The 57,671-nt window shown below is 70.2% G+C and carries 45 protein-coding genes (1 of these 45 running past the window's edge); 24 read left to right on the top strand and 21 right to left on the bottom strand.

The window, feature by feature from the left end; genetic code table 11:
- The 4 genes from AHOG_RS28070 to AHOG_RS28055 form a co-directional block, all read right to left on the bottom strand.
- Positions 1–1,337 carry the 5' portion of a protein kinase family protein gene (locus AHOG_RS28070; RefSeq protein WP_157737083.1) on the bottom strand. The gene continues 283 nt to the left of window position 1, outside the view, so only the first 1,337 of its 1,620 coding nucleotides appear in the window; the start codon lies at positions 1,335–1,337; its stop codon lies beyond the left edge, outside the window.
- Between the two features lie 232 nt (positions 1,338–1,569).
- On the bottom strand, positions 1,570–3,273 hold the full coding sequence (murJ, locus tag AHOG_RS28065) for a murein biosynthesis integral membrane protein MurJ (RefSeq protein WP_245856488.1): 1,704 nt from the start codon (positions 3,271–3,273) through the stop codon (positions 1,570–1,572).
- A gap of 606 nt (positions 3,274–3,879) precedes the next feature.
- Positions 3,880–6,495, bottom strand: a complete 2,616-nt coding sequence (locus tag AHOG_RS28060) for a DUF6049 family protein (protein ID WP_093943987.1) — start codon at positions 6,493–6,495, stop codon at positions 3,880–3,882.
- Entirely contained in the window at positions 6,492–7,040 is a 549-nt protein-coding gene (locus AHOG_RS28055; protein ID WP_093943986.1) for an NUDIX hydrolase, read from the bottom strand. Before AHOG_RS28055 ends, AHOG_RS28060 begins: the two co-directional genes overlap by 4 nt.
- 141 nt (positions 7,041–7,181) lie before the next feature.
- Here AHOG_RS28055 and AHOG_RS28050 point away from each other — a divergent pair, with 141 nt between their 5' ends.
- The 4 genes from AHOG_RS28050 to AHOG_RS28035 all read left to right on the top strand — a co-directional run bounded on the left by AHOG_RS28050 (position 7,182) and on the right by AHOG_RS28035 (position 11,415).
- The gene (locus tag AHOG_RS28050) at positions 7,182–8,762 is read left to right on the top strand and encodes a CCA tRNA nucleotidyltransferase (RefSeq protein ID WP_093944891.1); all 1,581 of its coding nucleotides are present in this window, start codon (positions 7,182–7,184) and stop codon (positions 8,760–8,762) included.
- A 61-nt stretch (positions 8,763–8,823) separates the two neighbouring features.
- Entirely contained in the window at positions 8,824–9,564 is a 741-nt protein-coding gene (locus tag AHOG_RS28045; RefSeq protein WP_093943985.1) for a hypothetical protein, read from the top strand.
- A 428-nt stretch (positions 9,565–9,992) separates the two neighbouring features.
- Entirely contained in the window at positions 9,993–10,565 is a 573-nt protein-coding gene (locus AHOG_RS28040) for a YqgE/AlgH family protein (protein WP_093943984.1), read from the top strand.
- 421 nt (positions 10,566–10,986) lie between these two features.
- Entirely contained in the window at positions 10,987–11,415 is a 429-nt protein-coding gene (locus AHOG_RS28035; protein WP_093943983.1) for a hypothetical protein, read from the top strand.
- A 318-nt stretch (positions 11,416–11,733) separates the two neighbouring features.
- On the opposite strand, the gene AHOG_RS28030 is transcribed toward AHOG_RS28035, so the two are convergent.
- The gene (locus AHOG_RS28030; protein ID WP_376700081.1) at positions 11,734–12,231 is read right to left on the bottom strand and encodes an SdpI family protein; all 498 of its coding nucleotides are present in this window, start codon (positions 12,229–12,231) and stop codon (positions 11,734–11,736) included.
- A gap of 288 nt (positions 12,232–12,519) precedes the next feature.
- Here AHOG_RS28030 and leuS point away from each other — a divergent pair, with 288 nt between their 5' ends.
- Positions 12,520–15,411 (top strand): leucine--tRNA ligase, encoded by a 2,892-nt coding sequence (leuS, locus tag AHOG_RS28025; RefSeq protein WP_093943982.1) that lies wholly within the window; start codon positions 12,520–12,522, stop codon positions 15,409–15,411.
- A gap of 581 nt (positions 15,412–15,992) precedes the next feature.
- On the opposite strand, the gene AHOG_RS28020 is transcribed toward leuS, so the two are convergent.
- Complete coding sequence (locus AHOG_RS28020) at positions 15,993–16,721, bottom strand: TetR/AcrR family transcriptional regulator (protein WP_093943981.1); 729 nt, start codon at positions 16,719–16,721, stop codon at positions 15,993–15,995.
- Between the two features lie 142 nt (positions 16,722–16,863).
- Here AHOG_RS28020 and AHOG_RS28015 point away from each other — a divergent pair, with 142 nt between their 5' ends.
- From AHOG_RS28015 to AHOG_RS27980, 9 genes are all read left to right on the top strand, one after another.
- Positions 16,864–19,080, top strand: a complete 2,217-nt coding sequence (locus tag AHOG_RS28015) for an MMPL family transporter (RefSeq protein WP_093943980.1) — start codon at positions 16,864–16,866, stop codon at positions 19,078–19,080.
- On the top strand, positions 19,077–19,340 hold the full coding sequence (locus tag AHOG_RS28010) for a glutaredoxin family protein (protein WP_093943979.1): 264 nt from the start codon (positions 19,077–19,079) through the stop codon (positions 19,338–19,340). The genes AHOG_RS28015 and AHOG_RS28010 overlap by 4 nt, the downstream gene beginning before the upstream one ends.
- Positions 19,341–19,986: 646 nt before the next feature.
- Entirely contained in the window at positions 19,987–21,000 is a 1,014-nt protein-coding gene (locus tag AHOG_RS28005) for a LacI family DNA-binding transcriptional regulator (protein ID WP_245857117.1), read from the top strand.
- Entirely contained in the window at positions 20,997–22,532 is a 1,536-nt protein-coding gene (locus tag AHOG_RS28000) for a sugar ABC transporter ATP-binding protein (protein WP_245856487.1), read from the top strand. The genes AHOG_RS28005 and AHOG_RS28000 overlap by 4 nt, the downstream gene beginning before the upstream one ends.
- The gene (locus AHOG_RS29215; protein ID WP_169725919.1) at positions 22,529–23,512 is read left to right on the top strand and encodes an ABC transporter permease; all 984 of its coding nucleotides are present in this window, start codon (positions 22,529–22,531) and stop codon (positions 23,510–23,512) included. The genes AHOG_RS28000 and AHOG_RS29215 overlap by 4 nt, the downstream gene beginning before the upstream one ends.
- Before the next feature lie 62 nt (positions 23,513–23,574).
- Complete coding sequence (locus tag AHOG_RS29210; protein WP_169725918.1) at positions 23,575–24,519, top strand: substrate-binding domain-containing protein; 945 nt, start codon at positions 23,575–23,577, stop codon at positions 24,517–24,519.
- 7 nt (positions 24,520–24,526) lie between these two features.
- Positions 24,527–25,456 carry a ribokinase gene (gene rbsK, locus AHOG_RS27990; RefSeq protein ID WP_093943977.1) on the top strand — a complete coding sequence of 310 codons (930 nt, stop codon included), beginning with the start codon at positions 24,527–24,529 and terminating at the stop codon, positions 25,454–25,456.
- Positions 25,453–25,842 (top strand): D-ribose pyranase, encoded by a 390-nt coding sequence (gene rbsD / locus AHOG_RS27985; RefSeq protein WP_093943976.1) that lies wholly within the window; start codon positions 25,453–25,455, stop codon positions 25,840–25,842. The genes rbsK and rbsD overlap by 4 nt, the downstream gene beginning before the upstream one ends.
- A 137-nt stretch (positions 25,843–25,979) precedes the next feature.
- Positions 25,980–27,626 (top strand): putative PEP-binding protein, encoded by a 1,647-nt coding sequence (locus AHOG_RS27980; RefSeq protein WP_093943975.1) that lies wholly within the window; start codon positions 25,980–25,982, stop codon positions 27,624–27,626.
- Between the two features lie 51 nt (positions 27,627–27,677).
- On the opposite strand, the gene AHOG_RS27975 is transcribed toward AHOG_RS27980, so the two are convergent.
- The 3 genes from AHOG_RS27975 to macS all read right to left on the bottom strand — a co-directional run bounded on the left by AHOG_RS27975 (position 27,678) and on the right by macS (position 30,173).
- Positions 27,678–28,241 carry a DUF1707 SHOCT-like domain-containing protein gene (locus AHOG_RS27975; RefSeq protein ID WP_093943974.1) on the bottom strand — a complete coding sequence of 188 codons (564 nt, stop codon included), beginning with the start codon at positions 28,239–28,241 and terminating at the stop codon, positions 27,678–27,680.
- A 67-nt stretch (positions 28,242–28,308) separates the two neighbouring features.
- Positions 28,309–28,971: a response regulator gene (locus AHOG_RS27970; RefSeq protein ID WP_093944888.1), complete on the bottom strand. Its 663-nt coding sequence runs from the start codon at positions 28,969–28,971 to the stop codon at positions 28,309–28,311.
- Complete coding sequence (macS, locus tag AHOG_RS27965; protein WP_376700091.1) at positions 28,968–30,173, bottom strand: MacS family sensor histidine kinase; 1,206 nt, start codon at positions 30,171–30,173, stop codon at positions 28,968–28,970. The genes AHOG_RS27970 and macS overlap by 4 nt, the downstream gene beginning before the upstream one ends.
- A 205-nt stretch (positions 30,174–30,378) precedes the next feature.
- On the opposite strand from macS, the gene AHOG_RS27960 reads away from it, so the two are divergent.
- Complete coding sequence (locus tag AHOG_RS27960; protein ID WP_093943972.1) at positions 30,379–31,575, top strand: GGDEF domain-containing protein; 1,197 nt, start codon at positions 30,379–30,381, stop codon at positions 31,573–31,575.
- Between the two features lie 65 nt (positions 31,576–31,640).
- Here AHOG_RS27960 and AHOG_RS27955 read toward each other — a convergent pair whose 3' ends face one another.
- Positions 31,641–32,858: an AI-2E family transporter gene (locus tag AHOG_RS27955; RefSeq protein WP_093943971.1), complete on the bottom strand. Its 1,218-nt coding sequence runs from the start codon at positions 32,856–32,858 to the stop codon at positions 31,641–31,643.
- Positions 32,859–32,934: 76 nt separating this feature from the next.
- On the opposite strand from AHOG_RS27955, the gene AHOG_RS27950 reads away from it, so the two are divergent.
- The 3 genes from AHOG_RS27950 (at position 32,935) to AHOG_RS27940 (ending at position 38,695) form a co-directional block, all read left to right on the top strand.
- Positions 32,935–35,160 (top strand): translocation/assembly module TamB domain-containing protein, encoded by a 2,226-nt coding sequence (locus AHOG_RS27950; protein WP_093943970.1) that lies wholly within the window; start codon positions 32,935–32,937, stop codon positions 35,158–35,160.
- 276 nt (positions 35,161–35,436) lie between these two features.
- Entirely contained in the window at positions 35,437–36,426 is a 990-nt protein-coding gene (locus AHOG_RS27945; RefSeq protein ID WP_093943969.1) for a hypothetical protein, read from the top strand.
- A gap of 508 nt (positions 36,427–36,934) precedes the next feature.
- Positions 36,935–38,695 (top strand): hypothetical protein, encoded by a 1,761-nt coding sequence (locus AHOG_RS27940; RefSeq protein WP_093943968.1) that lies wholly within the window; start codon positions 36,935–36,937, stop codon positions 38,693–38,695.
- Between the two features lie 884 nt (positions 38,696–39,579).
- Here the strand turns inward: AHOG_RS27940 and AHOG_RS27935 are convergent.
- Positions 39,580–40,437, bottom strand: coding sequence for a GGDEF domain-containing protein (locus AHOG_RS27935; RefSeq protein WP_093943967.1), 858 nt, complete (start codon positions 40,435–40,437; stop codon positions 39,580–39,582).
- A 357-nt stretch (positions 40,438–40,794) separates the two neighbouring features.
- On the opposite strand from AHOG_RS27935, the gene AHOG_RS27930 reads away from it, so the two are divergent.
- The 3 genes from AHOG_RS27930 (at position 40,795) to AHOG_RS27915 (ending at position 44,343) form a co-directional block, all read left to right on the top strand.
- On the top strand, positions 40,795–41,871 hold the full coding sequence (locus AHOG_RS27930; RefSeq protein WP_093943966.1) for a hypothetical protein: 1,077 nt from the start codon (positions 40,795–40,797) through the stop codon (positions 41,869–41,871).
- A gap of 297 nt (positions 41,872–42,168) precedes the next feature.
- On the top strand, positions 42,169–43,419 hold the full coding sequence (locus AHOG_RS27920; protein WP_093943964.1) for an MFS transporter: 1,251 nt from the start codon (positions 42,169–42,171) through the stop codon (positions 43,417–43,419).
- A gap of 123 nt (positions 43,420–43,542) precedes the next feature.
- Positions 43,543–44,343: an alpha/beta fold hydrolase gene (locus AHOG_RS27915; RefSeq protein ID WP_093943963.1), complete on the top strand. Its 801-nt coding sequence runs from the start codon at positions 43,543–43,545 to the stop codon at positions 44,341–44,343.
- Between the two features lie 36 nt (positions 44,344–44,379).
- On the opposite strand, the gene AHOG_RS27910 is transcribed toward AHOG_RS27915, so the two are convergent.
- From AHOG_RS27910 to AHOG_RS27870, 9 genes are all read right to left on the bottom strand, one after another.
- Complete coding sequence (locus AHOG_RS27910; protein WP_093943962.1) at positions 44,380–45,423, bottom strand: fatty acid desaturase family protein; 1,044 nt, start codon at positions 45,421–45,423, stop codon at positions 44,380–44,382.
- 329 nt (positions 45,424–45,752) lie between these two features.
- A complete protein-coding gene (locus AHOG_RS27905) occupies positions 45,753–46,826 on the bottom strand; it encodes a MerR family transcriptional regulator (protein WP_093943961.1) in 1,074 nt (357 codons plus the stop codon).
- 253 nt (positions 46,827–47,079) lie between these two features.
- Entirely contained in the window at positions 47,080–48,261 is a 1,182-nt protein-coding gene (locus AHOG_RS27900) for a cytochrome P450 (protein WP_376700080.1), read from the bottom strand.
- A gap of 374 nt (positions 48,262–48,635) precedes the next feature.
- Positions 48,636–49,466 (bottom strand): ABC transporter permease, encoded by an 831-nt coding sequence (locus AHOG_RS27895; RefSeq protein WP_093943959.1) that lies wholly within the window; start codon positions 49,464–49,466, stop codon positions 48,636–48,638.
- On the bottom strand, positions 49,463–50,422 hold the full coding sequence (locus AHOG_RS27890; protein ID WP_093943958.1) for an ATP-binding cassette domain-containing protein: 960 nt from the start codon (positions 50,420–50,422) through the stop codon (positions 49,463–49,465). The genes AHOG_RS27895 and AHOG_RS27890 overlap by 4 nt, the downstream gene beginning before the upstream one ends.
- 8 nt (positions 50,423–50,430) lie before the next feature.
- Entirely contained in the window at positions 50,431–51,276 is an 846-nt protein-coding gene (locus AHOG_RS27885) for a DUF4097 family beta strand repeat-containing protein (RefSeq protein ID WP_093943957.1), read from the bottom strand.
- Positions 51,277–51,347: 71 nt separating this feature from the next.
- Positions 51,348–51,896: a YlcI/YnfO family protein gene (locus AHOG_RS27880; RefSeq protein ID WP_093943956.1), complete on the bottom strand. Its 549-nt coding sequence runs from the start codon at positions 51,894–51,896 to the stop codon at positions 51,348–51,350.
- A gap of 204 nt (positions 51,897–52,100) precedes the next feature.
- Entirely contained in the window at positions 52,101–52,508 is a 408-nt protein-coding gene (locus AHOG_RS27875) for a hypothetical protein (protein ID WP_093943955.1), read from the bottom strand.
- On the bottom strand, positions 52,505–53,221 hold the full coding sequence (locus tag AHOG_RS27870) for an SDR family oxidoreductase (RefSeq protein WP_093944887.1): 717 nt from the start codon (positions 53,219–53,221) through the stop codon (positions 52,505–52,507). The genes AHOG_RS27875 and AHOG_RS27870 overlap by 4 nt, the downstream gene beginning before the upstream one ends.
- Positions 53,222–53,315: 94 nt before the next feature.
- Here AHOG_RS27870 and AHOG_RS27865 point away from each other — a divergent pair, with 94 nt between their 5' ends.
- From AHOG_RS27865 to AHOG_RS27855, 3 genes are all read left to right on the top strand, one after another.
- Entirely contained in the window at positions 53,316–54,179 is an 864-nt protein-coding gene (locus AHOG_RS27865) for a helix-turn-helix transcriptional regulator (protein WP_245856486.1), read from the top strand.
- A 400-nt stretch (positions 54,180–54,579) separates the two neighbouring features.
- Positions 54,580–55,413, top strand: coding sequence for a class I SAM-dependent methyltransferase (locus AHOG_RS27860; RefSeq protein WP_093943953.1), 834 nt, complete (start codon positions 54,580–54,582; stop codon positions 55,411–55,413).
- A 7-nt stretch (positions 55,414–55,420) separates the two neighbouring features.
- Positions 55,421–56,029, top strand: a complete 609-nt coding sequence (locus AHOG_RS27855; RefSeq protein ID WP_093943952.1) for a TetR/AcrR family transcriptional regulator — start codon at positions 55,421–55,423, stop codon at positions 56,027–56,029.
- 168 nt (positions 56,030–56,197) lie between these two features.
- On the opposite strand, the gene dnaB is transcribed toward AHOG_RS27855, so the two are convergent.
- Positions 56,198–57,562, bottom strand: a complete 1,365-nt coding sequence (gene dnaB / locus AHOG_RS27850; protein WP_093943951.1) for a replicative DNA helicase — start codon at positions 57,560–57,562, stop codon at positions 56,198–56,200.
- Between the last annotated feature and the right edge of the window lie 109 nt (positions 57,563–57,671).

Genomic DNA, 57,671 nt, shown 5'->3' with positions numbered 1-57,671 from the left:
ACGAGGCCGACTCCGGCCTTGAGCGCGTTCGGGGCGTCGAACGGTACGTTGTACTCCGAGGTGGCCCATGCCGTCGCCGCGTCGCCGTCGATCGCGTGCCCCGCGCGGTCCGGATGATCCGGGTTCTTGCCCGGCAGCTGCCACTCCGTGACACCCGCGGGTGCGACCGGCCCGGCCGCCACCGGCGGGCCGTCGTCCGGCTCCGCATCCTCGTCGGCGCCGCCCTCACCGCCTTCGACGCCGCTGGGCAGGATCGTGTGCGTCGCATTGCTGCTGCCGCCGGGGGCGAACATCTGGGCGACCTGGAAGCCGAGCCAGCCGACGATCAGCAGCGTGGCCACGCCGAGGATCGCCATGCCCACGCTCAGCTTGCGCTTGCGGGCCTGGTCGGGTTCGGGATCGCGATCCCGCCAGACGTCGTTCTCAGGAGCCGGGTTGCCGATCGGCGACTGACGCATCACGTTCGTGCCGGAGTCCTCGGTGGCGGCCGCCCGCTCCAGGACCGGGATCATCGCGGCCGCCGTACGGATGCCGCCGGTGTTGATCGTGCTGTCCGGCCCGGCCAGCGCCTTCACCGCCGCGTTCGACAGCTCCAGCGGGACGATGGGGCGCAGCGACCGAGGCGTGACGGGCGTGGCGTCCTGTCGCAGCTCCACCGTCGGCACGCCCACCGGGGCGTCCGGCAGCGGCCACCGGCCGGTGAGCAGGTAGAACAGCACCGCGCCCAGGCCGCGGACGTCGTCGGTGGCGCTCGCCTCGGGGCGGACGCCGGGGAAGGCGAAACGAAGCTCGCCGTCGGCGCTCACCCGGATGCGCTGCGGGTGGTCGATGCCCAGCACGAGGCCGACGTGGTGAGCCGTCTCGACCGCGACGGCGAGCGACTGGAGCAGCCGTGCCGCGGTGGCGGGCGGCACCGGGTTGTCCTTGACGAGCTCGGCGAGGTCCGTGCCGTGCGTCCACTCGGCCACCACGATGCCCAGGACGCGATCGGATTCGGCCAGGCCGTGCTTCGCGCTGATCACGTCGAGCACGCGCGCCGCGCCCACGCAGTGGAAGCTCGCCGCGTGCATCGCGCGCTCCAACGCCCGTCTGGCCCGCGCGTTGACCTGTGTGTCCCCTCGATCGCCGACCAGGATGGTCAACGCGACGTCGCGCCCCAGGGCGGAGTCCTTGGCCCGCCACAGCTGCGCGCCGCCGCGCACGTCCTGCCCGATGTTGCCGATCAGGCGGTAGCGGCCGTCGCCGAGCACGGTGCCCGGGGCCAGCCCAGCATCCTCAACGCCCTGGCCGGTGTCCTTCCGGTTCGGCGCGATGTACTCCGTCGGCTTGCCGCTCACGGTCATTTCTCCTGGTCCACCCACTCCCCGGACAGCGGAGGCCTCGGCAGGCGCGCCTCGGAGAGACTCGCGTCCGAGAGTACGGGAAGTCGGCTGTCATCGAGTTGCCACCAGTACGTCATGTTCGGAGTACACCCGTGTGGCGAAGGGCGGTTCCAACACTGGGAGGGACGTACTGAAGGGGGTGCGAGGTTGCTTCCCCGTCTCATATACGTGTGAGGCAGGTCAATCGTTACCGTCCGACCATCCTTCGCACCCGTTGTAGCACCGGGTCGAGCTCCCGCACCTTCAGCAACAGCATGAAGCCCAGCGTGACGATTCCGCAGAGCACCGATCCGACGATGAGCTGGACCCAGGCCGTGCCCGCGCCGTCGGCCTGCGGCATCAGCGCACCGATGCCCTGCGCGGCGAGCAGCGCGGCGCCGCCGCCCCAGATCGAGGCCATCGCCGCCTTGCCCAGCGTCACCCACAGCGCGCGGTTGCCGAGCCTGCCGATCCGATGGCGCAGCCAGATCTCCCCGATGAGCCAGCCGATGACGAAGGTGAAGGAGTTGACGAAGGTGATGCCCAGGACGACCTGCTCGTCGTCGAGCAGTACCGGGCACAGGTAGAGCAGCGGCACCTTGATGGCCGTCATGATGGCGAGGATCAGGGTGGGCGTCCGCGAGTCCTTCATCGCGTAGAACACCCGCAACTGGAGCATGGTGATCGCATAGGGCAGCAGACCGAAGGACGAGACGACCAACGCCTGTCCCAGCCTGCCCGCGCCGCCCGCGCCCTCGCCGAGGGAGAACAGCGAGATGCCGATCTGGGTGCCGAACACCGTCATCAGCACGCTCAGCGGCAGCAGGATCAGCGTGCAGAGGCGTGCGCCGAGCGAGAGGTCCGCCTTCAGCCGGTCGTAGTCCCCGTCGGCGGCGGCCCGGCTCATCCTGGGCAGCACCGCCGTCATGATCGAGAAGCCGATCACGCCGTAGGGCAGCTGAAGCAGCAGCCAGGCGTTCTGGTAGATCGCCAGACTGCCTTCGAAGGCGGTGGCGACCCTGGTCAGGGCGATGACGCCGAGCATGCCCACCAGCGCGTAGCCGAGCACCCAGGCCGCCAGGCCGCCGAACTCGCTGAGCCGGGAGTCCCAGCCCCACCGCCAAGCCGGCTTGAAACCGCTGCGCCGCAGTGCGGGAATCAGGATGGCAGCCTGGGCCACCACGCCGAGCGTGACCCCGACACCCAGCACGAGCAGATGGGCGTCCGTCATCCGAACCGGATCGACGACGAGCTCGCCGGGCAGCATCCAGTACACCAGGATGGTGCCGATGATGACGAGGTTGTTCACCACCGGAGCCCAGGCAGGCGGCCCGAACACCTGCTTGGACTGCAGGATCGCCATCAGGAGGGCGCTCAGCCCGTAGAACACGATCTGCGGCAGCAGCAGATAGGCGAAGGCCGTCACCAGGGCGCGGTTGGCCTGGGTGTCGCCGCCGCTGACGTAGACGGCGGTGAGCAGGGGAGCGGCGATCACCGACAGCAGGGTGCCGACGCCCAGGATCACGGTCGCCAGCGTCACCAGGCGCTGGGTGTACTCCAGGCCGCCGTCGGAGTCCTCCTTCTGTGCCCGGACGAGCACCGGGACGACGATGCTGGTCAGCACCCCGCCGAGCAGGAGCTCGGTGATGATGGTCGGCAGGTTGTTGGCCACGGTGAACGAGTCGTTGATCAGCCCCAGGCCGACGACCCACGCCAGCATCGCCTTCCACAGGAAGCCGGTGATGCGGCTGATCAGTGTGGCGATCGCCATCGTGCCGCTGGCCTTGAGCAGCGATCTGCCTGCCTTCTGCGGCGGCTGGGCCTGCTCGCCGTCGGCGATCGCGGCGACCGGCGACATCTGCGTGGTCTGCTCGGGATCGACCGGGTCGACGGGCTCCGCGGGTTCGATCACCGGAATCGCCCTGGTGCGATCGAGGTCCGCCCCTCGCGCCCCTCGCGATCCGCGAGGGCCGCCGCGCGCCACGCCCGCGGCCGCCCGGCGCGCCGCCTCGGAGGCGGCCTGTCGGGTGCGTTCCGGATCGAGGCCGCTCACCGGGCCCAGGTCGTGCGTCGTCGCCGGGTCCGGTCTGGCCGCGGTGCCCGGCATCGGATCGCGACGGACGTCGCGCGGTGACCTCGGCCCGGCGTGCGCCGGTGGCGGGGTCGGCTGTGCTGGTCCAGGCGCCGGGCGCCCCTGGTGCTCCGGCCGCAAGGCGGGCTCCGATGCGTGGTCGGGTCGCAGGCGTGGCTGCGACGGGGGTACTGGTGGTCGTCTCGGTCTGTTGAACGGCTCGGACGGCGATGTCCGCTGGTCAGGGCGTGGGGAGTGCGCGGGAGGCCCGCCTCGCCGTCGAGGACCGCCCGGCGGATACAGCGGGCCGCCGAACGGGGCGGTCTCCTCGTCGTCCTGGTTCACCACGTCTCCTCGCCGGACGACCGGTCGGGCCGTCTCCCGTCGCGAGCCGTCAGTTCACCATGCTCGCGCCCGGCGGTCAGGAGAACCAGTCGATCGGCGTGGTCACTCACCGGGCCTCTTGTCGCTCGGCTTGTCGCTCGGCGCCTCGGAGCCGGCGGCGGCCGCCTGCTCGTCGGCGGACGGCCGTTCGGAACATTCGCCGTCCGTCGTCTGCGCAGCCGACGGCGCCGAGTCCGACGGCGCTGGATCCGACGGCGCTGGATCCGATCGTGCCGAGTCGGTCTGATGGGCGGCCGCCACCGTGGATGCGCGGTCTGCCTCTCGTGAACCCGGCTCGCCTGCGCCAGGCTCGCTCACGCCGATGCCGGCGCTTGATCCGATCGGGACCGGTCCATCGTCAGGTGTGTCGCGAGCGTCCGTCCCGTCAGCATCCGATGCTTCGGCTTCCGATGCTTCCGATGCAGCCGTGCCCGGCCCGGCAGCGCCCTCGGACGCGGCTCGACCGGCGCGGACGCGACGGACGAGCCGGTAGGTCACCAGCAGGATCAGGGTCGCCCCGGCGACGATGGTGAGGACCAGCGTCAATGTGCCGTAGGCCGTCGACATGACGACGAAGCGCACCGGGGTGCCCAGCTCGGTGCCGCCGGGGGTGCGCAGCGCCACATCGGTGGTGAACTGTCCGGACCTGTTCACCTCGGCGGGCACCCGGATGGCCCGCGAGTTGTGCGCGGGCACGGCGAACTCCTGCACGCTCGCGGCGCGCAGCCCCGGGGAGTTCTCCAGCATCACCTGCACCCGGATGTCCACCGGCAGGTCGTTGGTGACCGCCAACGGCAGCGGGCTGTCGGAGGCGGCCAGGGACAGCGGGATACCCGGATCATTGACCTGCACCCGATCTCGGAGCATGCCCAGTTCGCCGATCGCGCGGTCGACGACGCTCATCGCCGCCCGCTCGTCGCCGCGCAGGCTGCTGGACATGCCCCGCAGCAGGCCGAGTTCGATCGGCTGTATGAGGTCCACCGGCTCGGTGCGCGACTCCGGCGGCACGGACGGGTCGGCGCTCATCGCCGACTCGAACTCCTGGACCTGCGTCGCAGCCCGGGACACCTCGGCCGCCACCGAGGCCTCCAACTCGGCCGCGCCTGCCTCGGGCGGGTAGCTCAGCGCGCTGGCGCCCTCGGGTACGTCGAGACCCTCGGCCAGCGGTGCGGGCACCGCGAGGCCGGCCTCGAAAAGCCTGCCGAGCTCGTCGATCAGGATCGACAGCTCCTCTGCCGTCGGCTGCCAGCGGCGCGGCGGGGCGATCACCATGCGGGTCGCGGGAGTGGCACCGGCGTCGCCGATGGCGCGGAACGCCAGCATGCTCAGCACGTCCTGAAGCGGATCGCGGACGCCGGGCGGCACGGTGGAACCCGCCTGCGCGACCATGCTCTGCGGCTGCCAGCCCGTGGTGGGCGACCCGGAGAGGACGTCGCTGACCAGCGGATCGAGCTGGATCGCGACGGGTGGCGTCTCCGTCTCGACGGATGTCACCACTGTCGTGGCGGTGAGCTGGGACGGCGCATCCGGCAGGCTGCGCGGATGCAGCAGCGTGGCGGTGACGCCCGTCTCGACGAGCGTGTCCAGCGTCTGCTCATCCAGCACGCCGTCGGCGGGCCAGACGAAGCCCTCCATCGGCCGGGTGCCGACGACCTCCTCCACCACCTCCGCTCCCCGCCGCATCGCCAGGTCGATCAGATCGGGACGGTCCGCCCGCGACAGGGCGACCAGATCTGCATCGGCATACGGCATCGCGACCACGCAGCGGCCCTGGGCGACGTCTCGCAGCCGCAGCAGCCAGTACTCGGCCGCGGCCGCTCCGACGCCGTCCACGAGGTCGCCGCCGCCGGACCGGACCTGGTAGCCGCCCTGCATGGCGTCGACCGTCTCCAGCAGGTCGGGATCGACCGCGAAACAGATCGAGCGAGACAGTTCGGAGGCGGGCGGCACGGACTGCTCCATCGCGGTGAGCAGCATGGCGAGCCTGCCCTCGCCGACCAGGGAGGACGCGAGCGTGTCATCCGTGAGGACCGTCGCACCGTCGGCGCCGTCGCGTACCACCCTCGGTTCATCGGCCAATGGCCAGATGAGCGTCGTCGCGGGTTGTGCCGACGGCTCCGCCGACCTGACGCCGGGGACGCCGAGGACGGGCAGCAGAAGGTCGGCGGTCGCGATGCGGGCCTGGTTCCCGTAGTCCGGCATCCCGTTGACGTTCATCAACAGCGGGTAGACGCCGGGTTCGGTGATCTGCAGCCCGTCGGCTCCGCTGACCGGGATGGTCACGGCGAACTCGGTGCTTCGGCCCGCGTCCAGCGGCGAGGCGACGGGATGGAACGCCGAGGAGCCGCTGTTGGTCTCGGATCCGCCTCGAAGGGAGGTGAGGGCCGCGTCGGTGCCGCGCAGCGGCTCCCCACGCTGGGCACGGATGGAGATCTCCGCGATGCTCCGATCGCTGGTGTTCGTCAGGGTGCCGGTGATCCGCAGCATCGGATCGCCGTCCTCGGTGACCACCCGAGGCTCCAGTACGTCGATGTCGAGTTCGGCGAGCGTCTCATCGGCCTGCGCCGCCGCGGGTGGCACCGCCCCCGCCAGCATCAGGGGCATCGAGACGAGCGCGGCCGTCAGTGCGCCGAGGAGCCGCCGAGCCCCGCCTCCGCGGTGATCGATGTGTCGTCTCACCCTCGCTCCGTGCCTGCCTGACGGATCGACCGCGACCGGTCGGTCACGGCGTCCAGCTCGGTCAGTACCTGGTCGAGCCTGCGGACCAGCCTGCGCTCATCGGCGTATGCCAGTCGTTCATCCAGCTCACCAAGCGGCACCCATGCCACCTCGGTGACCTCCACGTCCTCGTCGGAAAGCTCACCACCGACGGCCTCGATCACGAAGTGATGCACCGTCTTGTGCACGCGTCGATCCTCGGCGACGAACCAATAGTCGATCGTCCCCAGCGGCGCCAGGACCGTGCCACGGATGCCGGTCTCCTCGGCGACCTCCCGGACGGCCGCCTGCTGCGAGGTCTCACCCGCCTCAAGATGACCCTTGGGAAGCGACCAGAGCAGCCTGCCCCGTCGATCCAGCCGCCCAATGATCGCAGCGTTGGCTTTCGCCGCATCGAGCACCAGCCCGCCTGCCGACGTCTCGTCCACGGTATGGAGGCGCCGACGCCGCCTCCGGTTCCGGCGTCGCGGCTTAGCACCGCCGGAACGACCGGATGACGTGGGCATACCTGGATGGTAATCCGACCGGTCGATGCCCGTCTGGTTCCGATGCCACATCGCCGACGCCGCGGACGAGCCCGACGTGCCACGCCCGCCGAGGCGATACCCTCGCTCACCGTGTCTTGTTCCGTGCCCGACTCCCAGTCGATGACCGATGCCGTCGACGCCGCCCGCGTCGCCCCACAGGAGGCCGTGGCGACGCTACTGCGAACGACCCCGGTCGCCGCGGAGCTGGCGGCGCGCTTCGCCGAGGCGGGCCACCGGTTGTACCTGGTGGGCGGCAGTGTCCGTGACGCGCTGCTCGGCAGGCTGGGCACCGATCTCGACTTCACCACCGACGCGCGTCCGCCCGAGGTGCTGAGGCTGGTCCGAGGCTGGGCCGAGGCGGTGTGGGACACCGGCATCGAGTTCGGCACGATCGGCGCCGCCCGGCACGGCGCGATGCTGGAGATCACCACCTTCCGCGCCGATCGGTACGACCGAGTGGGCCGCAATCCCGAGGTGGTCTACGGCGACGACATCGAGGGTGATCTCGTCCGACGGGACTTCACCGTCAACGCGATGGCCGTCGACCTCGTCGCCGCGGGATCCGTCGCGATCGGCGGCGAGGACACGAGCGCCGAGGCGGGGGGCGTCGATGCCGGGGGAGCCTGCGGCGGTGTCGGGGGAGCCTGCGGCGGTGTCGGGGATCCGGCGACCTGGTTCGTCGATCCGCACGGCGGGCTGGCCGCGTTGGCGGCCCGCAGGCTGGACACCCCGGCCACGCCGCAGGAGTCGTTCGCCGATGATCCGCTGCGGATGCTGCGGGCCGCTCGGTTCGTCGCCCAGCTCGGGTTCACTCCCGCGCCCAGGGTGGTCGAGGCGATGACGTCGATGGCGGACGAGATCAAGCGGATCACCGTCGAGCGCGTCCAGGCCGAACTCGCCAAGCTGATGTGCGGCACGACGCCACGGCACGGGATCGAGCTGCTGGTGGACACCGGCCTCGCCGACCACATCCTGCCCGAGGTGCCCGCCATGCGGCTGGAGATCGACGAGCATCATCAGCACAAGGACGTCTACCGGCATTCGCTGGTCGTCCTGGACCAGGCCGTGGAGCTGGAACGTCGGGACGCTCCGGACGGGAAGGCCGACCTGGTGCTGCGGCTGGCGGCGCTGCTCCACGACATCGGCAAGCCCGATACCCGTCGGTTCGAGTCCGGCGGCGGCGTGAGCTTCCACCACCACGAGGTGGTCGGCGCCAAGATGACCAGAAGGCGGCTTCGGGAGCTGCGATTTCCCAAGGACGTCATCGAACAGGTCTCCCAGCTCGTCTACCTCCACCTGCGTTTCCACGGCTACGGCACCGGGGAGTGGACCGACTCGGCGGTGCGTCGCTATGTGACCGACGCCGGGCCGATGCTGTCCCGGCTGCACAAGCTGGTCCGGGCCGACTGCACCACCCGGAACCGGCGCAAGGCCAACGCCCTCCAGCGGTCCTATGACGATCTGGAGGCTCGTATCGCCAGGCTGCTCGCCGAGGAGGACCTCAAACGGGTCAGGCCCGATCTGGACGGCAACGCGATCATGGAGCTGCTCGGCGTGCCGCCGGGCCCGCTCGTGGGCATGGCGTGGAAGCATCTCAAGGAGCTTCGGCTCGATCGGGGCCCGCTGAGCAGGCAGGAGGCCGAGGAGGAGCTGCTGCGGTGGGCGGCCGACCAGGGCATCCAGCCGCCTGAGCGTCCCTGAACCGCACGCGATCACTCCACCGGGCCCTCGGGTGTCGGGTTCGACGCGCCGATGGTGAGGTGTGCTCGAGTCGGACCGGGCTGCTCCCGGCGATGCCGTGTCCTCTGACGGCTCCGTGGTCTCCGGCTATGCCGTGGCCTCTGCCGATGCCGTGGCGGCCGGTGGTGCGACGGCTCCCCCCGACGGAGCCGTGCGGTACTCCTTCGGCACGGGGGACGCTCCGCCGACGGTCTGGACGAGCGAACCAGACGCGGTCGTGGGTGGAACCGGGACTCCGGACGCGGTGCGGCTGGACTTCACGGGCGACGGTCGCGCCGTCGACCTGCTCTGGGACTCCGACGCCGACGGCATCGCGGACACGGCCCTGCTGGACCTCGACGGTGACGGCCTCGTGGACGCCGCGTTCACCGATCCCGACGGACTCGGGGTCTGGAACGCGCCGGGCACGCTTCCCGCGACGGCGGCCGACTCGGACGAGGGCAGGCCCGCGCGGCCGGACCTGCATTGGACGGATGCACGCGGCGACGAGCAGATCGCGGTCGCCGAACTCGACGTCGACGGGGACGGCCTGTCGGACGCGGCGTGGGCGGATCACGACGGCGACGGCCGCCGGGACGAGCTGATCGTCGACGTCGACGGCGATGGGATCGTCGACGAGGTCTATCTCGACGGCGACCACGGCATCCTCGGCGGGGTTCTGCTCGATCTGAACGGGGACGGGGTGATGGACGTCCGGCTGATCGACGTCGACGGCGACGGCGAGATGGACGAGGTGCTCCGCCGCGGCGAGCCCGGCTTCTGACGACCCGCTCGCGGCTTGATCCACGCCCGATCGCGGACTCCCCGGACGTCCCCGGCGAGTTCGTGGTCATCCGTTCGCCTGCGAGGCCACCCACTGAGACGTCCGAGCCGGGATGCCTCCGGACTCGTCCCGCCGGAAGCGGCCGCCGATGCCGCCGATGCCATGGTCGGGTCCCGTGTGGCTTCCCGGGCTGGTGTCTGCTGCGTCCGCCCCCTGTGAAGCCACTCGCAGCGGATCGGCCCCGGCGGAGACAGTCCGGCGGAGTCGGTCGCTGCCGCGTCGACGCAGGTCGAGACCCGCAGGTCGCGGTTCATCGCGGTGTCGGGCGGCCCGAGTGGGAATCGCGGGAGGCGGCGACGCGGTCAAGGGTGGACTCCGCTTCGACCGGTCGCGGATCAGAAGGCGGGTGAGGGTGGGATCATGTCGGCGTGCAACCCGACGTCGAGGTGGGACCGGGCAGCCTGCTGGTGGCGTCGCCTGGGCTGGCTGACCCCAATTTTCGTCGCACGGTGGTCTACATCATCGAGCACCGTGATGAGGGGACGCTCGGAGTAATCCTCAACAGGCCTGGCGAGACCGCGGTGGAGGACGTGCTGCCCGAATGGGGTCCGTATGTCAGCAGTCCGCAGGCCGTCTTCGTCGGCGGCCCGGTCGAGCAGAAGGTGGCGTTGTGTCTGGCCGCCCTCCGCACGGGAGTCGACACGGCCGAGCTGACCGGAGTGGTCGGCGTGCATAAACCCGTCGCCATCATCGCCTTGGACACCGATCCGGAGCTGTTGGCGCCGAGGCTTCGCGGACTCCGGGTGTTCGTCGGCTATTCGGGTTGGGATCGGCGACAGCTGGCCGGGGAGATCGAGCGTGGCGACTGGTTCGTCGTCCCCGCGCTGCCGGATGACGTGCTGTGCCCGCCGGGTACGGATCTATGGGGACTGGTGTTGCGCAGGCAGCCATTGCCGCTGGCATTACTGGCGACGCACCCGCTCGACCTACGACGCAATTAGTTCATGAACATCCTTTGGATTTTCTGGCAGTCCTTGTCCGGTCGGGAATGGTTTCCTCGGCGACTACTTCCCTGCCGCCTGTCGATTCTCGCGAACAGTGCCCGAGAATCCGCCGGATCGATACTCCGAGTGGTCGGGGGAGCGCTCAGGGATAGCGGTGACGACGCGCGTGGGGGCGGTCGGTGATGCCCCGATGTAATCGATTCGAGGCTTTCATTCTGGCGGAGAGACATGCCTGGATGCGGCAGGGACGGGGCGAGGTGGGCGCGACCAGGGGCAAGGGGCACCGTGCGCGATGCAGGCACCGCGCACGGTGATGGCCGAGTCCGAGCCGCCACCGCGGGCCGTGTTGAGCCGGGTGGGCTGGAATGGCGTGGGATCACCGCCGGGCACTCGGCGCCGCGGTCCTGAACGGCGGCCGATGGTCGGCGCTGACCACCGACGTCGCGGCGGAGACGGCCGCCGCCCTCTTCTCCGACGGGGCGGCGTTCGGACCCCGCCGGGCTTCGAGGCCGACGTCGGCGAGGGCTACGAGGGCGGCTGCCGATACGGCAGCTTCCTGGGCGATCCGTCGTCCTCCTACGTACTGGGCGTCTCGACCTTCGTGGACTTCGCCCGGTACCTCGGATCGCCGAATTCGCAGACACGGGAGATCGAGGTCCTGGGCTTCCCCCGCCGTGGAGAGCAGGCTGATGGGCGGCGACTTGAGCTGCATCGTCGACCTCGAGCCCGCCGAGGGCTGACGGTCCAGTACGGGGACGACAGCGTCGAGGGACCACCCGACGTGGTTCGCGAGAAGGCGGCGACCGTCGCGGGCTTGGCGATGCGGACGTTGACGTCGCAGAGCTGACCGCGGGTCGACGGGCATCGCCGAGACGAATACCGGCGGGTGCGACGGCCGTCGGTGTCCGCCGAATCCGTGATCGGCGACCGACCGCGTCCGTACGCTCCCGCCGACCAGGCCTGCGGAGGAGGAGCCGGCACGCGGAGAATGAATCGTCGCCGCGAGACGACGGCATCCGCCTCCTGGGGCATGCCTGCGGCGCGTCTCCTCGCGCGCACGGCGCGGGTCGGCTCCGCCATGCGCGACCTGCCACCCGCGATCTTCCGCGCGGGTCCGACGCGTCGGGCGGCGTACCGCTCCGCCGGTCGGCTGCGCGGCCGACGCTCAGGCGATGCCGCAGACGCCGTTTCCACAGCACTGGCCCGCACAGCCGAGGGTGCGCGCGGGCTTCTCCTTGACCGTCGCGGCGGCCCTGGTGCCGAGCACGCCGCCCGCGACGGTCAGCCCGATCAGGCCGAGGACTCCGACGCCGAGGGCCAGCCACTGCGCGGGCCCGGACAGCCCGAGGACGCCCGCGGCGGTCAGCACACCGATCACGCCGGACACCAGCGTCGGCAGGCCGGCGGCGCGGTTGCCGACGCGGAAGGCCTCATCGCTGCGCAGCGTCGCCTCGGTCCGGACTCCGGCGAAACGGTTCCTGGGCAACGTCTCCCGCAGCCCACGCCAGCCGATGACCAGCAGTGCCGCGCCCGCCGGCAGGAGCACCGCGGCCAGCACGACGGCGACCGGGAACGGCAGCGAGCTCGCCTCGCCCGTGGTCGCCTGCGCGAACTCTCGGACGGCCCCCTGGACCGACCCGTGGATGGACTCCGCATTCGTCACTCAAGCAGGGTAAGCGCTGATCGGAGCAGGCCACAGGTCACCCTCACCATGCCGTGGTCGCCGTCACGAGGGCGGGACCGCGGGCGACCGACATACCTCGTCGACGGGAGGGGCGGCCCCGGTATGCTTGGGTGATGAGCACGGGTCGCCTGCTCCTTAGTACGCCGCGTTGACCAGCTAGGAAGGGTCGACGCGGCAGCCCCTCTCGTCCCATCTGGGCGGAGGGGTTTCGTCTTGTTCGGGGCGCACACGTGGCTGCCGGGGCGACCAAGAGGAAGGAACGGACCCATGGGTGAGGGCAATCCCCATTCCGTCACGCAGGACGAGACTCCGCCGTTCCGCTACACGGCGGAGCTGGCCGCGCGGGTCGAGAGCCGCTGGCGGACGCATTGGGAGCAGCACGGCACGTTCCACGCGCCGAATCCGGTCGGCGCGCTGGCCGAGGAGTCGCTCCCCTCGGACAAGCTCTTCGTGCAGGACATGTTTCCCTACCCCTCGGGCGAGGGACTGCATGTCGGCCACCCGTTGGGCTTCATCGGCACCGACGTCTTCGCCCGCTACCACCGGATGCAGGGCCGCAACGTGTTGCACACGATGGGCTTCGACGCCTTCGGGCTGCCCGCGGAGCAGTACGCCGTGCAGACCGGCCAGCATCCGAGGGTCACCACCGAGAAGAACATCGAGCGCTATCTGGACCAGATCCGCCGACTGGGGCTGGGACACGACGAGCGCCGTCGAGCCAGGACGATCGACGTCGAGTTCTACCGCTGGACTCAGTGGATCTTCCTGCGCATCTTCAACTCCTGGTACGACCCCGCGGCACGGGACGGTGAGGGCGGCGCACGCCCGATCGACGAGCTGATCGAGCAGTTCGCCTCGGGTGAGCGGGCCACGCCGGACGGCAGGCCCTGGGCGGAGCTGAGCAGCAGCGAGCAGCGCGGTGTGATCAACGATCACCGGCTGGTCTATCTGTCGGAGGCGCCGGTGAACTGGTGCCCGGGCCTGGGCACCGTGCTGGCGAACGAGGAGGTCACCCCCGACGGCCGCAGCGAGCGGGGCGACTTCCCGGTCTTCCGGCGCAGTCTGCGCCAGTGGATGATGCGGATCACCGCGTATTCCGACCGCCTGATCGACGATCTGGACCGGCTGGACTGGCCGGAGAAGATCAAGACGATGCAGCGCAACTGGATCGGCCGGTCGCACGGTGCGCGCGTCCGATTCCCGGCATCGGTGGCCGACGGGTCCGAGGAGATCATCGAGGTCTTCACCACGCGCCCCGACACGCTCTTCGGCGCCACCTACATGGTGTTGGCACCCGAGCACCCGCTGGTGGACGTGCTGGGCGCGCGGACGTGGGCACCGGACGTCGACCCCCGGTGGACCGGTGGCGCGGCGACGCCCGCCGAAGCCGTCGCCGAGTACCGCGCGCAGACCGCGCGGAAGTCGGAGATGGATCGGCAGGAGAGCAGGGACAAGACCGGCGTCTTCATCGGGGCCTACGCCACCAACCCGGTCAACGGCGAGCAGATCCCGGTGTTCATCGCGGACTACGTCCTGATGGGCTACGGCACCGGCGCCATCATGGCGGTCCCCGGCCAGGATCAGCGGGACTGGGACTTCGCCACCGCGTACGGCCTGCCGGTCATCAGGACGGTCCAGCCGCCGGAGGGCTTCGAGGGCGAGGCCTTCACGGGCGAGGGACCGGCGATCAACTCCGCCAGTCTGTTCTCGGTGAATCTCGACGGGATGGACGTCGCCGAGGCGAAGAAGACCACCATCGACTGGTTGGAGGCCAACGGGCGGGGCGAGGGCACTGTCCAGTACAAGCTGCGTGACTGGCTGTTCTCGCGGCAGCGCTACTGGGGCGAGCCCTTCCCGATCGTCTACGACTCCGACGACCAGCCGATCGCGCTGCCCGACGATCAGCTCCCGGTGGTGCTGCCGGAGGTCGACGACTATTCGCCGAAGACCTTCGACCCCGACGACGCCGAGACGGAGCCGTTCGCGCCGCTCGGCCGTGCCGAGGAGTGGCTGACGGTCGAGCTCGACCTGGGCGACGGCGTCAAGACCTACCGTCGAGACACGAACACGATGCCGCAGTGGGCCGGTTCCTGCTGGTACCAGCTCCGCTATGTGGACCCGACCAACGACACGGCGTTCGTCGACCCGGAGAACGAGCGGTACTGGATGGGGCCGAGGCCCGAGATCCACGGCGAGTCCGATCCCGGCGGCCTGGATCTGTACATCGGCGGCGTCGAGCACGGCGTCCTGCACCTGTTGTACAGCCGGTTCTGGCAGAAGGTGCTGTTCGACCTCGGTGAGCTCTCGGCGGCGGAGCCGTACCGTCGGCTGTTCAACCAGGGGTACATCCAGGCCTTCGCCTATAAGGACGCTCGGGGCGTCTACGTGCCCGCGGCCGAGGTCGAGGAGCGGGACGGCAGGTACTTCTTCAACGACGAAGAGGTCGTCCAGGAGTACGGCAAGATGGGCAAGAGCCTGAAGAACTCCGTCGCTCCGGACGAGATCTGTGACGAGTACGGCGCGGACACCCTCCGGCTGTACGAGATGTCGATGGGCCCGATGGATGTCTCGCGCCCCTGGGCGACGAAGGACGTCGTCGGTGCGTACCGATTCCTCCAGCGGCTCTGGCGCAACGTGGTCGACGAGGCGGACGGCGAGCTGCGGATCACCGAGGACACCCCCTCCGAGGCGACGTTGAAGCTGCTGCATCGGACGATCGCGGGCGTGCACGAGGACTACGCCGCATTCCGGTACAACACCGCCGCAGCGAAGTTGATCGAGCTGAACAACCACCTGACCAAGACGTACACGGCCGCGGCGGGCACGCCGAGGTCCGTGGTCGAGCCCCTGGTGCAGCTGCTGGCTCCGCTGTGCCCGCACATCGCCGAGGAGCTGTGGTCGCGGCTCGGGCACGGCGAGTCGCTGGCACACGGGCCCTTCCCGGTCGCCGACGAGTCCTACCTGGTCGACGACACCGTGGAGTACCCGATCCAGGTCAACGGCAAGGTGCGTTCGCGGATCACCGTGGCCGCCGATGCCGACGTCGACGTGGTCAAGGCCGCCGCGCTGGCGGAGGAGAAGATCGCCGCCGCGCTCGAGGGCCGGGAGCCCCGCAAGGTGATCGTCGTACCCGGCAGGCTGGTCAACGTGGTCCTCTGAGCCCCGCCGGGTCGGCGCCGAGCGTGCCGACCCGGCGAGCGACTCGTAGGCGCGCTGGCCTGCGTAGATCGATGTTTCACGTGAAACATCGGTTCCGAATGTGTCGGGCCGCGTCGGGGGACACGGTCGGTCGTCGCGGCGTTCGCCTCGTCCGCGTGCGGGCCGGCGCCGACGAGATCGCCGAGCGTCATCTCCTCGGAGGGAACGCCGATCGCGCCCGCGGTGCGGCGGAATCCGCCGCGGTCTCGTCTCGCGGCACTGCTGTCGACCGACGCGGCACCCGGTCGTTCGTGCGTGGCGCCGGATCGCGAGGGGCGGGAGGCGCGCGAGCCACGCGGAGACCCGCCCGGGCTCGTCATCGCCGCGGCCTACCGGGCTCGTCGGACTCGCACGTCGTCGAAGCCGGACCCGCCTCTTGCCGGCCGGACGATCGGCGTCGCCCCGGAATCGGCTCGGGTGGTCACGCGGTCGAGAGGCAGACGGGCGAACCGCGGATCATGCACCAGGTTCGATCACGGCGGCCCCGCCGACCGCGGCGGTGTGAGCACGGCAGGCCGGGACGGTCCGTCGGGCTCGGCGGCTCAGTGGCCGCAGACGCCCGTGTCTTCGGCGAGCTCGGTCAGCATCGCCTCGTAGAGCCGCTCCGCGTTGCGCACGTCGAAGGGGAACCGGCCGAACACCTCGAGGGCGATGTGGCCGTACACCCGGACCCACCAGCGCAGCAAGGAGTGCAGCGCCTCGAGTTGGAGCAACTGCGGCGGCAAGGTGATGTCGAGTGACGACATGTTGGCGATCAGCGCGTCGCGGGCGGCCGTGAGGTCCGCCTCCAGATCGGGTGGGAAGTCCTCGGTCTCGGGCATCGGCATGTCCTTGGCCAGGATGTCGCCGAGCAGTACGAGGAAGATCTGCGCGAACCGGTCCGGAAGCGGATTGTCCTGCCCCGGCAGGTTGCGGACGTCACGGGACGCGAAGACGAGTTCGAACTCGTGGGGATGGTCCAGTGCCCAGGTGCGCAGCCGCCTGCACACGGCGAAGACCCGACCGGACACGTCCGACTCGTCGAGTTCCGCCGTCGCCGAGGTCAGTTCCGCCGCCAGCCGCATGCAGATGTCGTCGCCGACGTGGCGTAGCAGGTCCTCCCTGGAGTCGTAGTAGCGGTAGAGCGCGGGGGCTGTCACTCCGAGTTCGCGAGCGATGGCGCGGAGAGTTACCGAGTGCTGACCTTGTTCCACTAGTAGCTGACGTGCATGCTCCCGAATCTCCAACTCTGTCGCTGCGCGTAGTCGTTCTCGGCGAGTGATCTCTGTCATGCATCCCTCTTCAGAGGTTGTAAACGCCGTTTACCGGCTCGTACAGTAACCCGCTGCGGGTGAGAGTTATTCACCTCGGTTCACATCGTTCACACAACCTAGCCAGGCCGTCGCCTGTGACCAAGATCTGGAGGCCGACCCGGTGTTCGCCAGATGGGGGGCCGCGGTACACCGTGCTCGGTGGACCGTGCTCATCTCGACGCTCGTGATCACGATCCTCGGCGGCTTCTGGGGAATCGGGGTCTTCGACCGCCTGACCCAAGGCGGCTACGACGACCCCAACAGCGAAGCCTCTGCCGCCGCGGCGGTGGCCGCGGGCGCGCTGGAGGGCCAGGCCGGCGACGTCGTGGTGATGTACCGCCCCTCGGAGGGCCGGTCGCTGGACGACCCCGAGGTCGCGGCCGCGATCATGGAGAACCTCGCGGACCTGCCCTCGGAACAGGTCGAGAGCGCGGTCTCCTACTGGCACACGGGAATGCCGCAGTTCGTCTCCGACGACGGCACCGTGGGGCTCGCGGTGATCGGGCTGGTCGGCGAGGACGACGACGAGAAGCTGACGGCCTACGAGGAGATCGCGGAAGATCTGATCGTCGACGAGGTCTCGACGCAGGTCGCGGGCGGCGTCGTCGCTGAGCACGCCATCGGCCATCGCGCCGAGCAGGATCTGATCGCCGCCGAGATCGTGTCGCTGCCGATCGTGCTCCTCCTTCTGATCGTCATCTTCGGCGGAGTGGTCGCGGCCTCGCTGCCCGTGGTGGTCGGCGGCCTCGCCGTCTTCGGGGCGCTGGGGTTACTCCATCTGATCGCGCTGTTCACCACGGTCAACGTCTTCGCGGTCAACGTCGCCAGCATGCTCGGACTCGGACTGGCGATCGACTACGGGCTCTTCGTGGTCGGCCGCTTTCGGGAGGAGATGGACTCGGGTCGCGGCCCGGCCGCCGCGGTACGGCGCAGCGTGGCGACGGCAGGCCGCACGGTCGCCTTCTCCGCCGTGCTGCTGGTCATCGCCCTGTCCGGCCTGATGCTGTTCCCGCAGGAGTTCCTGCGCTCTCTGGCCTACGGCGGCATGAGCGCGGTGGCCTTGGCCGCTCTGTTGTCGCTGACCGTGCTGCCCGCGCTGCTGGGCCTGCTCGGCCATCGGGTCGACAAGCTCTCGCTGCCCTGGCTGGTTCGTCGGCGGCAGCGGTCGACCGGGGAGGGCTGGCGGCGGCTGGCCGACGGCGTGATGAAGCGGCCCGGCCTGATCGCGGTGCCGATCATCGCAGGCCTGGTGCTGCTCGGCTCCCCGTTCCTCAACGCCCAGTTCGGGATGCCCGACGAGCGGGTGCTGCCCGCCGACGATCCCGCCCGCATCGCGACCGAGGCGCTGAAGGCCGACTTCCCGCAGATGGGCGGCGACGGTATTCAGATCGTCCTCCAGGGCGACGGCGCCGCTCCCGACGAGGCCGCCGTCGGCGGCTATCTCGCCGAGGTGAGCGAGGTGGCGAGCATCGACTCCGTCGCACCGACGGGCGCCTCGGACGAAGTCATCGTGCTGGAGGCGCAGGTAGACGGCGATCCCTTCGGCGACCTGGCCAATCAGGCCGTGCGAGACATCCGGGCGCTGGACGCGCCCGCGGACGCCGAGGTGCTCGTCGGCGGCATCACCGCCGCGAACCTGGACAGCCTCGACGCGACGGCCGAGATGCTCCCCTGGATGGCGTTGCTGCTCGTCGGCGCCACCCTGATCCTGATCTTCCTCGCCTTCGGGTCGGTGCTGCTGCCGATCAAGGCCGTGATCATGAGCATCCTCAGTCTCTCGGCGACCTTCGGCACGCTGACCTGGCTGTTCGTCGACGGCCACGGCTCGGGTCTGCTGGGAGTCACGCCGATGCCGATGGAGGCGGGGATCATCGTCCTGATCGCCGCGATCGTGTTCGGCCTCTCCACCGACTACGAGGTCTTCCTGCTCTCCCGGATGGTGGAGGCGCGGGCAGGCGGCGCCACGACCGAGGAGGCGGTGCGCACCGGGCTGGTGCGGACCGGCCGGGTGATCAGCGCGGCCGCGCTGCTGCTGGTCGTGGTGACGGGCGCGTTCGCCTTCTCCGGCATCCAGATGATGCGGTTCATCGGCGTCGGCATGATCATCGCCTTGATCCTGGACGCGACGATCGTCCGGATGCTGCTGGTGCCCGCGGTGATGAAGCTCTTCGGCGACGCGGTCTGGTGGGCCCCCGGCTCCCTGCGCAGGCTGCAGGAACGGGTCGGCCTCTCCGAGGTGGAGAAGCCCGAGGACGACGCCGAGTCGGTCCCGAGTGATCACGAGTCGGCGGGTGACGCTGGCAGGCGGACGACGGATCGAGGAGCCTCTACGTCATGAGCGAAGTCGTCTTCTACACCCGTCCAGGCTGCCCGTTCTGCACGATGCTGCGGGCCGACCTGCAGCGCCGGGGACTGGCGTTCCGCGAGCGAGACATCTGGGAGGACCCCGATGCCGCCGCCGCGGTCCGGGCAGCGGCAGGCGGTAACGAGACCGTGCCGACGGTGAACGTCGGATCGCGGTGGATGGTCAATCCGTCCGGCAAGGAGGTGTTGGCGGCCGTGGCCGACCAGGCACCGGAGCTGCTGCCCGAGGGGTAGGAGCTCCCGGGGACCTAACGCTGCGGGTTGTCACCGGTCGCCGCGCGGGCGGGCGGGCTGGCACGTTCGTGCCGATCCGCGTGCTCCGCGCGCGGCCGTACCGCGTCCAGCGAAAGGCGCGTCGGCCGCGGTGGCTCCGCCGGTGCGGGGCGAGGGACGGTGCCGACCGCGTCGGGGGGCTCCACGACCGGCACCGCCGACCAGGCTCGCCCGCCGACGGCGGAAAGAGCACCGGTCGAAGGAATCGACGCGGGGAATCCCGATCCGGCTCCCGTCTCCGGCGGATAGTTCGGCGTCGATGGCGTGTTCCATGTCACATCGATGCAACCTTCCTCGAGGGAGATCACGTCAGGCCCGCCCTGGATCGTCGTAGAGGGCGAAGGGGTGGGGCGCGGCCGACGGCCGGACGTGCCCTCGCCGTGCCATCGAACAGCGCTGATCGAACTACATATGACGGCGAGGTCTTGGCGCGGTAAACGTCCCGATACTTGACCGGTCAAGTATCGGGTAGGGCTTGTGTATTCGATTAACCATCCCCTGTAATCGTTATCAGGCGACGGGGCCGTGGCATACGCGCGGCGATTCCGGAGCCGACTGTCGATCAGCTCGAGCAGGACTTCGGACGAGGAGCACGTGGTTGGCCACCATGAAGGACGTGGCGCAGGCGGCAGGCGTGTCCACGGCCACCGTGTCCCGCGTCCTGAACGGACACCCCGCTCCCACCGAGCAGACCCGCGAGCGCGTCCTCGCCGCGATCGACGCACTCGGCTACCGGCCCAACATCCTCGCCCGCTCCCTGCGGCTGCACACCACGCACACCCTCGGCCTGGTCATCTCCGATCTGACCAATCCGTTCTTCGCCGAGGTCGCGCGCGCAGTCGAGAACGAGGCGAGGGAGCACGACTACTCGGTGATCGTCGGCAACGCCAATGAGAGCGTCGAGCAGCAGCGGCGGTACGTCCACACGTTGCTCGACCGCCAGGTGGACGGCCTGCTGGTATGTCCGGCGACCGACGAGGGCGACTGGCTGGGCGAGGCCGCCGAGACCGGAGTGCCGCTGGTGCTCCTCGACCGGCGGATCGCGGGGTCGGTCAAGGTCCCCGTGGTGCGCGTGGACGGAACGGCGGCGTTGGAGAGCCTGGCCGCACACCTCGTGGAGCTGGGCCACCGCCGCATCGGCGTGATCGCCGGGCCTGCCGAGGCCAGCACCGGTCGAGAACGGCTCGACGCGTTCGCCGCGGCGCTGGGATCCCGAGGCGCGCCGTTGGCCGAGCGGATGGTCGTCTACGGCGACTTCCAACAGCAGAGCGGCGCCACCGCCGCCCGGACCCTCATGTCCGGACCGAACCGGCCGACGGCGCTGGTGGCGATGGACAACCTGATGGGCCTCGGCGCGCTGGAGCAGCTCCGCGCCATGGGCTTCTCGGTGCCGGGAGACGTCGGGTTGGCCGTGTACGACGATCTGCCCTGGTTCTCCCTGCTCGAACCGGCGATCACCGCCATCACCCAGCCCACCGAGGAACTCGGCCGCGCGGCGGTCCAAGCCCTCCTCGGTCTCATCGGGCGGGGCAGCGCGGAGAACGTGGTGCTGCACGCGGAACTGGTCGTCCGCAGTTCCTGCGGAGAACGGGCCGAGACCGGCCGAGGAGAAGGTGTATGACCTCGCACGATCCCATGCGGCACCCGGCGGGCCGAGTCCTGCTCGAAGTGCGCGACATCAGCAAGCGGTTCACCGGCGCGCTGGCCCTCGACCGGGTCAGCCTTCAGGTGCGCGCCGGTGAGGTGCACGTGCTGCTCGGCGAGAACGGCGCGGGCAAGAGCACCCTCGTCAAGGTGCTCGGCGGCGTGCACAGCCCGGATCGCGGCGAGATCCTCGTCGGCGGCACGCCGGCGACCATCCGATCGCCGCGGCAGGCACGTCAGCACGGCATCGCCGTCATCCACCAGGAACTGACCCTGGTGCCACGCCTCTCGGTGGCCGAGAATCTCTTCCTCGGTCGCGTGCCGCGCAGACTGGGCATGGTCGACCGGAGACGGATGCTGCGCGAGGCGGTTCCGCTGCTCGACCGGGTCGGGCTGGATGTCGACCCCGCCGCGCCCGTGGACTCCCTCGGCATCGCCCAGCAGCAGATGGTGGAGATCGCCAGGGCCCTGGACGAGGACGCCACGGTGCTCGTGCTCGACGAGCCCACCTCGGCGCTCACCGGCACCGAGACCGATCGGCTCCTGGAGATCATGGCCGATCTGCGTTCGCAGCAGGTCGGCCTGGTGTTCATCACCCATCATCTCGACGAGATCCAGCGTGTCGCGGACCGGATCACGGTGCTGCGGGACGGGCGCGGCGCCGGTGTGCTGCCCGGCGACGCCTCGATCGACGAGATGGTGCGCACCATGGTCGGCCGCGACATCGACGACCAGTTCCCCCGGCACCGCACCACGATGGGCGAGCCCCTGCTGCGCGTGTCCGGCCTGACCCGCAAGGGCGTGTTCTCCGACATCGACTTCGAGGTCCGCGCGGGTGAGGTCGTCGGCATCTCCGGTCTCGTGGGCTCCGGCCGGACAGAGGTGGTGCGGGCCGTCTTCGGCGCCGACCCCTACGACTCCGGGACGGTGGAGGTCGCGGGCCGCGTCGTGCGGGGCGGCGACATCTCCGCGGCCATGCGAGCGGGCATCGGTCTGGTGCCGGAGGACCGCAAGGGGCAGGGCTTGGTCCTGAACTCCTCCGTCGGCGAGAACATGGGCCTGGTGACGTTGCGGGCCGCCACCTCGGGCGGGCTGGTGGATCGCGGTGGCCAGGCACGTCGCGCCGCCGAGATGGCCCGCAGACTGCGCGTCAAGCACTCCGACGCGGGACAGGCCATCCGTGAGCTCTCGGGTGGCAATCAGCAGAAGGTCGCCATCGGCAAGTGGCTGCTGGCCGATCCCAAGGTGTTGATGCTCGACGAGCCGACCAGGGGAATCGACGTCGGCGCCAAGGTCGAGATCTACGAACTCATCAATGCGCTCACCGACTCCGGCCACGCGGTCCTGCTGGTATCCAGCGAACTGCCCGAGGTCATCGGCATGAGTGACCGGATTCTCGTGATGGCGCACGGGCGCATCACGGGCGAGCTGTCCACCGACGGCGTCACCCAGGAACAGGTGATGGCGCTCGCGGTGGCGGCCAGGGAAGAGGAGGACCTGGCGTCATGACCAGTGTCGAGAAGACCGGACGCCGTTCCCGAGGCGGCTTCGATCTGAACCGGCTGCTCGGGGAGAACGGGGCGCTGCTGGGCCTCGTCGTGCTCTCCGCGGCGCTGTGGATCATGGTGCCGAGCTTCGGCTCGCCGCAGAACCTGCTGAACATCGGCGTGCAGGCAGCCGTGGTCGCCGTGATGGCGTTCGGCGTCACGTTCGTCATCATCTCCGGCGGCATCGACCTGTCCGTGGGCAGCGTCGCGGCGCTGTCCGCGATGGTCGGAGCCTGGTCGGCGGCCGATGTCGGGCTGCCGGGTGGACTCGCCCTCGTCGTGGGCCTGCTCACCGGTGTCGCCGCCGGACTGGTCAACGGGCTGATGGTGAGCTTCGGCAGACTGCCCGCCTTCATCGCCACCCTCGCCATGCTGAGCATCGCCAGGGGTCTGACGCTGGTCGTCTCTCAGGGCAGGCCCGTCGGCACTCCGGAGGAGATCAGCTTCCTCGGCTCGACCGTCGAAGCAGGGCCGATCCAGCTGCCGATGCCGGTCCTCATCCTGATCGGGATGTTCCTCGTGACCGGCTTCGTCCTCACCCGCACGTACTCGGGCCGGGCGATGTACGCGATCGGCGGCAACGAGGAGGCCGCCCGGCTGTCCGGAATCAGCGTGCGCAACCAGAAGCTGATCGTCTACGCCCTGTCTGGTCTGTTCGCGGCGATGGCAGGCATGATGCTCGCCGGCCGGCTGTCCTCGGCGGGACCGCAGGCCGCCGTCGGCTACGAGCTCGATGCGATCGCCGCGGTCGTCATCGGCGGAGCCTCGCTGTCCGGCGGGGTCGGGCGCGCCACCGGAACGCTGGTGGGCGCGCTGGTTCTCGCCGTACTGCGCAACGGGCTCAACCAACTACACGTCTCGCCGTTCTGGCAGCAGGTCGTGATCGGTGTCGTGATCGCGCTGGCAGTGCTGGTGGACACCGTCCGCAGACGCGGCAGGTGAGTCGTCCCGGCTCGTGCCGGGGCGGGGAACTCGGGGCGACCCGAGGAAGGAGTGAAGTGCAGATGCGAGGGGCATACCGGACGGGCGTGACCGTCCTTGCCGTCGCCGCTCTCGGGTTCGCCGCGGGCTGCGGTAGCGCCGACGAGGGCGACGGCGGAGGCGGCGACGGGAGGTTCACCATCGGGCTGTCGGTCTCCACATTGAACAACCCGTTCTTCGTCGACATCCAGGACGGCGCCCAGGAGGCGGCCGAGGAGCTCGGTGTCGAGATCCTGGTGCAGGACGCCCAGAACGACCCGGCTACGCAGATCAACCACGTCGACACCTTCGTCACCCAGGGCGTCGACCTGATCATCATCAACGCGGTCGACTCCGATCAGGCGACGCCCGCGGCGGCCGCGGCGGCCAACGCGAACATTCCGGTGATCGCGCTCGACCGGTCGATCACCGACGCCGATGTGGCGCAGGAGATCGTCTCCGACAACGTCCAGGGCGGCGAGCTTGCCGCGGACGCGCTCGTCGAGGCGGGCGTCGACGGCGACGTCGTCGTGCTGCAGGGCATCCCCGGCTCGTCGGCCAGCCGCGACCGAGGCGAGGGCTTCCACAACGGCGTCGAGGCGAACTCGGGGCTGAACATCGTCGCCGAGCAGCCCGCGAACTTCGATCGCGCCGAGGGCCTGGACGTGATGCGGGACATCCTGCAGTCCAACGGCGACATCGCGGGCGTCTTCGCGGAGAACGACGAGATGGCGCTGGGCGCGATTCAGGCGCTGGGCGACCGGGCGGGCGAGGACGTCATGGTCTTCGGCTTCGACGGCACGCCGGACGGTCTCGACGCGATCGTCTCCGGCACGCTGGCGGGCACCATCGCCCAGCAGCCGGAGGAGATGGGACGCCAGGCGGTGGAGCAGGCCGTCCAGCTGCTCGACGGCGGCGAGATCGAGCCCAGCATCCAGGTCGAGGTTCAGGCGGTCACGCCGCAGAACGTCAAGCAGTACACCCCCTGACCCGGTGATGAACAGGCGAGCGGACGTGGTGGTGGTCGGGTCGGCCAACGCCGACCTGGTGGTCACCGTCGCCCGGCGCCCCTCGGCAGGTGAGACGGTGCTCGGCGACGACGTGACCACGATCCCCGGCGGCAAGGGCGCCAATCAGGCGGTGGCGGCGGGGCGGCTCGGCGCATCGGTCGCGCTGTTAGGCGCCGTCGGCGCCGATCAGTACGGGGAACTGCTACGCGAGTCACTGCGGTCGGCGAACGTCGACACCGGCCTGCTGCGCACCGCGCGGCGTCCCACCGGGAACGCCTTCATCACGCTGACGCCCGACGGCGAGAACACCATCGTGGTCTCGCCGGGGGCGAACGCCTCGGTGCTGCCTGCGGACGTGGCGGCGGCCTCCCCGGAGGTCGCCGCCGCCAAGGTGATCGTCCTGTCGTTGGAGATCCCGCTGGAGACGGTGCGTCATGCCGTCGAGGCGGCCTCCTCGGCAGGCGTCCGAGTGCTGTTGAACCTGTCGCCGGTCGCCCCGTTGGACGAGGCGACCCTACGTCGTCTCGACCCGCTGGTGGTCAACGAGCACGAGGCGGCGTGGCTGCTCGGTGAACAGGACGATCCCTCGACGTCGGACGACGCGGTCGCCGAACGCTTCATCGACGTCGCCCGCAGACTGCGGGAACTCGGACCGCGCTCGGTGGTGGTCACGCTCGGCCCCAGGGGGGCGGTGACCTCCGACGAGGACGGGACGACGGTGATCGACGCACCCGAGGTCCGGGCGGTGGACAGCACCGGCGCGGGCGACGCCTTCGCGGGTGCCCTGGCGGTGGGGCTGGCCGCGGACCGATCGCTGTCCGACGCGGCGGCCTTCGCGGCGCGGGTGGCGGCGACGGCCGTGACCAGAGTGGGCGCCCAACCCTCGTATCCGACGTCGGAAGAGGTGATCTCGTGAAGCGAGGCGGCATCCTTCATGCCGGACTGAGCGGAGCGCTCGCGCGGCTCGGACACACCGACCAGGTGGTCGTGGCCGACTGCGGGCTGCCCATTCCCGAGGGCCCGGAACTGATCGACCTCGCCTTCCGCTTCGGCGTGCCGTCCTTCCTCGAGGTCGTGGACGGGCTGCTGGCCGAGGCGGTCTTCGAGAGCGCCCTGGTGGCGGGCGAGGTGGACGACGGGAATCCGGAGATCGCCAAGGCACTCGTGGAGCGGGTCGGCGAGCCGAAACGTGTGCAGCACGAGGAGTTGAAGAGCCTGGTCGCGCAGTCACGGCTGGTGATCCGCACCGGTGAGGCGACGCCGTATGCGAACGTCATCCTCCGCTGCGGCGTGCCGTTCTGACCTTCGAGCACCACGGCGACGAACACGGTCGACGCACCCGGGTGAGCCCGGCCCGCCGAGGCGGGCGCCGCGTCGATCGTGTTCTTCGTCGTCGTACGGGTCACATCGAGGCCGTCGGCCAGTAGGGTCTCAAGACCATGGCGGTCACGAATCTGCGGGGAGTTGGAGTCAGCGCCGGGTGTGCGGCCGGCCCGATCGTGCGGGTGGCCGAGCCGCTGCCGCCGCCGGAGTCCGGCCCCGCCCCCGTTGACCCCGCCGAGGAGGCGGCCCGTATCCGGCCTGCGGCCGAGGCGGTGGCCGCCGAGTTGTCCGCCCGTGCGGCCAGGACCGACGGCGAGCCGAAGGCGGTGTTGGAGACGACCGCCGCGATGGCGGCCGATCCCGCGCTCATCGCCTCCGCCGAGTCGCTGGTCATGCAGCGTGGGCTGCCCGCACCCCGGGCCGTGTACGAGGCGGCGGACGCTGTCGCCGGCGATCTGCGGGCATTGGGCGGTTATCTCGGCGAGCGGGCGCGCGACGTGCTCGACATCCGGGACCGACTGGTGGCGCACCTTTCCGGCGTCCAACCGCCGGGCGTGCCCGTCCTCGTGGAGCCCGCCGTCCTGGTGGCACGCGATCTGGCACCGGCCGACACCGCCGACCTCGATCCGACGCTGGTCCTCGCCCTGGTCACCGAGGAGGGCGGTCCCACCAGTCATACGGCGATCCTGGCCCGGGCGCTGCGCATCCCCGCCGTCGTCGGCTGTCGGGGCGCCCTGGATCTCGTCGAGCCGCTCGGTCTGATCGTCGACGGCGACACCGGTCTCGTCCGGGTGCAGACCGGTGAGATCGTCGTGCGGGCGGTCGAGCGAGCGGCGGAGCCGTCCTGGTCCGGCCCGGGGCGCACCTCCGACGGCGAGCCGATCCCGTTGCTTGCCAACGTGGGTTCAGCGGCGGACACCGCCGCGGCGGTGTCCGCGGGCGCGGAAGGCGTCGGTCTGTTCCGCACCGAGTTCTGCTACCTCGATGCGGAGGACGAGCCCGCCGAGCAGGCGCAGCGGGCCGCCTACACCGAGGTGCTGGCGGCCTTCGCGGGCCTGCCGGTGGTCGTCCGGACCCTCGACGCGGGTTCGGACAAGCCGCTGCCCTTCCTGACCGGCTCCACGGCGGAGCCGAATCCGGCTCTCGGCGTGCGCGGGCTGCGGATCGGCCGGGAGGCGGTGGGCGTGCTCGATCGACAGCTCGCGGCCATCGCGGGCGCCGCGGCCGACTCCGGGGCGGTGGTCTCGGTGATGGCGCCGATGGTGGCCACCGCCGAGGAGGCCGACTGGTTCGCCACGCGGGCGCGCACGGCGGGCCTGGAGAGGGTCGGCGTGATGATCGAGGTGCCCGCCGCGGTGCTCACCGCGCAGGAGGTCTTCGACGCGGTCGATTTCGTCAGCGTGGGCACCAACGACCTGGCGCAGTACGTGTTCGCCGCCGACCGGATGCTGGGTTCGTTGGCGGCGCTGAACGATCCGTGGCAGCCCGCCCTGCTGCGTCTGCTCGCGCTGCTGGGACAGGCGGCGCAGCGGACCGGCACGCCGGTCGGCGTCTGCGGCGAGGCGGCGGGGGATCCACTGCTCTCGACGGTGTTGGTGGGGCTCGGTGCCACCAGTCTCTCGATGGCGGCGGGCTCGTTGGCCTCGGTGGGCGGTCGGCTGGCCGCGGTCAGTCGGGAGCAGTGTGTCGCCGCCGCTCAAGCCGCGCTGGACGCGACGGAGCCTGCGGCGGCTCGGGCGGCCGTCGCCGAGGCGCTCAGCTGATCGCCCGGCGGATCGACGAGTCGTGGCCCGGAGCCCCGCACGGCCTCGTCGTCAGCGGCGGGAGTTGCGAATCCGCACGGAGCTGGCCCGCACGGTCCCCTCGAGTCGCAGCCGTCGTTCCGGCTCCGCACCGGGCGACCGCGTCTGGTCCCGGAAGAAGCCGAACCTGTTGTCGAGGTCGATCGACTCGACGAGCGTCGTCCGCGAGACGGTGATGTCCACATTGGAGCCCTTGGTACGCAGCTCGATCTCCACTACCCGCGAGGCGAACTCGGCCTCGCTGAAGTCGAGTCGGACGTCGCCCGCGAGCGCGTCGACGCAGATCGCCGACGGAACCGCCCAGGAGCCGTCGCGGACGAGGCTTGCGCGGGAGACCTTCAGGTGCAGCGGCCGCCGATCGGGCAGCGGAGTGACCACCAGCCCGGGGAGGTCGATCAGTACGACGTTCAGCTCCTCCCTGGTCCGTGACGCCAGGGCCGCGTCGGTGCGCTCGCTGAACTCGTCGAGGTCGATCAGGCCGAGCCCGATGGCCTTCTGCAACAGTCCGATGACGTGCTCACGTTCTGCGTGGGACACACGGAGACGCCGTGGCGGCACCGGATCTGCGGCTGTCACGACGCCAACGGTAAGACATCGTGGTCATCGATGACCACGAATCGACGGCTTTCCACACGGATGCCGATCAGTCGTCGTCGAGGCCGTGCTCGATGGCGTACCTGGTCAGCTCGACACGGTTGTGCAACTGAAGTTTGCGCAGGGTGGACTGGACATGGTTCTCGACGGTCCGATGCGACAGCGACAGTCGCGTCGCGATCATCCGCGCGGACAGCCCCTTGGCGACCAGGCGAAGCACCTCCGTCTCCCGCTCGCTGATCCTCGGCGTGTCCGCCGCCCCCTCCTGGGGCGCCGCCGCCATCCGCCGGAACTCGCCGAGCACCAGGCCCGCCAGGCCCGCGGTGAAGACGGCGTGACCCGCCGCCGTCTGCCGGACCGCGTCCACGAGTTCCGTCACCGACGCCGACTTCACCAGGTAGCCGGAGGCGCCCGCCTTCACCGCCTCCAGGACGTCGGCGTGCGCGCCGCTGGCCGAGAGCACCAGCACCCGGGTGCGCGGCAGGGCGGTGGCGAGTCCGCTGATCGCCTGTACCCCGGAGGACCTCCCCAGGTTGAGGTCCATCAGCACGACCTCGGGGCGCACGGTCAGAGCGACGCGCACGGCGCCCTCGGCGTCGGATGCGGTCGCCACCACGGAGAAGCCGCGTTCGGACAGGTCGCGGGCCACACCGTCCCGCCAGATCGGATGGTCGTCGACGACCATCACCGAGATGGGTGCTGTGCCGCTCATCGCCGTCGCTGCCTCTCTCGCTCGGCCGTCCGGGGCACCCGCGCCTCCCATTCGGTGCCCGCGCCCGGCGCCGTCTCCACCGTGAGAGTCCCGCCGAGTGCGGACACCCGCCCCCGCATCGACAGACACACTCCCATTCGACCGGCGGACTCGGCCTCGGCGAGTCTGCCCGCCGGAATGCCCACCCCGTCGTCGCGCACGCTGAGGATCACGCTGTCACCGAGGTCCTCCAGCAGAACCCACGCGGAGGCGGAGGGTCCCGCGTGCTCGTCCACATTGGTCAACGCCTCGGCGACGACCGCCAGCAGCTCGGCCGCCGTCGCCGACGGCAGCAGGACAGGCGTGGCGGGAACGGAGACCTCGACACGGGAGGTCGCGAGCAGCCGCAGGCCCACCCCGAGGTCGACCTCGTCCGACTCCGATGGCTCCTGTGGCGCGGTGCTGACCAGGTTGCGCAGCGCGACCTCCTGCTCGCCGGCCAGCCGGGCCAGCTCGGCGGCCTCACCGCCCAGTTCCGCGCCCCGTCGGCGGACCCGTGCCAACACCTGGAGCACGCTGTCGTGCACCATCCGAGCGAGCCGTTCTCGTTCCGTGGTCGCCGCGTCGAGTCGGACGGCCCTGCGCAGCCGTTCCTCGGAGTGTCGTGCCGTGACGGCGATCAGTCCGAGCACCAGACCGACGCCGGTGAGCAGCACCGCGTCCCTGACGAGGTCGATGTTGAGGTAGCCCCTCGGCAGGATGTTGGTCACCGAGGCGAGGAGTCCCGCGAGCACGCCCGCCGCCGGTCCCCGCCGCACCGCGAAGACGATGACCGCGCCCGGCGCCCAGATCGTGGTCACCAGCGGAGTGGTGGACACGGCGAGCTGATCCGGACTGAGCACGTATTCGGATGCGAGCACCAACGCCTGGGTGAGCAGGAGGTCGGCGAGCACCAGGCCGTCGCTCCGTCTGGCGGGCTGGAGATAGAGGACTGTCGTGATGCCGGTCCATGCCGCCATCGCCGACAGGACGGCGATCCCCAGCTCCGGCCGACTGTATCGATCGATGTTGACCAGCACGCCGGCTGCCGCGAACAGCAGGGTGACGATCCGTAGGATGACGGCGCCTCGCCAGAGCGGAGTCGTGGTGTCTATTCGACTTCGGGTAACTGGATCGGGTGTACCTGATCGCTCCACGTATTCCTCCTCCGGTGTCATTGTTATTCCGTTCGTGTCTGCGTCGCCCCCCAGGTGGCGGTCTTCTGCTGTCTCGTCTGGTGTGTCAGGCTGACTTGAACAACAGGGGGAGGGCCGACGGGGTGGGGAGCCGTCCGTCGGAGAGGGATTTCTGAGGTGAGGTCACGCTCGGCGGAGCGCCACCCAGGACGGTTTCGCGTCGGCCCTCAACCCGTACACGCGGGGAGGCACCGTGCGGAAGTGGTCCTTGTGGACGCTCCCTCTGGGTGCACTGTGCTATTGGCTGGCCGTCGACGCCGCGGCTCTGACCGCCTCGGCCATCGTGCTGGTCGGCGCCGAGCCGCCGACCGACCTGGACGTCACGCGGTTCGCGGGCATCGCCGTCACCGCCACCGCCGTGATCGTCGGCACCTCGGTCTTCATTCATCTCTCGCGCGACGCCAAGCGAAGCCCGTGGTCGGTGCATGCGTGCTATCTGGTGGCCGGGATCATGGTGCTGCCGCCGAACCTGCTCATCCTGCTGCTGCTCGGGCCCGCCCTCTACGGTGTGATCGTCCCGAGGACCGAGCCGCATCGCTGGTTCTTCGCCACGGCGGGAACCGTGCTGGCCACACTCGCCGGGCGGCTGGTCCTCGGCTGGGAGACGCCGAGCTGGCACCCCGCCCTGCTGCTGGCGGCGGGGGCGGTACTCGTGCTGGCCAGAGCCGCGATCATCGCGCTCGGCCTGCGACTGCGCAGACCGAAGGCGACGGGCGCGGAGATCCTCGGCGACCCGATCGACATCACCCTCGGCATCGTCGCCGTCAGCGTGGGGGTGTTGATGGCCCGGGTCGTCGTCGACGACCCCCTGATGGCGATGCTGGCGGGCGCGCCGATGGTGCTGCTCGAACAGGTCGGCCACCTGCCGCAGTGGCGGCGTTCGGCACAGCGTGACGCCAAGACCGGCTTGGCCAACTCGATGCACTGGGACCGGCTCGCGGTCGACGAGCTGCGGCGCGCCGAGAGCCGGAAGCACCCGACCGCGGTGCTCCTGCTCGACCTCGATCACTTCAAACGGGTCAACGACGATCTCGGGCACCTGGCCGGGGACTCGGTGCTGGCCGCCGTCGCGCTCCTGCTGCGCACCAACATCCGCCGCGGCGACCTCGTCGGCCGGTTCGGCGGTGAGGAGTTCGTCATCCTGCTCCCCACCACCGGCTCGTCCGAGGCCGAGGCCATCGCGCAACGTGTCCGCCGCTCCGTCGCCGACCTCCGGGTGCCCCTGACCACGGCGGAGGGCATCCCGCACGAGCTCTCGGGTCTGACGGTCAGCATCGGCGTGGCGACGACGCAGCGCTTCGGCTACGAACTGCCCGACCTGCTGGCCGCGGCCGATTCGGCGCTGCTCGCCGCCAAGGGGTCCGGCCGCAACCTCGTCACCATGGCCTGATCTCCCGGCGCCCTCGGCCGACGACCCCGGCGGACTCGGGACGACTCCGCGATCGCGGCGCTCGGTCAGCTCTCGTTCTGCTCCGTGTTCTTGGGCGACTGACGTCGGGTGCCGGGCCTGCGGATCCTGGGCAGCACGGCGCGTGCCCTGCCCGGGTTCAGCCGGTGCAGCTTGGGCAGTGTCAGCCGCGGCCGCTGCGGCTCCTCCTCCGGCTCGTTCGCGGCGTCCTGCCGAAGTGACTTGAAGGCGGCGTTCAGCACGGCCAGCAGCGGGACCACCAGCAACGCGCCTGCGATCCCCGCCTGCACGACGCCGACGGCGATGGCGAGGACCACCGCGAGCGGGTGCAGTCGCACCGCCCTGCCGAGCAGCAGCGGCTGGAGCACATGACCTTCGAGCTGCTGCACCAGCAGCACGACCAGCAGCACCAGCAGCGCGGTCACCGGATTCACCGTCACCAGCGCGACCAGCACGGCGACCGAGCCGGAGAGCACGGCGCCGATGATCGGCACGAAGGCGGCGAGGAAGACCAGTGCGGCCAGCGGGATCGCCAGCGGCACGTCGAGGATCAACAGACCGATGCCGATGCCCACCGCGTCGACGACGGCGACCAGCGCGGTCGCTCGGACATAGCCGACCAGCGTGCGGAAGGACCGGGTGCCCGCCGTGTGCACACGGGCGCGGACGTTCGGAGGCACGATCTTGACCAGGTAGGACCAGATCTTCTCACCGTCGTAGAGGAAGAAGATCAAGGTGAACAGCGTCAGGAGGATGCCCGCCATCAGCTCGCCGACCGTCGCCGCGGTCGACAGCGCGCCGGAGGTGATGATCTCCTGATTCTCCTGGATCATGTCGATCAGACCGGCCAGGAACTGGTCGATCTGCTCCTGCTCCAGGTTGAGCGGGCCGTTGATCAGCCAGCTGCGGATCGTCTCCACGCTCGCCGTCAGCCGGACGACCATCTCGGGCAGGCCATCGGTGAACGCGCTGATCACGAAGGTCAGCACGCCCGCCACGATCGCCAGTCCCGCGATCAGGACGAATCCCGCCGCCAGCCCCCTGGGGACCCCCGATCTGGTCAATCGGTTGACGGCGGGCGCCATTAACGCGGAGAGCAGCAGCGCCACCGCGATGGGGATCACGACGACTCTCGTCGCCACCACGATCCACATCAACACCCACAGCGCCGCGGCGATGATGAGCAGCCGCCAACAGACCGCACCGGCAACCTGCAGACCGCGTGGTACCGACGAATCCACCGGATCTTGGCTGGTCTGCTTCATCTCAGTCACATACTTACGGTAGCTCGCCGGTCCGAGCGTCCTGCACGGATCGGTCTCTCGCCGCGATGGGGGCTCGATGGCGGATCACGTCAAGCACGCCGATCTCACCGAACCGGAACTGGCGGTGCTGCGCTGCTTCGCGGGCGGCGACGTCCTACGGCTGCCCGACGGCGACGGCACCCGGTCGATCCGGGGCGCGTTCCTCAGCGGACTGCTCACCGGGCTCTACCGGGTCAGGCCGACGGGCATACCGGCCTTACGGCTCATCGGTGCCCGGGTGACCGGTGAGCTGAACCTGGAGGCCGCCGAGGTACGGCACCTCATCGACCTCCGGGACTGCCGGTTCGACGGGCCCGTGGAACTTCAGATGTCACGGATCACCGGGCTGCGGATGACAGGCTGCCGGATGCCCGCGCTGTCGGGCCGGAACATGTGCGTGGACAGCGATCTGGTGCTGGAGGGCGGATTCCGCAGCGACGGCGTGGTCGACCTCACCGACGGAGAGGTCCGCGGCACCCTTCGGCTGGCCGACGCCGTCCTGCGCGGCAGCCCCGATCACGCGCTGCTCGCGGCCCGGCTGAAGGTCTCAGGCTCCGTCCAGGCCACTCGGCTGCAGGCGTTCGGCGAGGTCCGGCTGCGCGGCGCCGAGATCGGCGGCAGTCTCCATCTGACCGGTGCGCGGCTCGGCAACATGGCGGGCTGTGCGTTGGAGGCGTCCGGGCTGGTGGTGACGGGCAACCTCTTCTGCGACACCGGCCGGAACCGCTTCGTCTCCCAGGGTCGGATCATGCTGACCGGCGCGAGGATCGGCGGAGACGCCGTGTTCTCCGGAGCGCGGCTGGCGATCCCGGTGACCTCGGAGCGCCACATGACGGTCATCCCCAGCGGGGAGCTCGATGCCGACGCCGCCCTGGTGGCCGACCGGATCCGCATCGAGGGCAACCTCGAACTGGACGACGACCTGCGGGTGGTCGGCTCCCTCCGGCTGCCCTCGGCCGAGATCGGTGGTCACCTGCACCTCTCCGGCGCCACACTGGGGCGGCCCGCGAGCGTCGCGACGCCGCCCGCCGTCGGCCCCTCGGCCGACTCGCCGCGCATCCCGGTGGCGCTGCTGGCCGACGGGGTCCGGATCGGCGGCGACCTGGAGGCGCGAGCCCGCGTCGGCGCGGCGAACGGCAACGAGTCACCGCTGACCGCCTACGGCCAGGTTCGGCTCGTCGACGCGAGCATCCGGGGCAACGCCCGACTCACCGGCGGACGACTGCACGGCCGAGGGCTGGACGTGCTGCTGGCCGATCGGCTTCACGTCGGCGGCAGCCTGTTCCTCCAGCACCTCGTGGCGGAGGGCTCGGTACGACTGCAGAACGCGCAGATCGGTTCGAGCCTCGACTGCACCGGAGCCCGGCTCACCATGCCTCGATGCAGGCAGGACGGCACGATCAAGCCGTCGCTGGACGCGCGAGTGGCGGTCGTGGGCAAGGACCTGTTGTGCAGCAGGGGCTTCGTCGCGACGGGCGGCGTCCGGGTCCGGCTCGTCGAGGCGGGCAAACGGGTGAGCTTCCACGAGGCGACCTTGGGCGGCGCCGTCGACCGGGGCCGGCAGAGCACCGCCACGCCCGCCCTGAACGCCTACGGCCTGTCGGCTCCGCGCTTCGTGTTCCGGTTCGGTGTGCCGCCGAAGGGATCGGTGATCCTGACCAGGGCGAAGGCCACGTCGGTATCCGACGCCCCGGAGCTGTGGGCGGCGGAGGGCGGCGTGGAGCTGGAGGACTTCGCGTTCGAGTCCATCGCGGCGGCGCCGCCCGTGACGGTGCGGACGCGACTCGGCTGGCTGCGCCGCGTGCTGCCGAGCTATCTGCCGTGGCCGTATGAGCAGCTGGCGAGGTCCTATCGGGAGTCCGGGGACGACGAGCAGGCCGACCGGGTGCTGTTCGCCAAACAGAAGCGACGATTCGCCGCGTTGGGTCCGGTCGGCCGCCTGTGGGGCAGACTGCAGGAGTTCACCGTCGGATACGGCTATCGACCCTGGTTGGCGGGGTGTTGGCTGGTGCTGTTCTGGCTCGGCGGCGCCTGGTGGTTCGAGGGTCACCGGATGGACAAGCTCGACGACGGGCAGAATCCGGTGTGGAATCCGTGGCTGCTGTCGGCGGATCTGCTGTTACCGGTGGTGAATCTCGGTCATGACGGTGTCTGGCGTATCGACGGTTCCTCGCAGTGGACGGCGGGCGTGTTGACCGCCGCCGGCTGGATTCTGGCGTCCACGGCCGCGGCGGGGACCACGCGAGTCCTGAAACGCGGCTGATCGCGTCGTCCGTCTCGATGTCGGCTATGCGTCACGATAACCGGCAGTCCCACTCATCCGAGGGAGTTCGACGCCACAGTATTTCCGGACGACGAGAACGACAGGTGATCTCTACTGGCGATCATTCATCCGGTCCGGTGATCTTCGGGTGCGGGTCTAACGTCGAGGCATTCCTACTGGGTACTGTGATCACCACAGCACGAGGGAACAGACGTTCCCCGGATTCAACGGAATCCGTCATGTGCGGTGATTTTCCAGTCGACGAGAGGCGAACCGGTGTCCGGATCCGATCGGCGGTCACAGACGGGAGCACGCCGCCTGCGGCATGCCCTGTCGCGTGCCCTGCTGATCCTGGGCGGCACGGCGGCCTGCACCGCAGCGGCGTGGACGTTCTCCAGTGCCGCCAGCGCGGACTCGGCCTCTGCGCACCCGTCGTCGTATCCGGAGTCCGGCCGCCCGGCCGGTCTGCTGGGCGGTCTCACCGACGGCGGCGTCTCTCGGCTCACCGACCTCGAGCTGATCGACACGGTCGACCAGGTCGTCGAGGTGCCCCTCGAGGGTGCGGGCCGGCTTCTGTCAGTGCCTCATGCGGACGAGTCCGCCGCGCAGGAAGCCGACGGGAACGACGAAGACGGACCGCTTCGCACGGTCATCCGGCCGATCGGCGAGGCGGCCGACGGGATCACCGGCCTGGTGCGCTCGGAGGACGACTCCGACGACGGCCTGCTGCCGGAGGCGCCCTCGCTGCTGCCACTGATCGGTCTCGACGGCTCGGGCGGCTCCGCCGCCTCGGAGCCGGGTCCCGTCGGGAGTCCCCCGGCCTCGGGGCCGTTGCGCCCTCTCGACCGGCCCACCGATCTACCGCTCCATGAGCAGGACGGATCGGAATCGGGGTCCGACGAGGAGAGGACCGACGAGGCCGAGCGTGGCGACGTGTCGAAAGGCGTCGGCGCGGGCGGTCCTGCGTCCATCTTCTCCGTGATGCCCCGGTCTGCGCCGTTGTTCGTCGCCGAGGCGGTCTCGATCGATGCCGCCGACGCGGAGGCGCGCGTGGCGTCCGGTGCGGGTCGGCTGCCGAGCACGGGCATCGCGCCGCATTCCGCGTCGTCCGCGCACTCCGGCGCCAATCTCGCGGGCGGCGTCATCCCCGGTTACGTGGTCCCCGTCGCGCACTCCCCGCTGCGTACGGCCGGCTCGGCCGTGCAGCCTGCCGCCATCGGCTCCTCGGCTGAATTCGCCGAGCAGCCCGGCACCACTCCTGACTGAATCCCGCACGCGGTATCGGCCTTCCGGCTCGTCGCTGCGGGTGGTTCTCCTGCGTGTCCGAGTTCTCTCCGCCGATGCCGTTCCTGCCCATCCTCGGGTGTCGTCGCCGCAGCGCGTCCACACCCGTCCCTGAACAGGGTGGTCGGGTCCGCAGCGTGATCAGTCCGCCTTCTCGGACCGGCTCGGCCATCCCCCTTCTCATCGCTCTCGGGCCATGAATGACGGAAGGAGAACTCCCATGCAGACTTGGGCGAAGCACCGCAGAGATGAGCTTCCCGCCGGAGGTGCAGGCGGAGACCACAGCCAGGCCGTTCCCGACGCTCGTGACGTATCGGACGAGTGCGGAACTCGACGCGAGAGTCGTTCTCACTCCACCGGCACTCACGCCCGGCGCGATGAACAGCCTTCATTCGGCGCGCATTCCCTCCGTGATTCCGCCCCGCGTCGCATCGCGGAGAACGGACCGTACCGCGATGCATTCTCCTTTCGTGACGGCATTCACCGAGGCGTGCGCGCCGCACTCGTGACCGGCGGCCTGTTGATCGCCGGACCGGGGATGGCGTCGGCCGAGATCGAGTCGCCCGTCACCGATGCCGTCTCCGGGGCACTCGAATGCTGCCCGGACCGCACGGCGGAGGCGATCCCCGCGAGCTCGGCCGGCTTCTTCACCGGATTCCTCGTTCCGCAGACCGCACCGCCCACCGGAATCGCCGCCGAGGTGTCCGGTTCCGAGACCAGCCCCGCCGCCGCGTTCCCCCGCATCAGCAGCGGCTCCCCCGACCTTCCCGTTCAGCAGGAAAGCAGGAACACCATGACGATGCCTGCGGCCGACGACGCGGCGCTCCCCGACTACGACCAGCCTCGTTTCAGCCAGCACCGCCAGATCGCCGAGTACTGGGATGTCTGGGCCGATGTCAACTCGTCCACCGGGACGCTGTCCGCCCAGACCCTCGACCGGCTGCCCGTCGGACCGCTCTTCCACGGCCTGCACCGGGTGATGACCGGGCAGATCCTCACCGAGCCGGCCCCGTCGGCGCCTCGGGGCGTGGACACGACGGCGGAGACGACCGAGTTCTCGTCACGTGAGCTCGCGGGCAGGCTTCATCAGGCGTCGGTGCTGGACTCGTCGGTGACGACGGAGCTGCCGAGGATCACCGAGCTGACCAGGAACGCGGACGACTCCGCCGTCGGCGATCACGTCACCGCGGCGGGCATCGGCACCGCGCGCTCGACGGATCAGGTCGAACTGCCCGGACACGCCGAGAGCGTCCTGCCCGACGGCTCGATGCTTCGGCTGTCGTCGGTTCCCACCGAGGTGATTCGTGCGAGCCTGAGCCGAGGCCCGCTGGCCGCCGCTCCCGTCGCCGGGGACGTCGATCCGCTCGCGGTGTGGGGCGAGCTCCTGCCCGGTGCGGGAGATCTGCCGCGTATCCCGGAGCTGATCGAGTTCGTGCGCAGCGCATCGCTCTCTCCGGTGAGCGTACTGCCGGAGATGGGCAGGCTCGGCGGTCTCGGGGTGACCATGCCTCCTGCGGTCGCGCTGCCCGCTCCCGCGCCCGCCGTCGAGGGCATGGACGCGGCGACGCCCGCGGAGTTCGCCGCCGCGCAGCCGGCCGACTCGGGCGCGTCCGATGCCGCCGTTCGGATCGAGGGCGACGACCGGCCGACGGTGGAGCTGCCCCGGGTGTGGGCGCTCGCCGAGGAGCCTGCCGATCTGCCGATGCTGCCCGCGATCCAGGCCAAGTCGTGGGGACTGCCCGGTCCGACCGATCTGCCGGAGATTCCTGAGCTGGCCGACGAGTTCGGCTCGGTGTCGCTGAGCGACCCGGCGATGGTGATGGTGAGCCTGCCCACACCGACGGCGCCGACTGGCGACACGGTCGCCGAGGGCGGCGCCGTCGTGGTCCGGCTGCCCGCGAGTGTTGCCGGGGGCGCCGACGGGACAGAGGCGACCACTCGGCCGGCCGCCGAGGAGGGATCAAGCGAGACGGGCGCTTTTGCCGCAGGCGAGCAGAGCGCGGCCGGGTCCGGGACAGCGGCTCTTGCGGATTCCGACGACTCCCGGCAGCGCGGCCTGGAGGGGCTCGGCCTCGGTGACGGTCTGCCGCTCGGCCGGCCTGGCGCGTCCCTGGAGTTCGATGCGCTCAACGGCATGAACGAACTTCCGCTGCTCGGCCGGGAGGCTCCCGCCCTGAGCACACTGGACACCGCCGTGCTGCTGCGAGACGTCACCGGCGAGGAGTCCGGCGACCTCGCGGCACGACACTGACTCCGACGGAGAGTTCGCCCGGTTCGACAGGAGCGGGTCGTCGAGGCCAAGGCCTCCGGCGACCCGCTTCCGTCGTGTCGGCCGATGACCGACTGTCGGGTGTGGTCGACCGACGAGCTGGGAGGCGGGGTCGGCCGGTAGTCCCGGTGGCATCGCGCGGGGCCGTGTCGACGAGCCTGTGTCCACGGGCGCTGTCGGTGGAGTCGTCCGCTCGGTGGCGGCTGTCCGCGTCGGTCGAGGCGATGGAGCGCCGCCGGGAATCGGCGGCGTCGGTGGACCGGGAGTGGAGCGTGTTCGGGGCCTGGGGCGCATCCGGGAGTCTGAAGCGCATCGGGAAGCCGCCGAAGATCGGTGCCCTTCCGAAGGAGCCGTCGCGTCGCATGCGCTCCGTTACCCCTTTCGCCTGTGCTCGCCCGGCAGGCACGCACTCCGGTCTGCCGCGTCGGTCTTCTCACCCGCCCTCGCGCCGCCGCACCGCGCCTGCTCAGCACGTCGGCAGGTGCGTGGGCTGCCGGCCGCTCATGCCGGCTTCCCCTGCAGGGCCGCCCTCCCGATGCCTTCCCGGCGCGGTGCCTGCGGACTCCCGACGTTTCCCGGCCCGCCGCGCCGCCGGATTCTCCTCGTTTCCGGCGTTTCCGGGCGTCCCCAGCCCTCCAGCGCTTCGGAAGCTCCAGTGCAGCCCGGCTCTCCAGGGTCCCGGTGCTCCCGAACTTCCGTGGCATCGCCGGATGCTCCAGGCCTCCCGACGCCCCTGGCGAGGGCCCGGCCGGCAGCGTGCCCGGTCGGTGCGACGAACCTCGGCGAGGCCGCGGACCGGTCACGGCCGGGGGCGAGGGGTGCGGACGCCCGACTCGCCGCCTGGCGGGATGCGGACTGATTACCGGTCAGCCACGTCGACGCAGGATCGTCTCGGCCCGGTCGAGCATCGCGACCGACGGCAGGGTCCCGTCGCTGGTAACCCAGGCGGTGCGCAGTTCGGGCCGCAGCCGGACGCGGCCGAGGAACACCGGGCTGCCCACGACGTCGTTCACCCGCGCGGCGATGGCGGTGCCGCTGCCCCTGGGATGCTCGGCGACGATTGCGAACTCGTCGCTGCCGTAACGGGCGACGGTGTAGTCGGCACGAAGACCCGCCTTGAGGCGATCGGCCAGCAGGATGAGCAGGTCGTCACCGCGTTCGAAGCCATGGACGGCGTTCACCTCCGCCAGCCGGCAGATGTCCACCAGTACCAGGGTGACCATGGTGCCCCTGATGTCCGCTCGAACAAGACTCTCGTGGAGCCGGTCGAGCAGCAACACCCGGTTGGGCAGGCCGGTCAACGGGTCGATCACGCCCGCCCGGCGGGCGGGTTCGCCGTCGACAGGTTGCAGGAACGACAACAGCACAGGAGATCCGTGCAGGCTGATGACCTGAAAGCTCATCCACAGTCTGGTCTCGATGCCGTGGGCACCGACTCGTACCAGGGGTAGTCGCAGCAATCCCGGTCTGCGCGTCAGCTGGCCGATGAGCTGGTGGCTGCGGGGCACCGGCGCGCCTGCTTCATCACGCAGCACGTGCTCGACTCGCAGGCCGCCCGTGATCAGCTCCGGTCTGGAGCGGCCGAGCAGCATCGCTGCGAGTTCGTTGGCGGCGAGCACCTCGCCGCCCGCATTCTGTAGCAGCACTCCGACCGGCAGCTCCGCGACGACATCGCCCCAGACCGAGCCGAGTTCTCGTTGTGCCGCCGTCCTCACGGCACTCATTTGGCCCCATACCTTCCGCCGAACGGAGCACTGGAGCTGAGCCTTCCCTGCACTTCGCCCCAGTTCAAGTCCGCCGGGGCGCTCAGACGGGTGGTTTTCTCGGCCACCGATGAACGCTGAGTGAAATGGAGCGGTGGTCGAGTAGTCCCGACTCGGTGGCGACGCTCGTTCGGATCGGGGCTCCGGCCCATCCGTCAGTCTCATTCGCCCGCCGGGATGGGGATCGGGGCGGGGGTCGGACGGCGTGCGCTCGTCCGCATCACGGGGCCGTCGTCACGGGGCCGTGGTGGGTCCGCGGACGGCAGCGTGGCATCCGGCGTTCACCTCCCCGTCGACCTGCCTGGTTAGCGTCCGCCCATGGACAGCCATCCCACCCCCCGACGGCAGGCATCCCGGCGCGCGGTCCTCGGCGCCGCTCTCGGCGTGGGTGCCACCTTGCTCGGCGGTGCCGCCGCGACAGCCGAAGCCCGGTCCGCCTCCTTCGGGCCGTGGCGGCCGCCCGGGTCCGGTCGCCGTCGCGTGCTGCTCGCGACCAACGAGCCGTGGGGCACCTACCACGTGCGTCCACTGCTCACCGAGGCTCGGCGACGTGGCTGGGAACTGATCCAGCTGGTGCCCGATCTCTCGAACATCGCGCCGGAGGACCCGGTCCAGGTCGTCACACCGGGGAACGCCCCGCCTGCGGATCTGCTGGTGCTCAACGGTGCGGAGGACTGGCCCGCCGACTGTGCTCGTCGGCTGCGCCGACTGCCGGTGGCGGCGGCCTCGCTGGCGTATCTGCCCGCCGAGGAGGCGACTCGGGCGGGGGAGTTTCGGGGGCGCGTGCGGTGGGCCTCGGCCGGCTCGCCTGCCGAGGCGCGTGCGTTCCGGGAGTACCTCGGATACCGACCGCGAGTCTGGCCGGTCGGGTCTCCGCAGACCGACGATCTTCCGGCGCGGCGGCCGGAACCGAACACGGTACTCATCCTGACCAGCGTCACGCACCCGGACGAGACCGGTGGCGCGGCGCCGGGCGCCGAGCTGCTGCTTGCCTCGGCCGCGCGGCTGGCCGAGTCGGGCAGGCGGGTCGTCGTCGGGCTGCATCCTCGTGAGGACCCCGCGCTGTGGGACGACTACGAGATCAGCTCGCTCGCCTCGGTCGAGGCCTCGGCGCGGGTGGAGGCGGCCGTCGGCATCCCCGGATCGGTGTTCCCCCTGGTGGCGGCCGTGGGGACGCCGATCGTCGGCTGCGTCGATCCGGCGCTGGCGGTGCCGGAGCATCTGCTGCGGGTGTGCTCGTCGACCGTCGACGACGCGGCCGACGTCGTGGCTGCGGTGGAACAGGCCGAACCCGTCGACGCGCGGACCCGACGCGACGTGGTCGGTCCGGTCGGCGGCTCCGCCCGACGACTCTTCGACGGCTGGGAGCGGATCACCCGGCGACCCTGGCGGTAGGACACTCCTCGATGCCGGATGCCGGATGCCGGATGCCGGATGCCGGATGCCGGATGCCGGATGCCGGATGCCGGATGCCGGATGCCGGATGCCGGATGCCGGATGCCGGATGCCGGATGCCGGATGCCGGATGGCTGCGTGGATCGTCGCGGGTCGGTGAGATTCGGCCGTCGCGACCTCTCGAAGGTCACGGGCCGTCCCGGGACGACGAGGGTGCCGTGCTAGCGTCTTTATTTAGTGATCGATAAATAAAGGCGACCCGTCGGGGAGCGCGGTCACCGGCGGGATGGTGCGCGGATGCTCGGCAGCCACACGACAGGAGCCGGCGGAGCGGTGTCGCTGTCGGTGCTGACGGCGGGAGTGTTCGTCATCGGCACGGCCGAGTACGTCGTCGTCGGACTGCTTCCGCAGCTCTCCGATGATCTCGACGTCTCGGTGCCGACGGCGGGGATGCTCGTCACCTGGTACGCACTCACCGTCACGGTCGGGGGGCCGCTCGTCACCGTCGCGACCCTGCGTCTACCGCGCCGCCTGCTGCTGCCCCTCGCCGCACTCGTCTTCGCGCTGGGCAATCTCGTCGCGGCGACCGCGGACACGTATCGGCTGCTGGTCGTCGCGAGGACGGTGACGGCCCTGACGCACAGCACCTTCTTCGCCGTCGCGCTGGTCACCGCCGTGGCGTTGGTGCCTGCCGGACGTCGTGGTCTCGCCGTCGCCGTGGTGTCCTCGGGTTTCAACCTCGCCACCGTCCTCGGCGCTCCGGCCGGGACCTGGCTCGGCGCCGGCCACGGCTGGCGGGCGACGTTCTGGGCGATCGCGATCCTCGGTGTGGCGGTGGCGATCGTGCTGCCCTTCGCGGTACGAGGCGCCGCGGCGTCTCCATCCGGTCTTCGCGGTGAGGTCCGCGCCCTGCTCGACGCTCGTGTCGCAACCCTGCTGTTGATCACCGTGTTCACTCAGGCCGGGCTGTTCACGCTGTACACCTACATCGCTCCACTGCTCACCGAGGTCAGCGGCTTCGACGCCCGGGCGATCGCCTCGTTGCTCCTGCTCTTCGGTGCGGGCGCGCTCGTCGGGAACCTGCTCGGCGGCAGCCTGGCCGACCACAGCCCGTGGAATTCTCTGCTCCTGCTGACCGGCGCGCTCGCGGCGACCTCGGCGGCCTTCCTGGTGACCGCCACCAGCCGACCCGCCGTCACGGTGGCACTGGTCCTGCTCGGGACGGCGGCGTTCGCGCTGGTCCCGGTTCTCCAGACACGGGTCGCCGCGCTGGCAGCCGCAGCCCCGACCCTCGCGGTCGCGACCAACACCTCCGGCTTCAACCTCGGCATCGCGGCGGGCTCCTGGCTCGGCGCCAGGCAGCTGGACGCGGGATCGAGCCTGATCAGCCTGTCGGTGACGGCGTCGACGCTGGTCCTGGTCGGTTTCGCCCTCGCCGTCCTGCTCGTCTACCGGCTACGCGCCCGGCCTGCCGAGACGACGACAGGCCCGTCGGGCGGCCGCCGCCCGTCGCCTCCGCGGCGTTCTCGCCGACCGAGCCTCCCTTGATCGGCCCCGACTCCGGCCGTCCTCGTCGCGGCGAACCCCCGCACCGACAGCGCCTGCACCGACAGCGCCTGCACCGACAGCGCCTGCACGAAAGCGCTGCCATCAACAGTAAGGAGTACAGAGATGACGTCCCTCTCCCGACCGGACACCTCCGCGTTGGCCCGAGTCGTACGCGGCGCGGGCCCCGGCGTGCTGCTAGCCCACGGCGGCGGCGGCGGTGTCGAGGCGAACTTCGGTCCGATCCTCGACGGCTTGGCGGCGAAGTACACGGTCGTCGGGCCCGACTACCCCGGTGCGGGGCTGACGCCGAGGTCGTCGTTCCCCCTGGACGTCGACGTCCTAGCCGATCAGCTGGTGGCCGCCGCCGTCGAGGAGGGGCTGAGCTCCTTCGCCGTCGTCGGCTACTCGATGGGCGTGCCGTTGGCGATCCGGGCGGCGCGCAGGCATCCGAATCGGGTCCGGGCGCTCGTGCTGACCGCTGGCTTCGCGGCGGCCGGGCCTCGGCTGCGGCATGCGGTGCGGCTGTGGCAGGGCCTGCTGTCGCACGGTGACGAGGCCCTGCTCGGCAGCTTCCTGGCGATCAACGGGGGCGGCATCCCCTACCTCGAGGGCCTGTCCGGGGAACAGGTCGACGGGATCGCGGCCCACTCGGCGAGCACCGTGCCGCCCGGTACCCCGGAGCACGTCGACCTGGCGGGCCGGATGGACGTACGGGACGACCTGGCCCACGTCGCGGTGCCCACGCTGGTCGTCGTGACCACCGGGGACCTGCTTGCCACCCCGGCTGGTCAGCGTGAACTCGCCGAGGGCATCCCCGACGCCCGGCTGGTCGACATCGACACCGGACACCTGCCGTTCGTCGAACAACCGGAGCAGTGGTCCACGCTGATCCACGAGTTCCTCGGCGAGGTGCATCGCCGCTGAGGCGGCGATGCACGAGACACCAGATCGAAAGCGGTACTACCCCTTGGCTGCCGCGCGGATCGGCTCGCCGACCTCGTGCATGTGCTTCAAGGCCATCGCATAGGAGGTGATCAGACTCGTCTCCTGATAGGGCACGCCGAGTTCTCGGCAGTAGTCCCGGACGATGGGCTTGGCCTTACGCAGATTGGGGCTGGGCATGTGCGGGAACAGGTGATGCTCGATCTGGTAGTTCAGGCCGCCCAACGCCACGTCGGTCACCAGGCCGCCGGTGACGTTGCGCGAGGTGAGCACCTGGCGACGGAGGAAGTCCAGCTCGTCCTCCTTGGTCAGCGTCGGCATCCCCTTGTGGTTCGGCGCGAAGATGCTGCCGAGGTAGACGCCGAAGAGCGCCTGATGGACGAGCATGAACACGATCGCCTTGCCCACCGGCAGCACGGTGAACAACGCCGCGAGATAGAGCACGAAGTGGCCGATCAACGTCACCGCCTCCACACCTCGCCCGCGCAGGTCACGGCGGAAGAGGGCACGGACGCTGGCGACGTGGAGGTTGAAGCCCTCCAGCGTGAGCAGCGGGAAGAAGAGGAAGGCCTGCCTGCGGCCGATGAACTTCGCGATCCCGCTGCTCTGCCGTGCCTGGCGCTCCGACCAGATGAGCAGCTCCGGCGAGACGTCCGGGTCCAGTTCCTCGTGGTTGGGGTTGGCGTGATGGCGGGTGTGCTTGTCCATCCACCAGCCGTAACTCATGCCGATGCCGACGTTGCCCGCGAGCCTGCCGCTGAACGCGCTGATCCGCCGCTTCCGGAAGACCTGCCGATGCGCGAGGTCATGGGCGACCAGCGCCACCTGGCCGAAGATGATCGCAAGGTAGACGGCGACGGCGATCTGCCACCAGGAGTCGCCGACGAGGAAGAAGGCCACCCAGCCGCCGACGAACAGCGTCGCGACGATGCTGAGACGAACGGCGTAGTAGACAGGCCGTCGGTCGAGCAGACCTGCGTCGTTGATCCGGCGAGCGAGTTGGGCGAAGTCGTTGCTCGACGTCGCCTCCGTCGCGTCCTGCGCCTCCGGTCGGGCTGCCATCAGGGCGGTCGGAGACCCGTCGTTCGAGTCGCTCCGCGCGGCTGCCCCGCCTGAGGGGACTGCGTTAGTCATGTGAGCTGATTCTACGGAGATGCGTGTTGGATACAGTCGTGGTAGACGTCTGGACTTCTGCGCCGATTCGTGCATCGGACCGGCGAGCACCGAGGTCATCGGCGGAAAGTCCGTTTCGTCGTCATGTCGTCCGGTGGCGGTCTGCCCCGATCGGCATCGGCCACGTGCCTGAGCAGCGGGCGGAGTCCGCAGGCTCCCGTTCCGACTGCCGCGTCGGGTGGCGGTGTCTCCTCCGCCACCCCGGCGGCGGCTCGGGTCTAGGGCGCGGCGGGCGGCTCCGCCGTCACACCGTCCGCCCGTGCATCGGCGGAGTCCGACACCCGGTTCGCCGCGGCGTGTGCGAGCACGGCGGCGATCCACTTCTCGTCCTTGTCACCGTCGTCCGGGTCCGGCTGCGGGCCGCCGCTGATCGTCGCCGTCAGCGTGAGATACCGGTCGAGCACGCTCGTGAAACGGGAGGTGAACCTCTCGGCGGCCTCGGTGGGTTCGGAGTGATCCTCTGGGGCCTCGGTGAGGTGTCGACGGGTCTCGTCGACGTCGTACTCCCCGGTGGCCTCGGCGGTGACTTCGGCCGTCGCCACCACGAGCCGCTCGACGATCTCGCCGGCCGCGGGGGAGTCCACCGGCATTCCGGACCGGCGTGCCTCCCCGACCTCCGCCATGATCAGCCCATGCTTCTCGATCTGTTTCAGCATCGCGGGCGAGGTCACCTGCTGCGCCAGGGAGCTGCCCGCGAAGCTGTCATGGAAGAACTGACGGACCTCGCGGCGGAAGTCCGCGTCGCGGACCATGTCGGCCAGCTCCAACCAGGCTTCGAGCTGTTCGGTCGTGGGCTCCTCCGGAAGCGTGGGCCGCATCTGGTGCAACATGGTGATGTAGCCGGGGTGCACGGGCAGGTCTTCGCTGACCTCGTCCCAGAATTCGTCGATGAGGCGGTCTCGGTCGTCGTCGGACATGGAGGCGAGCTTGTGCATGAGGCCGATCCGTTCGGTCGCGCTGTGTTGCCTGACGATGGTGCGCAGGACTGCTCGCCTGACCTGAAGGCGGTGCGTCTGGCGTTCGACGATGCCGAGATGCGTGATGGCCAGGTCGTGCAGCGTGGTCTCCTCGGCGAGCAGGCTCCGGATGTCGTCCAGCCCGGCGCCCAGCTCACGAAGAGTCCGGACGAGCTCCAGCCGGGCGATCGACTCTACGTCGTAGAGCCGATGGCCCGCGCTGGTATGGCCGGCGGGCGGGGTGATCCCCGCATCGGAGTAGAACCTGATGGCGCTGACACTCAGACCGGTCCGCCGGGCCGCATCCCCGATGGGGTACAGCTCGTTGTCGTCCATGGGCGTCACTATGTCGTCTCAAGCCACTTGAGAATCAAGCCCGTCGCGCGGTTCGAGGCGCCGGCGAGAAGCGGGCCAGGCGGCAGCCGCGACCACGCCGCCCCCACGCCGCTGTACCGACGACGCCGCCACGTCGGTCGATGTGGCGACGCGCCGCTCGCCCGAATGAGGCGAGCCCTGGTCCGCGGGGTCCCTCGGAATCGTGCGGCGGCCGAACGCCGTCGGTGAACACCGGCGGGCCGACCGGCGACCGTCACTGATCCCAGGTGACCGGCAGTTCATGGACGCCGTAGATGTTCATATCGGTCTTGAGCCGCACCGCATCGGCGGGGACGGCGAGTGCCAAGGTCGGGAAGCGATGCAGGAGTCCCTCGAAACCGGCGCGCATCTCGATACGGGCCAGCTGCTGGCCAAGACACTGGTGGACGCCGTGGCCGAAGGAGAGATGACCGCGGGCCCGGCGGCGGATGTCCAGTGCGTCGGGATCTTCGAAGCGTCCGGGATCACGGTTGGCGGCCAGCACGGAGACGACGACGCTCGACCCTCTGCTGATCGTCTCCCCGCCGAGCTCGATGTCCTCCGTGGCATAGCGAAGAAGGATGTCGACGACGGACAGCGAGCGCAGGAGTTCCTCGACGGCATCGGGTACCAGCTCGGGACGGGCACGCAGTTCTTCAGCCTGCTCGGGGTCTTCCAAGAGCGCGAAGGTGCCCAGCCCCAGCATGTTGGCGGTGGTCTCGTGGCCCGCGAGCAGCAGCAGGAAGGCGATACCGGTCAGTTCGTCGATGGTGAGGTCCTCCTGGCAGGCCAGGTCGGACAGGATGTTCTCGCCGGGAGCGGTGCGAGTGCGCGTGACCAGTTCGGCCAGATAGCTGTGCAGCGCGCCGTGTACCGCCGTCTTCTCCTCGAGCGGCAGGTCCTTGACGAGGAATCGCGCGGAGCGGGCCTGAAATTCCTGCCGGTCCGCGTAGGGGACGCCGAGGAGCTCGCAGATCACCAACAGCGGCACCGGCACCGCGAATTCCGTCACCAGGTCGACCGGCGGCGTAAGGCGAGCCATCGCGTCCAGCCGATGCTCGACGATCTCGGCGACGTGCGCCTCGAGCTGCTTCATCCGTCTGACGGTGAAGGCGCCGGTGAGCCTGCGTCGCAGCCGGGTGTGGTCCGGCGGGTCCATGGCGATGAACATGCCCGGCGGCTGCGGCGGCGGTTCGGTGAAGACGGGCATGCCGGGGATCTCCCACGGCACGTGAAGGACGCCGATGTCCTGGCGGGAACTGAATCGCGTGTCCGCCATGACCTTGCGGACGGCGTCGTAGCCGGTGACGAGCCAGCCCTCGTGACCGTCGGGGAAGACCATGGGGCTGACGGGACGAGCCTCCCGTAGCCGGGTGATGGCGCGGGGCGGATCGAAGGGCCCGGCATCGCGTTCCATGGGTAGACCGTGCGGAATGGCGACCGGATGATTCATGAGTTTCCTCTCATGGCGATGAATGCCGAGCACGATCGCCGTTGTTTCCGAGCGCCGACGGACCCGGATACCGGCGATGATGGAGGCATGGTTGACCCAGGGTGCGTTGTCGCGGTGGTTGATATCGTGACGAACGTCGGAATGTGGCGACGGATGTCGCGCGGTAGATGATGACGCAGTCGTCGCCGATCGGGTGGATTCGTGATGGTCTGCGCCGTGATCAGCACATAGTGATCACCATGAATTGCGAAAGGCCGTTTCTTCTGCTGTCGGGTCGGCCGACCTCGCGGGGCTGATCACCGACGTTCTGTGTTGCACTGTTTATTCCGACTACGGGGTCAACGCGAATCCTCGCGGTCGAACAGCCTCTTCGACCACAGGTAACCGCCGAGAGCGATGACCGCGCACCAGGTGAGGGCGATCCACGCATTGTCGCCGATCGGCCCGCCCGTCAGCAGGCCACGTAGGGTCTCGATCATCGACGTGAACGGCTGATATTCGGCGAACCAGCGCAGCCCGCCGGGCATGGAGTCAGTGGGGACGAAGCCACTGCCGAAGAATGTCAGCAGCATCAGCGGCATGGGCAGGTTGCTCGCGGTCTCCACGCTCTTGCTCACCTGGCCGAGTGCCACGCAGAGCCAGACGAGCGCGAACGTCGTCGCCAGGAGAAGCCCGGCCGCGGCCAGCCACTCGACCAGGCCCGCGGTGGACCGGAAGCCGATCAGCATCGCCACGCCGATGACGACCGCCACGCTGAGCATGGCCTGGATGACGCTGCCCAACACGTGCCCGGTGAGCACCGAGACGCGGGCGATGTGCATGGTGCGGAATCGGGTGATGATGCCCTCGGCCATGTCCATGGCGATCGATATCGCGGTCCCCTGCACCGTGGTCGTGATGGTCAGCAGGATGATCGCGGGGGTGACGTAGTCGAGGTACTCGGCGCGTCCGCCCGATCCGCCGCCTAGTCCCGCGCCCAGCGTTCCGCCGAATACGGAGACGAACAACAGCAGCATCACGATCGGCATCCCGACGAGCATCACGGTCATCGACGGGTATCGCAGCATGTGCTTGAGGTTGCGGCGCAGCATCGTCGCCGAGTCGCGCAGCGGATGGAATCGGATGCTCGCCGGTGCTCGCCCGGCGAGGGCATGGCCAGAGTCACTCATCGGGAGGCCGCCTTCGAGTCGGGGGAGCCGTGGGTGAGGGAGAGGAAGACGTCGTCCAGGTCGGTGGTGTGCACCGAGAGTTCTTCGACCTCGACGGCACCGGCTGTCAGCTGGTCGAGCAGGGTCTTCAGCGAGTGCAGGCTGCCGTCGCCGGGGACCCGCAGGGCGAGCGCGTCCCCGTCGTAGGAGAACTGATCCAGCACTCGCACGGCTGCGTCAAGGCTGTGCTGATCGCCGAACCGCAGACGGACATGGCCGCCGGGGATGCGGCGCTTCAACTCGTCCGGGGTGCCTTCGGCGACCAGTCGACCGTGGTCGAGGACCGCGATCCGATCGGACAGCTCATCGGCTTCCGCCAGGTACTGCGTGGTCAGGAAGATGGTGACGCCCTCGGCCACCAGCTCTCGGACGATCTGCCACATGCTCAGGCGGCTGCGCGGGTCCAGGCCGGTGGTCGGCTCGTCGAGGAAGATCACTCGCGGCCTGCCGACCAGGGTCATCGCCAGGTCGAGTCGACGCCGCATGCCCCCGGAGTACGTCGAGGCCGGCTTCTCTGCCGCCTCGACCAGATCGAACCGTTCCAGCAGTCCGGTGACGCGCCGCCTGCCCTCGCTTCTGGCGAGGTGATGCAGGTCCGCCATCAGAAGCAGGTTCTCTCGGCCGGTGAGCAGGTTGTCCACCGCCGAGAACTGGCCGGTGACACCGATCGCGGCGCGCACCGCCGCGGGTTCGGCTGTCAGGTCGTGGCCTGCGACGCGGATGTCGCCGCCATCGGCACGGATCAACGTGGTCAGAATCTTGACCGTGGTGGTCTTCCCCGCGCCGTTCGCGCCGAGCAGTGAGTAGACCGTTCCCGGTGGGATGGTCAGGTCGATGCCGTCGAGCACGACCTGGTCGCCGAACGACTTGCGCAACCCGGTCGCCACGATCGCAGGCGTGATTCGTGTGGTGGTCATGGCTCTCCTTACGAACGTCGGACGGTGACGCCGCCGAACGAGGTCTTCGCTCGGATCTCGACGGTCTCGTCGGACTGCTCCGGTCGGTCGGCGGTGTCCAGGAGGTTGTGCACCTGGCCGAATCCGGTGTGCACGTCGAGCCAGGCGGCGGTGCCCTCGGCGATGCCGATCTCCAGATCGCCCATCGCGGTCGCCAGCTCGACCGAGCCCTGCGCGACCTCGCCGATGCGGATACCGCCGTTCGACGTCTTCGCCTCGACGTTCGCGCTCGCCTGCTCGACGAGGATGTCGCCGTTGGCCGAGCGGACCCGGACGTCGCCCGTGGCCGAACCGATCTCGGTGCCGCCGTTGGAGTTCTTCACGACGACGGTCCCGGCCACCGTGCCGACGCGGACTCGTCCGGACCCGGTGTGGACGTCGACGTCGCCGTCGACCGTCGCCGCCGTGACGTTCCCCGCCTCGGTGTGCACTCGGAACGATCCCGTCCGTTCGACGTCGACGTCGCCTGCCGAGGTCTTGAAGCGGCACCCTCCGAGCCTGCCCGTGCCGGTGAGGTCGCCCACCTGCACGTCGGCGGACAACTGCGAGCCGCTCGGCAGGCCGAGGGACACGATGACCGAGCTGCTCCGTCGAGAGAAGTCGAAGAGTCGCTGTCGGGGCCCCGAGATGCGCAGCATGCCGTTCGTGTGGTCCACACGGACCTGCTGGGCGGCGCGCACGTCCGACTCGTCGGTCGCATCGGTCGGTCGCACGTCGACCGTGGTGTCGGCGCGGTCGCTCGCGGCGATCAGGACGGCGCCGACGGCGAGTTCGAGGACGACGGAGATCGGTTCCGGGGTGCTGAATTCGGGCATGGCTGTCCCCTCATCGTGGGTCGGTGGTGAATCCCCGCAGGTCGGGGCGTGATGGTCCGAAGCGGGGGCGGTCAGCGCACCCAGCCGGTGAGGCGTTGTCGGGCTCGCCCGCCGCCGGTCCGCGAAGCGTGCTCGGGGTGGTGCGACGTCGCCTCGGTCGACCGCTGCGGTGTATCCGAGCGCCGCAGCGCGGCCGCGGCCGCGCGCACGAGCCAGGCGTTGATCGAGCGGCCCTCCTTGGCCGCGGCCTCCTCGATGGCGGCCTTGAGCTGCTCGGGAAGCCGCACGTTGATCCGCAGGCTCGGCCCGTCCTCGACGATCGGCGTGTCGCCCTCGTCGGCCGGGTCGTCTCGCCCCGTGTCCGGGCCTGCTTCGGCGGGCGGTGTGGTCACGACGAAGTTCGGATCGCGGCCGCGCAGTCGCAGTTCCACCGAACCGGGTGCCAGCTCGCGCGTGATCTCCTCGCTCGCGGTGGACAGCGCATCCAGCAGAGCCATCCGGATGGCCGACTCCAGCGGGCCGCTGAGCCGCTCGACCAACGCGCGAGCGTCGTCGCCGCCGACCTCGGCGAGCGCGGCGAACTCCCGTCCGAGACTGCTCACATGCGGGGTCAAGTCCATGACGCCACAATGGCACGAAAGTGATGCCATCGCAAGGGGAATCGGCACTTGGATGGCATCACTTTGGCTCAGATATGGCTCGCGTACGCGAAACTGCTGGTCAGCGCGACGGCTCCGACAGCGCGACGTCGTGATTCCGGGCGAGTCGGCCGACATCGATCGGTCCGACGCGGCCTGCCGGTCGGCCGACGGGTCGCCGCCGGCTCAGGGTGCGGTGCGATCCTGATCCGCCTCGGCGGCAGTCCGTGTCCCGCGGCGGATCGCGTCGATCGTCGTCTCCGGCGAGGTGTTGAAGCAGAACACGACGTCGGGGACCAGCTCGACGAGCAGGTTCACCACCTGTTCGAACAGCAGGGTGTGCTCGGTGAATATCCGCACCCCCGCGCCGATCATCACGACCCGCACCGGGTGCGCGGCGACACAGGCACGGATCGCCGCCGCCGCCTCCGTCGGGTCGGTGTCGACCAGGCACGGCACGATGTCGAAGCCCGCCGCACGCAGTGCGGCTTCGCCTGCGGCGATCCGAGCCGTCAGCGTCGCCTCGTCCAGATCCGGATGCCTGCTGTAGTCGAGGACGCTCGGGTGCAGACCGAGCGAGAGGATGCCGGTCACCAGGCCGCCTTCCCGTGACGATCGAAGAAGCCGCCGGTCGGGCCGTCCGCGTCGACACACGCCAGCCGGACGATCGCGTCCGTCCCCTCGGTCAGGCTCTGGAAACCCGTATGGCCGTTGAGGTCGGTCGCGGTGTAGCCGGGGTCCACGGCGTTGATCCGGATGTCGTCCATCGCGTGGGCGTACTGGACGGTGATCATGTTCAGCGCCGTCTTCGAGGCCGGATAGCCGAGCTGCGGCGGCACGATGCCGGCGTGGCGAGGGTCCTCGGCCACGCCGAACGACCCCATTCCGCTGGACACCATCACGACCCTGGGCTGTTCGGCCGCGCGCAGCAGCGGCAGGAAGGACCGCATCACCCGGACCGGCCCGAAGGTGTTCACCTCGAACACCTCCCGCAGTTCGTCCGCCCCGGTGTCGGCAGGCGCCAGGCCCGGGCCGCCGATGCCCGCGTTGTTCACCAGCACGTCCAGGCTGCCCGCCTCGGTGAACACGGTCTTCGCCGCCGCCGCCACGGACTCGTCGGACCGCACGTCGAGCTCGACGAACCGCACGTCCAGCCCCTCCTTCGCCAGCGCCCGCGCCGCCTCGGTGCCGCGTTCGGCATCCCTGGCCCCGAGGAACACCGTCCAGCCGAGGCCCGCGAGGCGGCGCACGGCCTCGCGTCCTAGTCCCTTGTTCGCCCCGGTGACCAGGGCAGTCGTCTTCACCATGTCATGAAGGGTCCATCGGAGCGCCGACCGTCGCCAGGACCGTCGGGGCATGGGATCGGCGGTACCACCCCGCGGCAGTCGTCGGTTCGGCAGGATGGACGGTATGGACCGAGCCGAACTCGCCGTCGTCCTGCGGGCCGCGCGGGCCCGTCTCTCGCCTGCCGACGTCGGCCTGCCCGCTGGTCGGCGCAGGCAGGTACCGGGGCTGCGTCGCGAGGAGGTCGCACAGCTCGCGGGTCTGGGCATCGACTACGTGATCCGGTTGGAACAGGGCCGCGGACCCCGGCCTTCGACCCAGGTGTTGCGGGCTCTGGCTCGGGCGTTGCGGCTCGGCGACGACGATCGGGACACGCTCTTCCGGCTGGCAGGCTCCGCTCCCCCGCAGGCGGGACACGTGCCGATGCTCGTCCGGCCGAACGTCCTGCGGATGCTGGACCGGATGTCGGATCTGCCGGTGCTCGTGCTGTCCGCCAAGTCCGACGTGCTCGCCTGGAATCCGCTCGCCGCCGCGTTGTTCGGCGACTTCTCCGCGCAGCCGCCGGATCAGCGCAACTTCATCCGCCGTCGTTTCCTCGGTGCGGACGCCCGAGCAGGCACGTCCTCGGCGGACACGGGAGGGGCGGACACGGACTCGGATTCGCCAGGCTGTGTCGGCTGCCTGCGCAATGCTCAGGCACGCTATCCGGACGATCCGGACCTGGCCCGGCTCATCGCCGACCTGCGGTCGGGCAGCCCCCGGTTCGACGCCCTGTGGCGGTCCAGTCGCTCCGGCAGGCTGCGCGCGAAGAGCACGACCATCGACCACCCGGAGTTCGGCCGCCTCACCCTGGACGGCGACGTGCTGCTGGTGCCGGAGGACGACCAGACCGTCGTGATCTATTCGGCCGCGGCGGGGACCCCGACCGCGTCGGCGCTGGAACTCCTCCGGGTGACAGGTCTCGAACAGTTCACCGCCTGACCCGGTCACGGGGTCGCCCCGGACCCCCGGCCTCGGGCCGACAGACGGCCGCGGCCGGCGCGGATCGCCTGCGGGCGGCGAAGGCGTCGGTGGGCTCGCCGCTGGTGACCTGGTGCCCGAGCTGCCGATCCACTCTCGATCTTCGGGTGTCGAGTCGTCGCTCTCCGACGCGGCTCGATCGGTCGCGGTCTCGCGAGGCTTCCTCGGCGGCGCCCGCCGCACGCGGGTCTCGATCGGGCGGGCCGCCCCGGTGCTGCCGGGAAGGCTCCCGCGCGGGCCGCGCGAGTGGACACCCGCCTGCGTCACGTCGCGGGGGCGCCGTACATCCCTTGACGGAAGCATCGCCGCGGAGCCATCATGAACGCTCGTTCATGAACACGTGTTCATATTGGAGGCTTCGATGACGAGCGTCGTCAACACCGCGCAGGCGCAGGCCTGGAATGGATACGAGGGCGAGCACTGGGCTGCCCACTACGACCGCTACGACGCCGTGAACGGCGGGTTCAACGAGGCGCTGTTCGACGCGGCCCGGCTCGGTGAGCACGCTCGAGTGCTTGACGTGGGCTGCGGAAACGGGCAGATGACCCGTGCGGCGGCCCGCCGGGCCCCGCTCGGTCAGGTCACCGGGGTCGATCTGTCCGAGCCCATGCTCGCCAGGGCGCGTGACCGCGCGGACGTCGAGAAGGTGGCCAACGTGTCGTTCCAGCAGGGCGACGTGCAGGTGTACCCGTTCCGGGACGGCTCGTTCGACATCGCGCTGAGCAGGTTCGGGGCCATGTTCTTCGCCGATCCGGTCGCGGCCTTCGCGAACATCGGCCGCGCGCTGCGGCCCGGCGGCCGGCTCGCGTTCGTGTGCATGACCGAGCTGTCCGGGACCGACCTCGGCACGGTGCTCGATGCGATGGCGCCCCACCTGCCGCGCCCGACCGGGCCGGACGGGACCGGCCCCACCTCGTTCGCGGATCCCGCTCGCACCCGCTCCGTGCTGTCCGACGCCGGGTTCCGGGACATCGCCTGCACCCGGGTGGAGGCCGACCAGATCTGGGGCCGCGACGTCGACGACGCCGCCGAGTTCATCGGCGGCTGGGGGCCGGTGAAGCACCATCTCGATCAGGTCGCTCCGGACGACGCGGCCCGTGCCGTGGACGCCCTCACGGTCGCGCTGCGGCCGTTCGCCGAGGAGACGGCCGTTCGCCTGCGCGGAACAGCGTGGCTGGTGACGGCTCTACGATGAACCCCTGATGGCACCGAGAAGAGCGGCGGTCCTGCGCGGCGAGGACGACGGACGAAGCCTGCGCGAACATCTGATCGCCACCGCCGAACACCTCATCGCCGACCGGGGAACGGCGGGGCTGACCGTTCGCGCGATCGCGCGCGAGGCGGGAGTGGCCGACGGCGTGCTGTACAACCACTTCGCCGACAAGGAGGAGCTCCTGGCGAACGCCCTGTACAGGTATGTCCGGTCGGTCGAACGCGGCCTGGGTCCGCTCCCCGAGCCCGGTGTCGGCACCGTCGAGGCGGGCCTCCGCGTCCACCTCGCCTACGGCCTGGCCCTGCACAGGGCGATCCTGCCCGCGTTCACCGGGCTGCTCGCCCAGCCTGTCGTGCTCGCCAGGTTCGCGGAACTCCGCGACCACGGCGAGCACTGGCGCGACAAGCTGCTCGGCTACCTGCGCGCCGAGCGGGAGTCGGGACGGTTGGCGGCGGACGCACAGGTGGACGCCGCGGCGGCGATGCTCGTCGGCGTCTGCCACGAGACCGTGCTGTCCGCGCTGCTGCCGTCGGGCACGGCGTCGGGGGCCCCCGCTGTCGAGTCCGTGGTCACCGCCGTGCTGAACGGCATCAGCTGATCCGACAGGGCAGGCAGCCCGACGCGTGGCGTCGAGCATCGGTGGAGGGGGCGTGTCTTCCGGTCGCGGACAGGCCGCGACGTGTCTCGACCGCACCGCGCGGACGAAGCCCGGAGGAGGCCGGTGGTGCGGAGACGACGCAGGCCACGCGACCCTGACGACGTCGCGTCAGCTCTGTGCCATGTCGACGAAGCGGCTGTAGTGGAGCTGGTGGGCCAGGGTGACGGTCGTGGTGGGGCCCGCACGGTGCTTGGCCAGGATCAGGTCCGCCTCACCCATCCGGGGGTCGTCGCGCTCGAAGGCGTCCGGTCGATGGATCAGCAGCACCATGTCCGCGTCCTGCTCCAACGAACCCGACTCACGGAGGTCGGAGAGCATCGGCCGCTTGTCGGTGCGCTGCTCGGGACCACGGTTGAGCTGGCTGATCGCCACGACGGGGACCTCCAGCTCCTTGGCGAGCAGCTTGAGATGCCGGGAGAACTCGGAGACCTCCTGCTGCCGTGACTCGACGCGCTTGCCGGAGCTCATCAGCTGGAGGTAGTCCACCACGACCAGCTTGAGGTCGTTGCGCTGTTTCAGCCTTCTGGCCTTGGCTCGGATCTCCATCATCGTGAGGTTCGGGGAGTCGTCGACGAACAGCGGCGCCTCGCTGACCTCGCCCATCCTCCTGGCCAGCCTGGTCCAGTCGTCGTCGGTCATCTTCCCGCCGCGCATGTCCCCGAGGCGGATGCGTGCCTCGGCGGAGAGCATCCGCATCACGATCTCCGTCTTGCTCATCTCCAGGGAGAAGATGACGCTGCTGAACCCGTGCTTGATGGAGCAGGAGCGGGCGAAGTCGAGGCCGAGCGTCGACTTGCCGACGCCGGGCCGTGCCGCGACGATGATCATCTGCCCGGGATGCAGGCCGTTGGTGACCGCGTCCAGGTCGGTGAACCCGGTCGGCACACCCAGCGACTGCCCGTCGCGCGAGGCGATGGCGTCGATCTCGTCCATCGTCGGCTGCAACAGGTGTTCGAGGGCGACGTAGTCCTCGCTGGTCCGACGCTCGGTGACCTCGTAGATCGCGGCCTGCGCCCGGTCGACGACCTCATCGATCGCGGCGCCCTCCGCGCCGTGGTATCCGAGCTGGACGATGCGGGTCCCCGCCTCGACGAGCCGCCGGAGCACCGCCTTCTCCGCGACGATCTCGGCGTAGTACCCGGCGTTGGCGGCGGTGGGCACGGTGGCGATCAGGGTGTGCATGTAGGGCGCCCCGCCGATCCGGGGCAGCTCGGACCGTCGTTCCAGCTCGGCGGACACCGTGATGGCGTCGGCGGGTTCGCCCCGGCCGTACAGGTCCAGGATGCAGTCGTAGATCGCCTGGTGCGCGGGTCGGTAGAAGTCGTCCGGGCGGACCACCTCCACGACGTCGGCGATGGCGTCCTTGCTGAGCAGCATCCCGCCGAGGACGGACTGCTCGGCGGCCAGATCCTGCGGCGGCTGGCGGTCGAACGTGTTGTCCGCCGCCGCTCCGCGATCGTCGGTCAGAGCCACCTGTTCCCTCCGGTCCTTGCTCCGCGATTCCTGCCGCCGTAGTCGATCCCCGCCACCCCGGTCGGATCGAACCCGGCTCCGGTGACCCGCCCGTCGCCGCTCTCCGACC

Origin of the sequence: Actinoalloteichus hoggarensis (assembly GCF_002234535.1) — a bacterium.
GTDB classification, from domain to species: domain Bacteria; phylum Actinomycetota; class Actinomycetes; order Mycobacteriales; family Pseudonocardiaceae; genus Actinoalloteichus_A; species Actinoalloteichus_A hoggarensis.
This window is presented reverse-complemented; position numbering and strand designations above follow the sequence as displayed.

Bases quoted from the DNA above. Each gene is read 5' to 3' on its own strand.
- AHOG_RS28055 (WP_093943986.1), bottom strand. From the start codon at position 7,040: ATGCCCACGTCATCCGGTCGTTCCGGCGGTGCTAAGCCGCGACGCCGG.
- AHOG_RS28050 (WP_093944891.1), top strand. From the start codon at position 7,182: ATGACCGATGCCGTCGACGCCGCCCGCGTCGCCCCACAGGAGGCCGTG.
- AHOG_RS28035 (WP_093943983.1), top strand. From the start codon at position 10,987: ATGGTCGGCGCTGACCACCGACGTCGCGGCGGAGACGGCCGCCGCCCT.
- leuS (WP_093943982.1), top strand. From the start codon at position 12,520: ATGGGTGAGGGCAATCCCCATTCCGTCACGCAGGACGAGACTCCGCCG.
- AHOG_RS28020 (WP_093943981.1), bottom strand. From the start codon at position 16,721: ATGACAGAGATCACTCGCCGAGAACGACTACGCGCAGCGACAGAGTTG.
- AHOG_RS28010 (WP_093943979.1), top strand. From the start codon at position 19,077: ATGAGCGAAGTCGTCTTCTACACCCGTCCAGGCTGCCCGTTCTGCACG.
- AHOG_RS28005 (WP_245857117.1), top strand. From the start codon at position 19,987: ATGAAGGACGTGGCGCAGGCGGCAGGCGTGTCCACGGCCACCGTGTCC.
- AHOG_RS28000 (WP_245856487.1), top strand. From the start codon at position 20,997: ATGACCTCGCACGATCCCATGCGGCACCCGGCGGGCCGAGTCCTGCTC.
- AHOG_RS29215 (WP_169725919.1), top strand. From the start codon at position 22,529: ATGACCAGTGTCGAGAAGACCGGACGCCGTTCCCGAGGCGGCTTCGAT.
- AHOG_RS29210 (WP_169725918.1), top strand. From the start codon at position 23,575: ATGCGAGGGGCATACCGGACGGGCGTGACCGTCCTTGCCGTCGCCGCT.
- rbsK (WP_093943977.1), top strand. From the start codon at position 24,527: ATGAACAGGCGAGCGGACGTGGTGGTGGTCGGGTCGGCCAACGCCGAC.
- AHOG_RS27980 (WP_093943975.1), top strand. From the start codon at position 25,980: ATGGCGGTCACGAATCTGCGGGGAGTTGGAGTCAGCGCCGGGTGTGCG.
- AHOG_RS27970 (WP_093944888.1), bottom strand. From the start codon at position 28,971: ATGAGCGGCACAGCACCCATCTCGGTGATGGTCGTCGACGACCATCCG.
- AHOG_RS27955 (WP_093943971.1), bottom strand. From the start codon at position 32,858: ATGAAGCAGACCAGCCAAGATCCGGTGGATTCGTCGGTACCACGCGGT.
- AHOG_RS27950 (WP_093943970.1), top strand. From the start codon at position 32,935: ATGGCGGATCACGTCAAGCACGCCGATCTCACCGAACCGGAACTGGCG.
- AHOG_RS27935 (WP_093943967.1), bottom strand. From the start codon at position 40,437: ATGAGTGCCGTGAGGACGGCGGCACAACGAGAACTCGGCTCGGTCTGG.
- AHOG_RS27930 (WP_093943966.1), top strand. From the start codon at position 40,795: ATGGACAGCCATCCCACCCCCCGACGGCAGGCATCCCGGCGCGCGGTC.
- AHOG_RS27920 (WP_093943964.1), top strand. From the start codon at position 42,169: ATGCTCGGCAGCCACACGACAGGAGCCGGCGGAGCGGTGTCGCTGTCG.
- AHOG_RS27915 (WP_093943963.1), top strand. From the start codon at position 43,543: ATGACGTCCCTCTCCCGACCGGACACCTCCGCGTTGGCCCGAGTCGTA.
- AHOG_RS27910 (WP_093943962.1), bottom strand. From the start codon at position 45,423: ATGGCAGCCCGACCGGAGGCGCAGGACGCGACGGAGGCGACGTCGAGC.
- AHOG_RS27905 (WP_093943961.1), bottom strand. From the start codon at position 46,826: ATGGACGACAACGAGCTGTACCCCATCGGGGATGCGGCCCGGCGGACC.
- AHOG_RS27900 (WP_376700080.1), bottom strand. From the start codon at position 48,261: ATGGAACGCGATGCCGGGCCCTTCGATCCGCCCCGCGCCATCACCCGG.
- AHOG_RS27895 (WP_093943959.1), bottom strand. From the start codon at position 49,466: ATGAGTGACTCTGGCCATGCCCTCGCCGGGCGAGCACCGGCGAGCATC.
- AHOG_RS27890 (WP_093943958.1), bottom strand. From the start codon at position 50,422: ATGACCACCACACGAATCACGCCTGCGATCGTGGCGACCGGGTTGCGC.
- AHOG_RS27885 (WP_093943957.1), bottom strand. From the start codon at position 51,276: ATGCCCGAATTCAGCACCCCGGAACCGATCTCCGTCGTCCTCGAACTC.
- AHOG_RS27880 (WP_093943956.1), bottom strand. From the start codon at position 51,896: ATGGACTTGACCCCGCATGTGAGCAGTCTCGGACGGGAGTTCGCCGCG.
- AHOG_RS27870 (WP_093944887.1), bottom strand. From the start codon at position 53,221: ATGGTGAAGACGACTGCCCTGGTCACCGGGGCGAACAAGGGACTAGGA.
- AHOG_RS27865 (WP_245856486.1), top strand. From the start codon at position 53,316: ATGGACGGTATGGACCGAGCCGAACTCGCCGTCGTCCTGCGGGCCGCG.
- AHOG_RS27860 (WP_093943953.1), top strand. From the start codon at position 54,580: ATGACGAGCGTCGTCAACACCGCGCAGGCGCAGGCCTGGAATGGATAC.
- AHOG_RS27855 (WP_093943952.1), top strand. From the start codon at position 55,421: ATGGCACCGAGAAGAGCGGCGGTCCTGCGCGGCGAGGACGACGGACGA.